General features: G+C 60.4%; 48 protein-coding genes and 1 pseudogene (1 of these 49 running past the window's edge). 35 read left to right on the top strand and 14 right to left on the bottom strand.

Annotated features, from left to right (window positions below):
- The 8 genes from IOD40_RS17270 to IOD40_RS17235 all read left to right on the top strand — a co-directional run.
- Positions 1-15, top strand: partial view of a CaiB/BaiF CoA transferase family protein gene (locus IOD40_RS17270; protein ID WP_198477955.1) — the 3' end only. Its footprint begins 1,185 nt before the window's first position; 15 of the gene's 1,200 nt are visible here — the last part of the coding sequence; its start codon lies off the left edge, out of view; it ends in the stop codon at positions 13-15.
- A 32-nt stretch (positions 16-47) separates the two neighbouring features.
- Positions 48-1,223, top strand: a complete 1,176-nt coding sequence (locus IOD40_RS17265) for an acyl-CoA dehydrogenase family protein (RefSeq protein WP_198477954.1) — start codon at positions 48-50, stop codon at positions 1,221-1,223.
- A gap of 18 nt (positions 1,224-1,241) precedes the next feature.
- Positions 1,242-3,032 (top strand): acyclic terpene utilization AtuA family protein, encoded by a 1,791-nt coding sequence (locus IOD40_RS17260; protein WP_198477953.1) that lies wholly within the window; start codon positions 1,242-1,244, stop codon positions 3,030-3,032.
- Between the two features lie 14 nt (positions 3,033-3,046).
- Positions 3,047-3,826, top strand: coding sequence for an enoyl-CoA hydratase-related protein (locus IOD40_RS17255; protein ID WP_198477952.1), 780 nt, complete (start codon positions 3,047-3,049; stop codon positions 3,824-3,826).
- 65 nt (positions 3,827-3,891) lie between these two features.
- Positions 3,892-4,638 (top strand): electron transfer flavoprotein subunit beta/FixA family protein, encoded by a 747-nt coding sequence (locus IOD40_RS17250; protein ID WP_198477951.1) that lies wholly within the window; start codon positions 3,892-3,894, stop codon positions 4,636-4,638.
- Between the two features lie 23 nt (positions 4,639-4,661).
- Positions 4,662-5,591, top strand: a complete 930-nt coding sequence (locus IOD40_RS17245; protein WP_198477950.1) for an electron transfer flavoprotein subunit alpha/FixB family protein — start codon at positions 4,662-4,664, stop codon at positions 5,589-5,591.
- Positions 5,592-5,620: 29 nt separating this feature from the next.
- Positions 5,621-6,439, top strand: coding sequence for an HpcH/HpaI aldolase family protein (locus IOD40_RS17240; protein WP_198477949.1), 819 nt, complete (start codon positions 5,621-5,623; stop codon positions 6,437-6,439).
- The gene (locus IOD40_RS17235; protein ID WP_198477948.1) at positions 6,436-7,659 is read left to right on the top strand and encodes an MFS transporter; all 1,224 of its coding nucleotides are present in this window, start codon (positions 6,436-6,438) and stop codon (positions 7,657-7,659) included. The genes IOD40_RS17240 and IOD40_RS17235 overlap by 4 nt, the downstream gene beginning before the upstream one ends.
- Positions 7,660-7,704: 45 nt before the next feature.
- On the opposite strand, the gene IOD40_RS17230 is transcribed toward IOD40_RS17235, so the two are convergent.
- Positions 7,705-8,688, bottom strand: coding sequence for an aminopeptidase (locus IOD40_RS17230; RefSeq protein ID WP_198477947.1), 984 nt, complete (start codon positions 8,686-8,688; stop codon positions 7,705-7,707).
- 123 nt (positions 8,689-8,811) lie between these two features.
- On the opposite strand from IOD40_RS17230, the gene IOD40_RS17225 reads away from it, so the two are divergent.
- Positions 8,812-9,966 carry a mandelate racemase/muconate lactonizing enzyme family protein gene (locus IOD40_RS17225; RefSeq protein WP_198477946.1) on the top strand — a complete coding sequence of 385 codons (1,155 nt, stop codon included), beginning with the start codon at positions 8,812-8,814 and terminating at the stop codon, positions 9,964-9,966.
- A gap of 23 nt (positions 9,967-9,989) precedes the next feature.
- Here IOD40_RS17225 and IOD40_RS17220 read toward each other — a convergent pair whose 3' ends face one another.
- The 7 genes from IOD40_RS17220 to IOD40_RS17190 all read right to left on the bottom strand — a co-directional run bounded on the left by IOD40_RS17220 (position 9,990) and on the right by IOD40_RS17190 (position 21,685).
- Positions 9,990-11,480, bottom strand: a complete 1,491-nt coding sequence (locus IOD40_RS17220; protein ID WP_198477945.1) for a tripartite tricarboxylate transporter permease — start codon at positions 11,478-11,480, stop codon at positions 9,990-9,992.
- Positions 11,481-11,509: 29 nt separating this feature from the next.
- Complete coding sequence (locus IOD40_RS17215) at positions 11,510-12,016, bottom strand: tripartite tricarboxylate transporter TctB family protein (protein ID WP_198477944.1); 507 nt, start codon at positions 12,014-12,016, stop codon at positions 11,510-11,512.
- 67 nt (positions 12,017-12,083) lie between these two features.
- A complete protein-coding gene (locus IOD40_RS17210) occupies positions 12,084-13,487 on the bottom strand; it encodes an MmgE/PrpD family protein (RefSeq protein WP_198477943.1) in 1,404 nt (467 codons plus the stop codon).
- 9 nt (positions 13,488-13,496) lie between these two features.
- Positions 13,497-14,855, bottom strand: a complete 1,359-nt coding sequence (locus tag IOD40_RS17205; protein ID WP_210336963.1) for an MmgE/PrpD family protein — start codon at positions 14,853-14,855, stop codon at positions 13,497-13,499.
- 5 nt (positions 14,856-14,860) lie between these two features.
- Entirely contained in the window at positions 14,861-15,877 is a 1,017-nt protein-coding gene (locus tag IOD40_RS17200; protein WP_198477941.1) for a Bug family tripartite tricarboxylate transporter substrate binding protein, read from the bottom strand.
- A gap of 446 nt (positions 15,878-16,323) precedes the next feature.
- Positions 16,324-20,454, bottom strand: coding sequence for a peptidoglycan-binding domain-containing protein (locus IOD40_RS17195; RefSeq protein ID WP_198477940.1), 4,131 nt, complete (start codon positions 20,452-20,454; stop codon positions 16,324-16,326).
- A 235-nt stretch (positions 20,455-20,689) separates the two neighbouring features.
- Positions 20,690-21,685 (bottom strand): LysR family transcriptional regulator, encoded by a 996-nt coding sequence (locus tag IOD40_RS17190; protein WP_198477939.1) that lies wholly within the window; start codon positions 21,683-21,685, stop codon positions 20,690-20,692.
- A gap of 277 nt (positions 21,686-21,962) precedes the next feature.
- On the opposite strand from IOD40_RS17190, the gene araD1 reads away from it, so the two are divergent.
- From araD1 to IOD40_RS17110, 16 genes are all read left to right on the top strand, one after another.
- Positions 21,963-22,955: an AraD1 family protein gene (gene araD1 / locus IOD40_RS17185; RefSeq protein WP_198477938.1), complete on the top strand. Its 993-nt coding sequence runs from the start codon at positions 21,963-21,965 to the stop codon at positions 22,953-22,955.
- Positions 22,956-23,127: 172 nt separating this feature from the next.
- Positions 23,128-24,075 carry a galactofuranose ABC transporter, galactofuranose-binding protein YtfQ gene (gene ytfQ, locus IOD40_RS17180; protein WP_198477937.1) on the top strand — a complete coding sequence of 316 codons (948 nt, stop codon included), beginning with the start codon at positions 23,128-23,130 and terminating at the stop codon, positions 24,073-24,075.
- 68 nt (positions 24,076-24,143) lie between these two features.
- Positions 24,144-25,658 (top strand): sugar ABC transporter ATP-binding protein, encoded by a 1,515-nt coding sequence (locus IOD40_RS17175; protein ID WP_198477936.1) that lies wholly within the window; start codon positions 24,144-24,146, stop codon positions 25,656-25,658.
- The gene (locus tag IOD40_RS17170) at positions 25,658-26,674 is read left to right on the top strand and encodes an ABC transporter permease (protein WP_407649219.1); all 1,017 of its coding nucleotides are present in this window, start codon (positions 25,658-25,660) and stop codon (positions 26,672-26,674) included. The genes IOD40_RS17175 and IOD40_RS17170 overlap by 1 nt, the downstream gene beginning before the upstream one ends.
- Positions 26,671-27,645, top strand: a complete 975-nt coding sequence (gene yjfF / locus IOD40_RS17165; protein WP_198477934.1) for a galactofuranose ABC transporter, permease protein YjfF — start codon at positions 26,671-26,673, stop codon at positions 27,643-27,645. Before IOD40_RS17170 ends, yjfF begins: the two co-directional genes overlap by 4 nt.
- Positions 27,646-27,822: 177 nt before the next feature.
- The gene (chvE, locus tag IOD40_RS17160) at positions 27,823-28,890 is read left to right on the top strand and encodes a multiple monosaccharide ABC transporter substrate-binding protein (protein ID WP_198477933.1); all 1,068 of its coding nucleotides are present in this window, start codon (positions 27,823-27,825) and stop codon (positions 28,888-28,890) included.
- A gap of 76 nt (positions 28,891-28,966) precedes the next feature.
- Entirely contained in the window at positions 28,967-30,496 is a 1,530-nt protein-coding gene (gene mmsA / locus IOD40_RS17155) for a multiple monosaccharide ABC transporter ATP-binding protein (protein ID WP_198477932.1), read from the top strand.
- 3 nt (positions 30,497-30,499) lie between these two features.
- Positions 30,500-31,702, top strand: coding sequence for a multiple monosaccharide ABC transporter permease (mmsB, locus tag IOD40_RS17150; RefSeq protein WP_198477931.1), 1,203 nt, complete (start codon positions 30,500-30,502; stop codon positions 31,700-31,702).
- Between the two features lie 3 nt (positions 31,703-31,705).
- Positions 31,706-33,448 (top strand): L-arabinonate dehydratase, encoded by a 1,743-nt coding sequence (gene araD / locus IOD40_RS17145; RefSeq protein WP_198477930.1) that lies wholly within the window; start codon positions 31,706-31,708, stop codon positions 33,446-33,448.
- Positions 33,435-34,358: a Gfo/Idh/MocA family protein gene (locus tag IOD40_RS17140; RefSeq protein WP_198477929.1), complete on the top strand. Its 924-nt coding sequence runs from the start codon at positions 33,435-33,437 to the stop codon at positions 34,356-34,358. The genes araD and IOD40_RS17140 overlap by 14 nt, the downstream gene beginning before the upstream one ends.
- A 415-nt stretch (positions 34,359-34,773) precedes the next feature.
- The gene (locus IOD40_RS17135; RefSeq protein WP_198477928.1) at positions 34,774-36,459 is read left to right on the top strand and encodes a hypothetical protein; all 1,686 of its coding nucleotides are present in this window, start codon (positions 34,774-34,776) and stop codon (positions 36,457-36,459) included.
- Between the two features lie 55 nt (positions 36,460-36,514).
- On the top strand, positions 36,515-36,922 hold the full coding sequence (locus IOD40_RS20235) for an autotransporter outer membrane beta-barrel domain-containing protein (RefSeq protein WP_198477927.1): 408 nt from the start codon (positions 36,515-36,517) through the stop codon (positions 36,920-36,922).
- Positions 36,864-37,532: an autotransporter outer membrane beta-barrel domain-containing protein gene (locus IOD40_RS17125; protein ID WP_198477926.1), complete on the top strand. Its 669-nt coding sequence runs from the start codon at positions 36,864-36,866 to the stop codon at positions 37,530-37,532. The genes IOD40_RS20235 and IOD40_RS17125 overlap by 59 nt, the downstream gene beginning before the upstream one ends.
- A 265-nt stretch (positions 37,533-37,797) precedes the next feature.
- Positions 37,798-38,979, top strand: a complete 1,182-nt coding sequence (gene crtY / locus IOD40_RS17120) for a lycopene beta-cyclase CrtY (protein WP_198477925.1) — start codon at positions 37,798-37,800, stop codon at positions 38,977-38,979.
- Positions 38,976-40,466, top strand: coding sequence for a phytoene desaturase (locus tag IOD40_RS17115; RefSeq protein WP_198477924.1), 1,491 nt, complete (start codon positions 38,976-38,978; stop codon positions 40,464-40,466). The genes crtY and IOD40_RS17115 overlap by 4 nt, the downstream gene beginning before the upstream one ends.
- Positions 40,463-41,389 carry a phytoene/squalene synthase family protein gene (locus tag IOD40_RS17110; RefSeq protein WP_198477923.1) on the top strand — a complete coding sequence of 309 codons (927 nt, stop codon included), beginning with the start codon at positions 40,463-40,465 and terminating at the stop codon, positions 41,387-41,389. The genes IOD40_RS17115 and IOD40_RS17110 overlap by 4 nt, the downstream gene beginning before the upstream one ends.
- On the opposite strand, the gene IOD40_RS17105 is transcribed toward IOD40_RS17110, so the two are convergent.
- From IOD40_RS17105 to IOD40_RS17090, 4 genes are read right to left on the bottom strand one after another with little or no spacing between them, the layout of a single operon-like run.
- Positions 41,390-41,911 (bottom strand): sterol desaturase family protein, encoded by a 522-nt coding sequence (locus IOD40_RS17105; RefSeq protein WP_198477922.1) that lies wholly within the window; start codon positions 41,909-41,911, stop codon positions 41,390-41,392. It abuts the gene before it with no gap.
- A 17-nt stretch (positions 41,912-41,928) separates the two neighbouring features.
- Entirely contained in the window at positions 41,929-43,131 is a 1,203-nt protein-coding gene (locus IOD40_RS17100; protein ID WP_210336960.1) for an ABC transporter permease, read from the bottom strand.
- Positions 43,128-44,066 (bottom strand): ABC transporter ATP-binding protein, encoded by a 939-nt coding sequence (locus IOD40_RS17095; RefSeq protein ID WP_198477920.1) that lies wholly within the window; start codon positions 44,064-44,066, stop codon positions 43,128-43,130. Before IOD40_RS17095 ends, IOD40_RS17100 begins: the two co-directional genes overlap by 4 nt.
- Positions 44,056-44,985 (bottom strand): polyprenyl synthetase family protein, encoded by a 930-nt coding sequence (locus IOD40_RS17090; RefSeq protein WP_198477919.1) that lies wholly within the window; start codon positions 44,983-44,985, stop codon positions 44,056-44,058. The genes IOD40_RS17095 and IOD40_RS17090 overlap by 11 nt, the downstream gene beginning before the upstream one ends.
- 130 nt (positions 44,986-45,115) lie before the next feature.
- Between IOD40_RS17090 and fni the strand changes: the two genes are divergently transcribed.
- Positions 45,116-46,183 (top strand): type 2 isopentenyl-diphosphate Delta-isomerase, encoded by a 1,068-nt coding sequence (gene fni / locus IOD40_RS17085; protein ID WP_198477918.1) that lies wholly within the window; start codon positions 45,116-45,118, stop codon positions 46,181-46,183.
- Here fni and IOD40_RS17080 read toward each other — a convergent pair.
- Positions 46,144-46,701: a DUF2585 family protein gene (locus IOD40_RS17080; protein WP_198477917.1), complete on the bottom strand. Its 558-nt coding sequence runs from the start codon at positions 46,699-46,701 to the stop codon at positions 46,144-46,146. The two genes, fni and IOD40_RS17080, sit on opposite strands and share 40 nt — an antisense overlap.
- A gap of 62 nt (positions 46,702-46,763) precedes the next feature.
- Here IOD40_RS17080 and IOD40_RS17075 point away from each other — a divergent pair, with 62 nt between their 5' ends.
- The 4 genes and pseudogenes from IOD40_RS17075 to bioB all read left to right on the top strand — a co-directional run bounded on the left by IOD40_RS17075 (position 46,764) and on the right by bioB (position 50,555).
- Positions 46,764-48,035 carry a glycosyltransferase gene (locus tag IOD40_RS17075; protein ID WP_198477916.1) on the top strand — a complete coding sequence of 424 codons (1,272 nt, stop codon included), beginning with the start codon at positions 46,764-46,766 and terminating at the stop codon, positions 48,033-48,035.
- Between the two features lie 194 nt (positions 48,036-48,229).
- The gene (locus IOD40_RS17070; protein WP_198477915.1) at positions 48,230-48,856 is read left to right on the top strand and encodes a GntR family transcriptional regulator; all 627 of its coding nucleotides are present in this window, start codon (positions 48,230-48,232) and stop codon (positions 48,854-48,856) included.
- A gap of 137 nt (positions 48,857-48,993) precedes the next feature.
- Entirely contained in the window at positions 48,994-49,569 is a 576-nt protein-coding gene (locus IOD40_RS17065; RefSeq protein ID WP_198477914.1) for a biotin transporter BioY, read from the top strand.
- Positions 49,569-50,555, top strand: a pseudogene (gene bioB / locus IOD40_RS17060) (biotin synthase BioB). Before IOD40_RS17065 ends, bioB begins: the two are co-directional and overlap by 1 nt.
- A 49-nt stretch (positions 50,556-50,604) precedes the next feature.
- Here bioB and IOD40_RS17055 read toward each other — a convergent pair.
- The gene (locus tag IOD40_RS17055) at positions 50,605-52,134 is read right to left on the bottom strand and encodes a helix-turn-helix transcriptional regulator (RefSeq protein ID WP_198477913.1); all 1,530 of its coding nucleotides are present in this window, start codon (positions 52,132-52,134) and stop codon (positions 50,605-50,607) included.
- A gap of 148 nt (positions 52,135-52,282) precedes the next feature.
- Between IOD40_RS17055 and IOD40_RS17050 the strand changes: the two genes are divergently transcribed.
- The 5 genes from IOD40_RS17050 to IOD40_RS17030 all read left to right on the top strand — a co-directional run bounded on the left by IOD40_RS17050 (position 52,283) and on the right by IOD40_RS17030 (position 57,442).
- Positions 52,283-53,629, top strand: coding sequence for a substrate-binding protein (locus IOD40_RS17050; RefSeq protein WP_233714039.1), 1,347 nt, complete (start codon positions 52,283-52,285; stop codon positions 53,627-53,629).
- A gap of 89 nt (positions 53,630-53,718) precedes the next feature.
- Positions 53,719-54,747: a branched-chain amino acid ABC transporter permease gene (locus tag IOD40_RS17045; RefSeq protein WP_198477912.1), complete on the top strand. Its 1,029-nt coding sequence runs from the start codon at positions 53,719-53,721 to the stop codon at positions 54,745-54,747.
- A gap of 6 nt (positions 54,748-54,753) precedes the next feature.
- Positions 54,754-55,893: a branched-chain amino acid ABC transporter permease gene (locus IOD40_RS17040; RefSeq protein WP_198477911.1), complete on the top strand. Its 1,140-nt coding sequence runs from the start codon at positions 54,754-54,756 to the stop codon at positions 55,891-55,893.
- Between the two features lie 11 nt (positions 55,894-55,904).
- Complete coding sequence (locus IOD40_RS17035; protein WP_198477910.1) at positions 55,905-56,678, top strand: ABC transporter ATP-binding protein; 774 nt, start codon at positions 55,905-55,907, stop codon at positions 56,676-56,678.
- Positions 56,675-57,442: an ABC transporter ATP-binding protein gene (locus IOD40_RS17030; RefSeq protein WP_198477909.1), complete on the top strand. Its 768-nt coding sequence runs from the start codon at positions 56,675-56,677 to the stop codon at positions 57,440-57,442. The genes IOD40_RS17035 and IOD40_RS17030 overlap by 4 nt, the downstream gene beginning before the upstream one ends.
- The last annotated feature ends 229 nt before the right edge of the window (positions 57,443-57,671 follow it).

The raw sequence follows: 57,671 nt of genomic DNA, 5'->3' as shown, positions 1-57,671 counted from the left end.
TCAGCCGCGAACTGATAACGCGCACTCCAGACGACGAGGATCATGCCATGAATTTTGACGCTCTTGCCAACACGCCGGACCGCGCTGAAATCCGCGACGCCGTTAAGGCCATCTGCGATCGTTTCGACGATCAGTACTGGCAGGAAAAGGACCGTACCGGTTCGTTCCCGACTGAGTTCACATCAGCTATCGCCGAGGGCGGCTGGCTCGGCATTGCCATGCCGGAAGAATATGGCGGTGCGGGCCTTGGTGTGACTGAAGCTGCGATCATGATGCAGGTTATTGGTGCATCAGCGGGCAGCTTCGCGGCTTGCTCGGCAGTTCACATCAACATCTTTGGGCCGCACTCGATCGTCGTGCACGGCACCCCTGAACAGAAGGAGCGCTGGCTGGTTCCGCTGATCAAGGGAGAGATCCGTGCCTGCTTCGGCGTGACCGAGCCGGATGCTGGCCTCGACACCACCAAGCTCAAGACGCGGGCCGTGCGTCAAGGCGACAAATACATCGTCAATGGCCGCAAGATGTGGATCTCGACGGCACAGATTGCCGACAAGATCCTGCTGCTCGCCCGCACGACCCCGATTGAGGAGTGCAAGAAGCCGACCGATGGCCTGTCGATCTTCTTCACGGACTTTGATCGCAGCAAGATCGAAGCGCGTGAGGTCCACAAGATGGGCCGTGCAGCTGTCGACTCCAATGCGCTGTTCATCGATAATCTCGAGATCCCGGTCGAGGATCGGATCGGCGAGGAAGGCAAGGGCTTCCGTTACATCCTCGACAGCCTCAACCCGGAGCGCATCCTCAACGCGGCAGAGTGCATCGGCGTTGGCCGTCGCGCGCTGTCGAAGGCTGTCCAGTACGCCAAGGATCGTGTCGTGTTCGGTCGTCAGATCGGCATGAACCAATCGATCCAGCACCCGCTGGCTGAGAGCTGGTCAGAACTGATGGCTGCAGAACTGATGGTTCTGCGTGCAGCAGAGCTTTACGACGCTGGACAGCCGTGTGGTCCGGAGGCAAATGCCGCCAAGTACATGAGCGCTGACGCGAATTTCCACGCATGCGACCGCGCAGTGCGTACGCATGGCGGCATGGGTTACGCTTCCGAGTTCAACGTTGAGCGCTACTTCCGCGAGGCTGTAGGCATGCGTTTGGCGCCGGTATCGCGCGAACTTATCCTCTGCCATATCGCAGAGCGCGTGCTCGGGCTGCCGAAGTCCTACTAAGTCCAGAAAGAGAGAACCGTGAGCGACAAGATTGTGCGCATCGGCGGTGCTTCGGGCGCATGGGGCGACAGCCCCATGGCGATCCCGCAGCTCCTGACCGCTCAGGTTGATTACCTGATGATGGACTATCTGGCGGAAGTGACGATGTCGCTTTTGGCCAGAGCAAAGATGAAGGATCCGTCAGCCGGGTTCCCGCCGGACTTCATCAATTACATGAACCCCACCCTGAAGCAGATCTCCGAGCGAGGCATCAAGGTCGTCACCAACGGTGGTGGCGTGAACCCGTCGGGTTGCCGAGATGCACTCCAGGCGGTCGCTGATGAACTGGGCCTTTCGGTCAAGATCGCCGTCGTGACCGGCGACGATGTCATGCCTCTTCTCGACGACATGCGCGCAGCCGATGTTCGCGATGCGCATTCGGGGCGTGGGCTTCCGGCAGAAATGTTGACCGCCAACGCCTATCTTGGCGCGTTGCCGATCAAGGCGGCGCTCGATCAGGGCGCGGATATCGTCATTACCGGGCGCTGCGCCGACAGTGCGCTTGCGCTCGGCATCCTGATGCATGAGTTCGGCTGGGCGGAAGACGATTATGATCGCCTCGCTGCTGGCAGTCTCGTTGGTCACGTTCTCGAATGTGGTCCGCAGGCAACCGGTGGCACCCACACCGATTGGGAAGATGTCCCGGGTTGGGAGAACATCGGCTACCCGATTGCGGAATGCCGCGGAGATGGCGCATTCATTCTATCCAAGCCTGAGGGAACCGGTGGCCTGATCGCGCCGCAAGTTGTGGCAGAGCAGGTCCTCTACGAGATTGGTGATCCGTCGGCGTACATGCTGCCGGACGTCACCGCAGACTTCTCCGGTGTTGAATGCACGCAGGAAGGTCCGGATCGGGTTCTCGTTACGGGAGCGCGTGGCCGCGCCCCAAGCACGACCTACAAGGTGTCGGCAACGTATCAGGACGGTTTCCGTGCCGTGGCGACGATCTCGATCGTCGGCCCGGATGCAGCCCGCAAGGCTGAGCGCACCGCCGCTGCGATGATCGCTCGCGCGCAGATGCAATTCGCTACCCGTGGTCTGCCTGACTTCACTGCGACGCATGTCGAGGCACTCGGTGCAGAGGCAAGCTATGCCGGCGGGTCCAAGGCGCGTGCGACACGCGAAGTTCTGCTGCGCTGTGTGGTTCAGCATCCGAGCCGGCAGGCCCTCGACCTGTTCTCGAAAGAAACGGGATCTATCGGCCTGTCGTTCTCGCCGGGTACAACCGGCATCTTTGGTGGTCGTCCAAAGGCTACACCAGTTGTCCGCCTCTTCACCTTCTATATCGAGAAGGCAAAGATGGCTGCGCCGGTGCTGAATATGGGCGGCGTGGATCAGCCGATCACTATCCCGGTTGGCGTCGACATTCCGCTCCCGACGCGTCCTGAAGGGGAGGTAGCCGGACCATCGAGCGAGCCAGAGGTTGAGGTTCCGCTCTTGGCGGTTGCGTATGCGCGCTCAGGCGACAAGGGCGATTCATCTAACGTCGCGATCATTGCGCGTCGGCCTGAATTCTTGCCTGTGATCCGCCGAGAGGTCACCCCGGAGAAGATGCTTGCCCATTTTGAAGGCCTTGTGGAAGGTCCCGCCCAACGCTTCGAGGCTCCCGGCCTCAACGCGGTGAACTTCCTGATGCAGGGTGCGCTAGGCGGTGGCGGAATGGCCTCGCTTCGTATCGATCCGCAAGGCAAGGCGTTCGGTCAGATGACGCTGGAAATGATGATTTCGGTCCCGCAGAGCTGGGTCGAACAAGGCCTTATCAAGGCCTGAGGGGGAGAACGGAAATGACACAGGAAGCTCCTGTTCTTGTCGAGATCCGTGGTACGACGCTCTGGATCACGATCAATCGCCCAGAACGTCGCAACGCGATCAACGAGTCGGTCATTGAGGGTATCAAGGCGGGGATGCTCCAGGCATCTGCCGATCCTCAGATTCGTGCAGTCGTACTCACCGGCGTAGGTGAAAAGGCATTCTGCGCTGGCGGCGACCTTCAACAGGGTACCTCGGTCTTTGGCGATCTCATTGATGAGCCGACCACCGATTTTGGTCGTCTGGCGCGCGTCGTCCGTCAGATGGGCATTCCGATCATTGGCCGTATCAATGGCGCCTGCGTCGCCGGCGGCACGGCGTTGATGTCGCTGTGCGATCTGGTTGTCGCTGCAGACCATGCTCGGTTTGGCCTGCCGGAGACCAAGGTCGGCGTTATCCCGGTTCAGGTGCAGGTCTATTTCCGTAACCTGATCCATCCGCGTCATGCGCTCGAACTGATCCTCACTGGTGATCTGATCGACGCGCAGCGTGCGCGGGAGATCGGTCTCGTCAATTACGTCGTGCCAAATGACGAATTGGACGCACGGGTCGATGCGCTTCTGGAAAAGGTCAAAGGCGCATCGCCGGTTGCCACCAAGCGTATGAAGCAGGCGATCAACGCCATGGAGACCATGAACTTCCATGAAGCGATCGCTTTTGCCGAAAGCCAGATCATGCTGACCGCGCAGACGAGCGATGCCAAGGAAGGCCTCGCCTCATTTGTCGAGAAGCGGAAGCCGCGCTGGGCTGAGTAATCCAATGGGTGCCGGACCCCGGGCCCGGCACCTGAACCTTATTCCATTTATCGAGCTAGGTAGCCATGAAAGTACTAGTCCCAGTCAAGCGGGTCGTAGACTACAACGTTAAGATCCGCGTGAAGTCGGATGGCTCGGGCGTTGAGCTTGCCAATGTGAAGATGTCGATGAACCCGTTCGACGAGATTGCCGTCGAAGAGGCGATCCGTCTGAAGGAAGCGGGCAAGGTCGAGGAGATCGTGGTCGTGTCGATCGGCCCGGCGCAGGCGGCTGAAACGATCCGCACCGCGCTCGCCATGGGCGCTGACCGCGGCATCCTCGTCAAGGTCGACGATGTGGTCGAGCCGCTCACGGTCGCCAAGCTTCTGAAGGGTGTTGTTGAGGCCGAAGGCCCGCAGCTCGTCATCCTCGGCAAGCAGGCGATCGACGACGACGCCAACCAGACCGGCCAGATGCTGTCGGCGCTGCTCGGCTGGTCGCAGGGCACGTTTGCTTCGAAGGTCGAGCTTTCCGACGGTTCCGCCCAGGTCACCCGCGAAGTTGATGGCGGCCTGCAGGTCGTCGACATCAAGCTGCCGGCGATCGTCACCACCGATCTTCGCCTCAATCAGCCGCGTTATGCATCGCTGCCAAACATCATGAAGGCCAAGAAGAAGCCGCTCGATGAAAAGTCGGCTGCTGATTACGGCGTCGATGTTGCGCCGCGCCTCAAGGTTCTGAAGACCGAAGAGCCGGGCGGCCGCAAGGCAGGCGTCAAGGTCAAGGACGTGGCGGAGCTCGTCTCCAGCCTCAAGTCCGCTGGCGTCATCTGATTTCGGGAAAGGGAGTTTTACCAATGGCTATTCTTCTCGTTGCCGAACATGACAACGCAACCCTGTCGGATCAGACCAACAAGGCGCTGACCGCAGCTTCGCAAATCGGCGGCGACGTCGACGTGCTCGTTGCTGGCAAGGGCGCGCAGGCTGTCGCCGATGCTGCTGCCAAGCTCGCTGGCGTGCGCAAGGTTCTCGTTGCTGATGCTGACGAGCTTGCAGAGCGTCTTGCCGAGCCGACCGCTGCGCTGATCGTGTCGCTGGCTGGTGGCTATGATGCCATCGTTGCGCCGGCCACCACCACCGGCAAGAACGTCCTGCCGCGCGTTGCTGCACTTCTCGACGTCATGCAGATCTCGGAAATCACCGAGGTCGTCTCTGCGGACACCTTCAAGCGTCCGATCTATGCCGGCAACGCGATCCAGACGGTTCAGTCGTCCGATGCCAAGAAGGTCATCACCGTTCGCACCGCGTCCTTCTCAGCCGCTGGCGAAGGTGGTTCGGCCTCGATCGAAACGGTTGCAGCTGCCGCTAACCCGGGCGTCTCGACCTTTGTTGAGAACAAGCTGTCGGAAAGCGATCGTCCGGAACTGACCTCGGCCAAGATCATCATCTCGGGTGGTCGTGCGCTGGGTTCTTCGGAAAAGTTTGAGGAAGTTATCGTTCCGATCGCCGACAAGCTCGGCGCTGCAATTGGCGCGAGCCGTGCAGCGGTCGACGCGGGCTACGCCCCGAACGACTGGCAGGTCGGCCAGACCGGCAAGGTCGTTGCCCCAGAACTCTACATCGCCGTCGGCATCTCGGGTGCTATCCAGCACCTTGCTGGCATGAAGGACTCGAAGGTCATCGTCGCGATCAACAAGGACGAGGAAGCCCCGATCTTCCAGGTCGCAGACTACGGCCTCGTCGGTGACCTCTTCACCATCCTGCCTGAACTCGAAAAGGCGGTGTGAGCGATAGCGCAAGGGGGAGGCACATCGCGATGACCAAAGCATTCAATGATCGCCACCCCTTCGAGGTGGGGGGCAGACGCATTCTCGACAGGCTGAAGTCTGGAGAAAGATGCGTCGCCCTTGGTCTTCGCAATGCCAGAACACCCGAGATCGTGCGTCTCGCCGCCTCCTCAGGCTATGACCTAGTCTGGATTGATATGGAGCATGCTCCAATCAGCATCGAAACGGCGGCGTCGCTCGCCTCGATGGCAGCGTCACTGGGGCTTGGTGGCTGGGTACGTGTCCCGGAGGGGATGAACGGCCTCGTTGGTCCTTTGCTCGATGGGGGCGCGGGCGGCATCATATTCCCGCACATCCATAATGCGGAGACGGCGCATGCTGCGGTTTCTGCCTGCCGATTCCCTCCTCACGGAAGTCGATCTCAAAACGCGCTGCTGCCGCAACTGGCGTACACCCGTTTGTCGCCGTCAGATACTATGCGTCGTGCTGATCACGCTGCCATCGTTCAACTGCTGATCGAAACGCCGGAAGGCATTGATCGGATCGATGAGATCATGTCCGTGCAAGGCATAGACCTGATCGCACTTGGCCTCAATGACCTTTCAACCTCGATGGGCTATCCGGGGGAGCCGGGGCATGCGGAGGTAGTCGGCGCCTGCCGACGTGTTACCGAGGTGTGCGGCAAACATGGCATCTCGGTGATAGCTGGCGGCGCAGGTTCTCCGGATGTGTTTGCGAAGCTCGTCGATCTTGGCATCGCACCACTTGCCTTTGTTGGCATGGACACTGACATGCTTTGCGACATCCTCGCGCAGCGCAAAAACAAGTGGCTCGAGGATGGATCTTGAGGTCACCACTGGACAGCCGGCAACCTGACTGGCGGCTTGTACTTCTGGTCGTCTGCATCGCGCATTGCGCCGCCACGACCCTGATGCGCGTCGTGCCGGTTCTCGGACCGGACCTCATCGTCAACCATGGCTGGACGCCCGAACTCATTGGCCATGTCTCGACGATCGCAAATGTTGGCTCGGTCGGTTTTGTATTGATCGGGGCAGGGGTCTTTCGCCATCTCGGATCCGCCAGAGGTATTTTGCTCGGCTTAGGAAGCGGAGTGGCAGGACTTGCGATGCTTGCCGTGCCAGCCGTGGGAATGCCCTTGCTGGCCGGGATATTGATCGGCTTCTCCCACGCACCGTCTCATCCTGTCGGTAACGACCTGCTGCAGAATCACTCGCCGCAGGGCCATCGCTCCCTGATCTTTTCTATCAAGCTGTCAGCGCCAGCCTTGGGCGGCGTGTTATCGGGCCTGGTGCTTCCTGCCGTTGCGCTTACTTATGGGCTGTACACGGCATTGGTCACGGCAGCCATTCCGCTTCTCATCGGCGCGCTGGCTTTGATCCCGCTCTACGGGCAGCTGCGTGCGCTCGATGCGCAAACGACGCGCAATGGCGGCATGTTCAACATGCGCAATGTCACCGGTCCAATGCGGACCGTGATGCTAGATCCAACATTGCGCAGCCTGGCAATGACCGGTTTCATACTCTCGCTGGTCCACAGCGCGTGGCTAGTCTACCTCCCGACCTATCTGTCGGTGGAAATTGGCATTCCGCCCATCGTCTCCGGCTACATTTTCGCGGTGCTGCAGACCGGTGCGTTCCTCGGACGCCTTATGCTGGGTTGGGGAGCCGACAAAATCCTCACGCCGCGATCCGTGCTGGTCTGGGCACTGATTGGAACCGCGGTGACTACATGCATCCTACCCGCCATCGCGCCTTATTCGAACGGGCTCGTGCTCGGCATTCTCGCCCTGATCACAGGTATTGCCGCGGCGGGCTGGAGTGGCGTTCAAGTTGCTGAGGTGATGCGTCTCGCAAAGCCCGACAGCCTGATCGACGCGGCCTCGGGGGTGATGGTAACCACGGGTGCCGGGGTCATCATCGGCCCGCTCCTGTTTCCCTTCCTGATCAACTGGACGGGCTCCTGGGAGGCAGCGTTTGCCTCGCTCGCCATCTTCCCCGTGCTTGCGGTGTTCACCCTGATCTTCCGACGACGATCCCGGCGGGTTTAGGGAAGGCAGAAGGAAGGACCGGCAGCACGCCGCCGGTCGTTGTTCTTAAACCAGCACTTCGCCATTTTTGACAACGTCGACCCCGTCGAGTGTCAGCGTCGGTGCCTGCAACATCACGTCGAAGTGCAGATCGGCCCGCACGGATCCGCCGATCGTCTCGCTGGTGCCAATTCCGATGTGGCAGCTTCCATAGACGCCGTGCTCATTTGAAAACTGTCCATTGAATGCAACGCATTCTGGATTTAAGCCGACTGCGAGCTGCGCGATATTGTAGATTCCTTCGCCTTCGTTCCGAGCCAAGATCTTGCGAAGCCTCTCCGCCTGCGGCCCTCCGCTGATCGAGACGACGTTACCTTTCTCGACGATGAGTTCGATTGGCTGGTGGATCACTCCAATATCGAAGTTTGGGATGCTGCCGTCGACAACAATACGACCCTCGCTGACGCCCTCGACAGGTGAGATATTAGCCTCGATATGGACGAGCGCCGTCACATCGCCGGGTTCCCGAACAATCCCGGAATGGGAGTTACCATTCCGCCCTTCGAGGTTGAACGTGATGTCCGTGCCGGCCCTGCTGGTGAGTCGTGCGACCCGAGCCTGGGTTAGCTTGGACGCCATTGCGTCGCATTGCGGCTTCTGAGCTTCGAAATCAGCCAGAAGACCGCCGCGGTAGAATTGCTCCTCTTCGAATTTGGTCATTGATAGAGAGCGAGCTCCCTTGCGCACAGCCTCAATCGCAGCGCGCGAATGTCCTATCGATCTCGTGACCATCATGAATAGGACATCCACCTTTCCGGAGGTCATGAGTTGGGCGACAAGTGGATGTGGCTCCTGCCCATCAAGCTGATTGGGCGACATGGAAGCGATGACGGGTTCTACCCCTATAGCGCGGGCGGCGGCGGCGACCATCAAGGCGGACGAATAGCGTTCAGGGTCCGTCACGATCAGGACGTTCTCCCCCGCACGCAGGTTTGCGCACTCCCTCACAATCTTCAAAGCGCCCTTGAACATAAGCTCATTTTTACTCAATTGAATCCTCCCAAAATTCGTATGTGCGAAAAAAATTCCGCTGTTATGAGTAAAATGCGCGCACTATAGTGTCAATGCAACATCAAAGATGATGTTATTTTGCACTTGTTTTGGGAGGAAAACTTGAAGATTGCGAATATCACGGCCAGTCTACATCGGCATGCGATCCGGATTGAGGGGATCGCCGAAGCACTCGAGCAGCGACAATTCGTATTTGTAGAAGTCGAGACCGAATGCGGGCTGACGGGCTTCGGCGTGACTGGACAGTTCCTGCCATGGGCGGTCATGCCCTGCATCCAAGATCATATATTCCCGGTTCTTAAGGGGATGGATGTTCGGGAAACCGAGAAGATCCATCACGCGGTTTGGAAGAAGCTGAACCCGCGGACTTATACCGGAGTGGTTTCAAACGCTCTTTCCGCTATCGACATCGCCCTCTGGGATTTGCGCGGCAAGGCGGAGGGGCGGACCGTCGCGCAACTACTGGGTGGCTACTCCAATCACTGCCCGGCTTATGCCACGTTCGGCTACGCCTACTTCAACCATGAGGAACTCGCTGAGTACGCCAACAAATTTGTCGGAATGGGCTTTGATGCGATCAAAATGGTTGTTGGCGACGACGGTCACGACTGGAAGGAAGATGCGCGCCGCGTGAGAGCCGTACGCCGGGCCATTCCAGATCATGTCGAACTTCTGATCGACGGAAACTACTTCTTCAACCCCGCTGAAGCTCGGCTCCTGTGTCGCGAGATCGAGGATTGCGGAATAACTTGGTTCGAGGAGCCCGTTCACCAGAACGATACACGTGCAATGGCGGATCTGCGCATGCATACGCGGATTCCGCTAGCTGCCGGCCAGATGGAAGGTCATCGCTGGCGGTTTCGTGATTTGATACTGCATCAGGCCGTCGATTTCGTGCAGCCCAACTGCTGCTACAATGGTGGATACACGGAATCCCTCAAGGTGGCGCATATGGCGCAAGCATTTAATCTGCCAGTTGCCAACGGCGGGGGGTGGCCGATTTTCAATATGCACCTAATGGCCGGATTAATGAATGGCGGTCGGGTCGAGTTTCACTACGGCATGTGGGAAGCTGGAAAACGGTTTTTCAAGGGCGCTCCGGATCCTGTCGCAAACGTCCTGACTATCCCAGAGGCTCCGGGATTGGGCTTTACCGCAGACCGAGACCAATTGAACGATTGCGTGGTTAAGTCGCCGGATAATGCTTTATCCGCTCAGGATGCCCACGGTTACACGCGACGTAAAAAGGCCGACTAGGCGCCGGCCTTTGGAAGAAAGTGTCAAGCTGACACTTTCTTCCATTTTTTGTTGATCAGAAGTCGCCACAGCGGGCGGAGCATGACGATCAGGGTGAGAAGGAACAGCACCGCACAGATCGGTCGCGCCAGAACCTCCCACAAGTTTCCCTGGGTGATCTGCCAGGTCCGCATGAAATTTTCTTCCGCAAGCGGGCCGACGATGAAGCCTAGCAGGAAAGCCACAACGGGATAGCGGAGGCGGATGAACGCGTAACCCAGCGCGCCGGCCGCGAGCGCCACGAAGATATGGCTATAGTTGAAGCTAGCTGCATAGATCCCGACCACGGAGATCACGCAAACCAGCGGTACGAGAATAGGGATTGGGATTATCGTAAGCAACGACAATGGTCGCGACATTGTCAAACCGACGATCATTGTAAGCACGGCGCCAAACAGGATCGAACCGATGATCGTGTAGAGAATGACGACGTCGTTCGTAAACAGGGTCGGTCCAGGTCGGATACCGTGGAGCATCAGCGCGGTCAGGAGCAGGGCCGTTGATACGCTGCCCGGAATGCCGAAGGATAAGGTCGGGACCAGGGAACCGCCAATGACCGAATTGTTCGCCGCTTCAGGTCCGGCGATACCAGCGGGGTGTCCCCTGCCGAAACGTTCGGGCTCTTTGCTCAATTGCTTTTCAGTGATGTACGACATGAAGGTCGCCACGGTGCCGCCCTCGCCGGGCACGAAGCCGACCAGAATGCCCATCCCAGATCCACGTACAATCGCCTTCCATTCACGGATTGCGTAGACTATCCCCCGCCACATGCTCCCAAGTCCGGCTAGAGAGTTGGAGATGGAGTTTGGATTTCGCGACAGGCGGACCATCTCCGAAAACGCAAATAGACCGATCATGACAGCGACGAGGTCGATGCCGTCGACAAGGTCGCTGATGCCGAAGGTGAAACGGGGATTCGCATCGAGCATGCTCGCGCCAATCGTGGCCAGTAGCGCGCCGAGGATGCCCGCAGTGAACCCCTTGAGATAACCGGTATCGGATGCTGCGACGATAGAGGCGAGGCCGAAGAGTCCGAACATCAGGAATTCCGGAGACCCAAACGCCATCGCCAGATATTCCAGAAAAGGCAGCGCAACGATGAGGCACAGCCCGCCGAACAGTGCGCCGAAGGCGGAGGCGGTGGCGGAGATAGCAATCGCAGTCGCACCTTCACCTCGTCGGGCCATTGCATAGCCGTCCAGGGTCACAGCCGCAGAGCTTGGTCCTCCCGGTGTGTTGATGAGGATTGACGGGATGCTTCCCGCATATGAGACCCCGCTATAGACACCGATGAGGATAATCATCGCGTCGGCAGGCGTCATCGACAAAGTGAAAGGGATCACGAGAGCCGTCGTAAGCGCGCCCCCAATTCCGACCATCGCACCTCCAACGCAGCCGATCAGAAAGCCGACGGTGGCGAGAAAAAGGCCGTTGAACGAAAATAATACAGTTATAGCTTCCCAGATCGGGCTCATAGTCATGTCCTAAATTGGGGGTCCTGCGCCTAAAGGCGCGAGCTCCAGACAGGAACGTTCGCAACGGTGTCGAACATCAAGGTCAGGCCGACGGCAAAGCCTGCGGTCACTGCGACGATCCAGAGTGGTTTCCGGTACCCCATCACGAACATGTAGACGGGCACGAAGACGAGCATAGCCGGACCGAAGCCGACCCACTGCGCCACAAGGCAATAGGCGAACAGCCAACCGGCTGTGAAAATACGCCGTAGTGAGAATGGCTCGGAGCCCTGCTGCTCAAGGGCTGCGGAATTGTGCCGCATACGTTGCAAGATCGCGAATATTGTCTGCGCACCTGCCAGAACGATGAGGGTTCCTGCCAACATGCTCGGCCACAGCCCGGCCTGCGTCTGAATATTTGTGGCTTGGATCAAGAAGACGATAGCGGCGACGCACACGAGCGAAGCGAAACCTATCCCACCCGTACTGCTGTCAGGTGCTGGCCCCTCATCTTCAATTAGGTCGATTTCTGGCGCTTTGTCTGTTTGAGCGGTCATTTGCACCTCCTCCGTGCGGATAACCGGATTCTGGCGGAAGCGCTTTGCACCCCCGCCGTGGAATCTCCTAAAGCCCGTTGAACAAGTCGGACACGTGCAATGCCTGCTCCACATTGACGAAGCGGCTGATGAGGTCATCACCTTTCTGCGCATCGATAGGTTTGGCGGCCAGGGACAGATGATCTTTAAAGACCTGAATCATGGTCTCTGTTGTGACGGGGTTCTTAGGGTGGCCGGAGCAGTAGGCCACAGGCTCGGAACGAAATACGTTCCCGTCCTTCAGGCGCACCTCGACGGTAACGCTCTCACGACCTTCCTGCCTGTCTACCTCCACCTTGTGGGCAAGCGCAATCAAATCCGGGTTGTGAACCAGCGCATCATCGAAGTGGTTCAGCTTCAGAGTTCCGTCACGCAAGGTGCAGGCGATGACCCACGGCAGGCTGAACTGGGCGTCAATGCCATTATGTGGATTGAGCCTCCGCTCGCGCGGTTCCGTCATGATGTAGAGGGTGGGGCTTCCCTCGACAATCAGCGTATCAAGATTTTCGAGCGTAAACTGCGGCAAAAGCTGCCTGACCGCATCAAGAACGGGATGGGCGACGACCCCGCATGGATATCCTTTGAAGCCAAGATGCCTGCCGAGAAAATCCTTGCCAAGGCCATTGAGGATGGAGTCGTAGTCGATCGTGTGGTTCGGGTAGTGGAGTTTGTAGAAGCCGAACCGCCCGGATAGGAACTGCCGCGCGCCCGAAATGCCGTTCTGCGCGAGCGACACGGCATGGAACGCGTTGCGGACGGCAAAACCACCCTGCATCCGGATGCCGAGCACACCTTCCATCTGCCCTTGGAAGTTGCCGCAAGCCTGCGCATGGATGAGACCAAGCGCATCCAGCATTTGCTCTTCGTCCAGTCCCAAAACCTTTCCGACGGCAACCGTCGCGCCGTAATTGCAGAAGAGGTAGGTCGAGTTCCACGGCGTCCAGACCGGTGATATTTCCCCGCGGATGGCCGACAAGAGGCGAGCCTGGAGGTCAACGCCAACAGCGATTGCGGTCAGGACTTCCCGGCCGCTCACGCCACCCTTGGCCTCCGCGGCAGCAAGAACGGCGGGGGCAACTGCGAATCCAATCGCGAAGCCGCCCGCATTATCAAGCCAGTATTTGTCTTCATACTCATGCGCCTTGGCAAAAACGGCGTTGGCGAACGCCGCGTCTGCTGCCGGTGCTTTCAACCCTGTGCCGATGAGGGTGGCCTGTTGGTGTCCTCCCGAAGCCGTCACAAAGCGGATGACGCCGTCGGAGCCATCAGCCGCTGATCCGGCGACAGCCGTGGCGGTGGCCCAAAGAAGCGTGCGACGTGCAGCATCGATGGTTTCCGCGTCGAGGTCTTCGAACCTAACGGAGACGATATGTCTTGCGATCGCTGCTTCGAGCGCCGGGGTCTTCAGGTGACCTTCATGTTCAAAATGCATAGTCAATCCTTAGGTTCTCAAGATGCTTGTCAGTTCGCCGATGTCATCAAGCTGATCGAGGCTTTGGCACATTATGAAAAAGTCCTTGAAGTTAGACTTCCCGATCAGGTTCGGAAGAAGATCTTCCCACTTTCCGTGAAGCGCCGACCAGTCCACGCCGCCGCGCAGTGCGTGGCCCTGGGGGTGATCAATTCGCTTGCGGAAGTGAGTCCCGGTCAGCGTCTCGATTTCGACGATGGCTCCCCGGCCATGTGGGAGGGTTCGATCCATCTCCTCGTCGGCAACTGCCCTTATCTTGGGCCGCAGTGCCTTCACTTCAGGTCGCGCAATCGCCGTTGCCGAATGCGCTTCAGTAAATCCAAGACGTCCGTGCACAATGGCGACCGCCATCATGTCTTCCACGCAAATGCTAGGCATTTCACGGTTGGAGACGGTATCTGCGGTGTGCTTGGTCAGGCGAACTGTGACCGATGCGATGTCGTTGATCGCGAGCTTGTTTTCATCGACGATCAGCAGAGCGGCTTCTACCGGAGCGTGGATGGGATAACCCGCCGAGTAGAACTTGAAGTTCGCCCCATTGACTGCGAACTCGGAGCCAAGACCCTTCGACAGCTGTACCTCTCTGTCTGCGGAAGCCCAGCCCAGAGGTCCGTGTTTTGAGTCGAAGACATAGTCATGGCCCTCGAAGCCGGACGCAGCCAGAAGCGCGGCGGTCACGCCTCCTGAAGCTGCTTGGCCCGTGGAGAGGGCCTTGCTCATGTGGCGCCGTTCTTCAAATACGACCGCGAGTCCGCCGGCATAGCCAGACGCAAGCGCGGCGGCATACCGAATCCCGTCGCTATCCAGTCTGAGCAACTTCGCGCAGGCCATAGCTGCGCCGTAGCTGTGCAAATGGTCCGAATGGATGTGGTGGGCATTGCGAAGGCTGAATGCACCTCCGACCGAAGCGACGAGGCGGGTGCCCACATCGTAGCCAAGGGATATCGAGTGGATGTAATCGCGCCCGGTGACACGTCGAGCCTCGGCGATCGCCAAGGTCGAATGGACCACGACCGCCCCCGGGTGGCCGTCTGTTACATGCGCACCGTCGAACTCATCGGCGTGTCCTGCCGTGCCATTTGCAAGTGCTGCTGCGGCTGCGGGTAGTCGCAGTTTGGTACCAAGTACAGTGGCTTCAGGGGTTCCGCCCATGGAGCCGGTAAACCTTGTAATTAGCTCACCCGCAATGAGCTGTCGCCCGAGTATCGCACAAGCGATCTCGTCAAATATGATAAGCTTCGTTCTCTCGACAACGTCCGCTGGAAGCTGCGCATAGCTGCTCCCAGCGACGTAGTCGGCGAGAACCTGGGTCAGGTTCTGCTTGGACATCATTATTACTTGCGTTCCAACAATTGTTGCAAGGCGGGGAGTGTCTCGAGCTTGCTGAAAGCGCCATTAATGGCCTCGCCAACAACTTCCGGGGCCATATATTCTAGCTTTATGCCCGCCTCACCCATTGTCGTGATGACGTTGGCATCAGTCACTACGTCACGAAAGAGTGCGATTAGGTGATCCCGCAGCGCCGGCTCCATGTTCGGTGGGCCGACAATGACGCGAATTGGTGCGGCGACCTCTGCCATTGAAGGATAGCCGAGCTCTGCTGCCGTCGGCGTGTCCGGCATTCCTGCAACCCTCTCGACATTGCCCAGTACCAGAAGAGGGCGAAGCGTACCGGACGCCATGCCGTCGATGACCGCATCGTACGACGCTAATCCCGCAGGAACTTCGTTTCGAGCGATGGCCGCATTACCCGCACCGCTACCGTCATAGGCGACGTATTCAGCGAAGCCGAGTTCCGCATCGCTTCTGAGAAGCTCTGCCGTCAGTTCTGAGGAGCCTGCACGGTCGGTGCCTCCGAGTAGGCGCTGCGCGCCGGTCTCATAGGCTTCCTGCAACTGCTGATACGTCTCGATCCCGGACTTCGCGGAGGTTGCCAGCACCGTGAAGGTGCGGCCGAAACCGCCTAGAGGCGTGAGCGTGCGAATGTCCACCGGTGCCGAGGTGCCGCGCGCCAATTGAGACAGGACGGTGTTTGGCGGGTTATGCACGCCGATCATCGCTTCATCTGGCCTTGCCCGCGCAACGCGGCTTAGCCCCAGCAGGGAGCCATCGCCTGGAACGTTGGAAATGGCTATCTGCGAAGACAGTCGAGGGCGCACGTGCTCCATCAACTGGCGGACCATGATGTCGCTGCCGCCGCCCGCCGATAGCGGGATGATTACTTCAAGGCGGCGAATAGTTGGAGCGCTCTGCGAAAAGGCCTGGCCAGTAGATGCCAATGCCAGAGCTGATGCGACGCCAGTTAGAACGAGGCGCCGATTGACGCCCCCGCAAACGGTACCGTTATTCATTTCTCTCTCCCAAGCGCTCGGTGCGCTGCTTCATTTTGAAGTCTTTTTCTTATTTCGGCAGTGCGAAATAAAGTTCCTCTGAGCGAATTAATTCACGAACGACAACGATGTGTCAACATGTTCTGCCGTGGTTGAGCAGACACTTGAGAAGTCGGAGATTTTTGGTTGGTTCGATGCAGGGCTTCTGAACGTTCCGTACAAGCATTAGCCTGCCCGGTGACTTCGGGATTGGACCGCGCACCGCGCCCCAGATCAGGAGAGCGCGGAGGCCAGGAGGAACCTGGGGGTTAGCAAGGATTTACGTCATTGCTCGCCAAGAGGAGGCTTCGCTTGGTCGCGACGGCAGGCACAGCCTTCTTGCCTGCATTGGTGGGCTCAAGTGTGGCTGAAACTCAATGGTATCTGTGTGCGCTCCGCGGACGACCAAGCAGCGAGTGTCAGCCGGGTTAAAACTTCACCTTTACATCAGGTGCGGATCCCTGCCGTTGCTCCTCACGGAAATGGCGCTCGTTCTGCGTGCGCAATTGGACAACATCTGCGGGCTTGGCGAGGCCGAGATAGAAATCAACGACCAGCCCATCTTGCCCTGTGACGAGAACAGCAACGAGGATTTCTTCGTCGCACTGCGCTGCCTCCCCGAAGATCGTGCGCAAGTCAAACGGCGCCACATGCGGCGGCGTCCAGGGCTGCTGGTGAGTGTCTTGCCACGCGGGGAACGTCGCGCGCTGCATCCCGCCTTCGCGTTCGCGCATGGCTGAGTTCAGCATCACTGCGTAGCCAGCTACGTTCCCTGCCAGCGCGCACTTAGGACCGCGCGCTGCATCAGGGATCCGTCCCTCAGCATCCTGGCTAGAGCGCCAGAGGAAGTAGCCATTTTGGCGTTTGTCTCCTGTCGGCTGTCCGTACTTCCGGACCAGGAGTTCGGTGAGGTCATCAGGATGCGGTCGCTCCGCCTTCGGGAAATGCTGGGTGCGGGTAATACCGGTGATGGTGTCTGCGCCGGCAGGCGGCTCGCTGTACAGCGCGACCATAATGCGCGTCTTCTCATCATGTAGGAGCGTCGCGGTTCCATAGCTGTCCCATGGGGTCAGACCGAAGGCCTGCTGTGCCTCGCGCGTCGCCAGATAGGTCGTCGGGTTGCCAAGTTCCCCACTCACTCTCTCGACCGCTTCGTTAAGGGAAGCGCCGATGCCAATGCCGAGAATGTCGAAGTTGAGTTCAGGCTCAGGCTCGGGTTCCTCCTGCGCCGCTACGGCCGAGGGGTCGGTTTGGGGCGGCGAAAGGTCAAACTTATAGAGGATTTTTTGCGGTTCGCGCAGCCGCGCTACGCTTCCCTTTTCGAGAAGCTCCGCTTCGAGAAAGTCGAGCTTGAAGCGTACGCTGCCGGCTTCCAGAACAGGCTCTGCCATTCGCGCATGGACACGCAGTGCAATTTGCGCGCCGGGCGGATTGGTCTGTGCCCATAAGCGGGCGTCATCAGGCCCCATCCTGATTGCAAGCTGGCTGGATTCCATCCTGAACGACATCGCAGACGCGGGGAGTTCCGGCGTCCGAAACGCCTCAATGTGGCCGAGCTCCAGTGATCGAATCGGAAATGATTGCGAAGCGAAATCATACTCGCCAATGCTGACCTGACCAGTTAGCCAGATCGTGTCACTGGCGGGTTCTGAGCGTCCGGCCTCGACCAGCCGCGCAACATATTCCTTGCGGGCAAAGACGTCGGAGCGAAGACTATCCGGCCAACTCATCAGTTTCTCGATAAATTCTTCGACATTCGCCCCAAGTGCCTCTGCGGCGTGTACCACATTCACCAGCCGCCAGCTGACGGGAAGAACTTCGTAGTCACCGAACGAACCCGGCGCCGTCAGATCGAAGGTTTCAAGAACCTTTCGTGGATGAGAGCCTGTCACAAAGCGGCTCGTCTGCGGCAGGAGCGACAATACCAGCATCGGCTTCGCAAACGGCAGCTCGAACTGATAGATTCCCGTAATCGCTACCGTCGCTTCTGCTGCGAGAAACCTCTCGCCATAGCTGCCGGGTGGGGCCCTTCGCACGTACGTGTCATAGGGCGCCGGCAGCACGGCGACGACGTTGGTTAAAGGCTCGAAATCCTCGACATACCCGATCATCATCAAGTGCTCGCGGGGAACCGACAACGCATTTGCGACGAGCTCCAGACGAGGTCCTCCTCCGCCAAATGGAAGGCCTGCTGTGCCTGAATCTCGATCGTTGGTATTGAATGGCGTTCCACGCGCGGTAACGGTGCCGTATATCGTGCCGCTGTTCCGCAAGAGCTGCTGGCCGTCGATAGGTAACGAGCCCATCGGCTGCGCCAGCGCAAGCAGCTTGGCGCGATGGTCAGCGTGGCCAATGTTCCATTGAGTTGTGGGGTCTACCCCAGTCGGTGACGACTTCGGCGCGTCAAGTCGGTAGAGGGTCTCCGTCATCCGGTCCGGCATATGCACCCAGAAATTGGAGGCCGGCGAAAACTCTCCCGTCCGGCGATGGCCGGCTTCGGATTTCTCGGTTTTGATGGTCAATTCCGTCTCGTAGGAGACGATAAACCTCCGATTTCCGGCAAACAGCCGGTCAAGCTCTTCCGCCTCATCTGGTGGTAGAGACAGGCCCTTCGGCATGGTTGCGCGTCCCGGCGCATCGTATCCAAACTTTACGATACCATTGAGGGGTGCAACGGCATCGTTGCAACTCGTCTGAGAGAACGGGAACGACTGCGTATTAAAGTCGTACGGCTTGAAGTCCGCAGTGCAATAGACGCGGAGGGGAATGGGCTGCGGCGGCAAATCCCGGGGGAGGATCCGCTCGGCGCGGGTGCGCATCGCCTGTACCGCGCGGCGTTCTGCGAACGGGTTTTGGAAAAGCGGGCTGACTGTGGCACTCTCGTAGCCCAAACGCAGAAGCGTGATCTTTTCCGACTCGGTGAGACGGCGCTGCAATCCCTCTTCGAGGATCTCGGTGCGAATGTCGGGCTCAAGCTCATAGAGAAGGCGAAGGGCTGATGTGTCGTGTTCGAGCCAGGTGGGATCGTCGGCGAGGGCATAGTCGCGCACAATCGACCTCAGGTTGCCACGCAGGCTCAGGCCTTCTGGCTTATCTTGCAGGTTCTCACCTTCTAATCCGGTTGTTGTCGCAAGCCGTCCGCTGATCAATACCGCATTTCGCCAGTATTCGACCTTCAGCGGCCCCGCCACGCTTTCCGTCACCGCCGGGGCGTCTACCACCGGTTTTTCCTCCGCGACGAATTTGAACAGCTGATCCTGAAGGTTCACATCCGCATAAAGACGCGCCTGCTCAACGATCATGCGCGTCCGGGGTGCCCTTGGTTCTACCTGCCATCCCGGTTCATCAAGGCGCTGGTCGAGTGCGAGATAGGCAAGGCGCGAGCCCGAGCCCAGCCGTTGCAGCAGCGCCGGTGCTTCGTCCGCAGCTACAGGAAACTCCTTTGGCAGCTTGTACTGGTTGTCGATGACCAGACGCCGCGCCGCTCCTATGGTGCCAAACAATGGATCCCAATTCGTCCCAGGCCGCTTGATCTGCAGCGGAAAGACCTGCCGCGCCGCATCATACGCGCCCAGCTCGACTTCGATCACGTGCCGGATCGGAACCGGAAAATCGGGAGCCTGCGCCAAAAGAATGGGAAGGACTTCACTGAGGAACTGACGATAGGTTGCTTCCCGCTCAAACTCGTTTGCGCCGATCCAGCCGGGGAAGAGCGCGTCTCGGCTGCATACCCCCCGACACCCGGCGACGTACCGCGCTGCGAGCTCTCCCATCAGGTAGCGGTCGGCAAGGTTGTAGCTGGCTAGTGGCTCGTCCTGTAACTCGGGCCACTGCTTGACCATGGCAAGGTCGAGATAGAGCGCAAGAGCCACTTCAGTGGAGGGGATGTCGCGGTACCCGAGCTTGATGGGCGATCCCTTCAATTCGCCCATCATGACCGGGAAGCCGGTCAGCAGCCTTTGCTCAACCAGAACGGGTTCGATCGAGCGGATGTCTTGGCTGGCAAAGCGTATGGCTTGAGCCATGCCCGAAGCCGCCCCGCTTGAAGCCGACCAAACTTCCGGCTGCGTCACCGGCGCGGCAATCATCGGCTGGCTTTGCACAGGCTGGCCCGTCGTGTCCGCCGGCGCGCTCTGCATGGCGACGCTCAGCGCGGCCATCAGGGAGTCGTCGATCGTGTCGCCATGCGGAAGCCCGTAGCGCTGGCGGAAGCCAGCGATTGCGCTGAACGTACGTCTTCCCGCGACACCGTCTTCGGGCCCGGCATCGAAGCCCAGCGCATTCAACGAGCGCTGGACCTGTCGCACCCGTGCGGGATCCGGCCGGTTGATGGATGACCTGTTGACGGAAGGATCTGGCCGATGGGCAGGGCCGATGCGCTCGTAGCCCGGAGGGGGACCACGCCGCTGCTGGGGCGGAGGCTGCTGCAGCAGTGTGTCCAGCAGGCGGAAGATGTCGTTCTGTGCCGGGGCAGGAGTGGGCACCATCAGGAACATGCCTGCTGCGACCAGCAGCATGATCGGGTGCCAAACGCGGACTGCATGGTAGGCGGAGAACATGCCGTGTCTCCTGTTAGATCGCTGGCCACGATAGCTGTCCCCGTGTCCCGGCGGCAGTTCGCCAATCGGCGTAGGTAAGGTAAGAACAACACCTTTACGTGGGGGAGGGAGATAGGTGGAAGGCGATGACGCTTCGAAAAGATCGGCATCACCTCCGTCGGCGTATCGGACGAGATTTCCCGTAGACTATTGAGTGCGGCTGAGCGCCCGTCATCTTACAATGCATGAGGCAGCCTTACTCGGCCGCTTCTCGCTTTTCCTGTAGCGACCGGCTGGTGCGGGCGCGTTTCAGGAGGGCGTTGAGGATGGATTGGGCGGCAGGGGAGAGGTCCTGCTCCTGGCGGCGGATCACGCTGTAGGTCTTGACGATCAGATCCGGCGCCACCGGAAGGATCGCAAGGCGGCTGCCAAGACCGCTGGAATCGATGAAGAACTCGGCGACAGCGCGAGCAAGGGGCGCGATCGCGTTGGTCTTTTGCAAAAGCGCCAGCGTGAACAGCGTCGAAGCGGTCGCAAGGATGCGGCGCGGCAATTGCAAGCCTTGCGACAGGAGATAATCCTCCGCAGTGCGCCGCAGGAGACCGCCTGCCGGTTGGGTCACCCAATCATATTCGACGCATTGTTCGAGCGTCAGGTTTTCGACGCGCGTTAGCGGGTGATCGGCGCGCACGACGAGGCCGATTGGCTCATAGCCGATGTCGTAGACCCAGAAGGGCTGCGCATCGGCTCCTTCCGGAATACGGCCGACATAGAAATCGAGATCGCCTGCAACCAGCGCCTCGGCGAGTTTGTTGGAGGTATCGACCTGCACCGCAAGTTCGACCGCCGGGGCCGAAACGCGCATCTCGCGCACCAGCGGCAGGATCAGCTCCAGCGACGGGCCTGTGACCGAGCCGATGCGCACCAGGCCGCGTGTTCCCTGCACGGCCTGCAGCACCCGCTCCTGCGACAAATCGAGTTCGCGCAAGGTGCGGGCCGCCTGTTCGGCCATGATGATGCCAGCTTCGGTGAGCGAGACGCCCCGGGCATGCCTGCGGAAGATCGGTGCCCCAAGCATCTCCTCGAGCTGCGACAGAAGCCGCGATGCGGCCGGTTGCGTCATGCCGACCTGCAGCGCCGCTGCGCCGATCTGCCCGGTTTCCCGCAGCACCGCAAGGAGCCTCAGATGCGAGAACTTCAGCCCTTTTCGCACGAGCACATGCTGGAAGTGCCGGGGATCAGAGTTGGGCATGATATGATCGCCTTGCTATCTTGCTGCGGAAGAAGTTGTTTCTCTTGAATAATAGAATTCTGCAGTTGTCTCTGCGAGGCAATGATAACTGTAATCAGGTTTGTGCCAAGGTGCGCGCAGGACAGAGATATGCGTTATTCGGTATGTCTACATCGAATAACGGAATTTCCATAGTATAACTGCGAGTGCTACGTGTTCTGCCAATGATCGCACGGCGCACCGGCGACATCCGCATGGCCGGGCCGGAGCGACGAAAGAAGATCACGGGAGGAAGTCAGTGCTATTATCGCAGTTCCGCCGCGACGACGGCCGCATTCAGGTTGTCGCTCGTGAGGGCACCGAAGCCTATGAGGTCGCGACCGACGCGAGCCTTTATGATCTGGCGATGCACTGCGCCAATAACGGGCTCGTCCTCAAGGACCATGTCATCGATCTTGGCCTCAACAGCGCGGTCGATCTTGCAGCGCTTTGCGACGAAGGACGGGTCCTGCCACCGGTGCTTCATCCCGATCACGCCCATCTGCATGTCACCGGCACCGGCCTCACCCATCTCGGTTCTGCTGCAACGCGTGCTGAAATGCATTCCAGGCCAGCGCAGAACGAGACGGATTCCATGCGCATGTTCCGCATGGGGGTTGAGGGCGGCAAGCCGGCAAATGGCGGGCCCGGCGTTCAGCCCGAATGGTTCTACAAGGGCAATGGCCACTCGCTGATTTCGCCGAGCGCGCCGCTGGTGCGCCCGCCCTTTGCCGATGATGCGGGCGAGGAGCCGGAGATTGCCGGCATCTATGTCATCGACAGCAAGGGCAATCCATGCCGGGTCGGCTTTGCGCTCGCCAACGAGTTTTCCGACCATGTGATGGAGCGCAAGAACTATCTTTATCTCGCCCACTCGAAGCTGCGGCAGGCATCCGTCGGCCCGGAGCTTCTGGTCGGGCCGCTGCCGGCGAGCGTCGAGGGCGTCAGCCGCATTCGCCGCGGCCAGCAGGTGATCTTCGAAAAGCCCTTTCTGTCGGGCGAGGCGAACATGTCCCACTCGATCGCCAATCTCGAACACCATCACTTCAAATACGAGATCTTTCGTCAGCCGGGCGACGTTCACGTGCACATGTTTGGCACGGCGACATTGTCCTACGCCGACGGGATCGCGCCGCAGGACGGAGATTTGTTCGAGATCGAGGCGCCGGTATTTGGCTATCCGCTGCGCAATTCGCTGAAGGTCGAGGCTGCGGCACCGGCGACCGAACGGTGTGAGGTGCACGTGCTTTGAGAGCTTTCTGATGCCGCGGCCGCCGGGGAGGAACGGCATTCGCGCGCGAAGGGGAGGACCGGGCGGGCGTTCGCGCCGGGCCGGACGCGCAAATGGTGCCGGCGCTGACGGGCCCGATGAAATGAGGCAGCCGGTCGCCCGCGGCCGGCAGAACCAAAAGTGGAGGATCATCATGACCAGAATTCTGTTGGCAGGAGCCGCGCTCCTTGCTCTTTCGGTCGGTGCATCGGCGCAGACCGTCGGTTTCTCGCAGATCGGCTCGGAATCGGGCTGGCGCGCTGCCGAAACCACGCTGACCCGGCAACAGGCCGAGGAACGCGGCTACACATTGCAATTCTCCGACGCGCAGCAGCGCCAGGAGAACCAGATCGCCGCAATCCGCTCCTTCGTTGCACAGGGCGTTGACGCGATCCTGCTTGCGCCGGTCGTCGCGACCGGCTGGGATGCGGTGCTGCAGGAGGCGAAGGAAGCCGAGATCCCGGTGGTGCTGCTCGACCGTCAGGTCGACTCGTCCGACGATCTGTACCTGACGGCCGTTGGTTCTGACCTCGTCCATGAGGGCAAGGTCGCCGGCGAGTGGCTTGCGAGCGAAGTCGGCGACAACAACTGCCGCGTCGTCGAGCTGCAGGGCACAACCGGGTCGTCGCCTGCGATCGACCGCGCCAAAGGTTTCCGCGATGGCATCGCCGGCAAGGCGAATATCGAGATCGTGCGCAGCCAGACTGGTGACTTCACCCGCACGCTCGGCAAGAGCGTGATGGAAAGCTTCCTGCAGGCCGAAAGCGGCGGCAAGGACATCTGCGCCCTTTATGCCCACAATGACGATATGGCGATCGGCGCCATCCAGGCGATCAAGGAAGCGGGCCTCAAGCCCGGCCAGGACATCAAGATCGTCTCGATCGACGCCGTGCCGGACATCTTCCAGGCAATGGCCGCAGGCGAGGCGAATGCCACCGTCGAGCTGACGCCGAACATGGCGGGCCCTGCTTTCGATGCGCTTGAGGCGTTCTGGAAGGATGGCACGGAGCCGTCAAAGTTCATCCAGACGGAATCGAAGCTTTACACGCAGGCGGATGATCCGTCGGGCGAATATGAGCGGCGCAAGGACCTCGGCTACTAAGCCAAGGGCCAGAGCAGACCGGACCGGGGCGTTTTCGCGGGCCCCGGTTCCTGCACGAAAGGAAGCCGATGCTCCTGTCCATCCGCTCACTCTCGAAGGAGTTTCCCGGCACCAAGGCGCTGCAGGGCGTCGATTTTGACCTCGCAGCCGGCGAGGTGCATGCGCTGCTTGGGGAAAATGGCGCGGGCAAATCCACTCTCATCAAGTGCCTGACGGGTGCCTACCGGCGCGATGCGGGCGAGATCTTGCTCGACGGTCAGGCGATCGACCCGGCCTCGACGGCGGAAGCGCAGGCGCTGGGCATCGGCACGGTCTATCAGGAGGTGAACCTGCTGCCGAACCTTACAGTCGCGCAGAACCTGACCTTCGGGCGCGAGCCGCGCCGTTTCGGCATGGTGAACCGCAGGGCCCAGTCGGCACGAGCGCGCGAAATGTTGGCGCAATACGGCATCGACATCGATGTCGAGCGCGACCTTGGCGCCTATTCGGTGGCGATCCGGCAGATCGTCGCCATTGCGCGGGCGGTGGAGTTTTCCGGCAAGGTGCTGATCCTCGATGAGCCTACGGCGAGCCTTGATGCCGCCGAGGTGAAGATGCTGTTCTCGATCGTGCGCAAGCTGCGCGAGCAGGGGCTCGGCATCATCTTTGTCTCGCACTTCCTCGATCAGGTGTTCGAGCTCACGGACCGGATCACCGTGCTGCGCAATGGCCGCAAGATCGTCACCGAGCGCACCCGCGACATCAACCGGCTGCGTCTCATCTCCTACATGCTGGGGCGCGAGCTGGAAGAAGCTGCACGTGACCAGCGAACCGCCACCAAGAGCATTGGCCAGAAGCCGATGCTGCGTTTCGAGGGCCTCGGCTGCAAGGGTGTGATTGAGCCGTTCGACCTTGAAGTCGGGAAGGGCGAAGTGATCGGGCTTGCCGGCCTTCTGGGCTCCGGACGTACGGAGACAGCTGAACTTATCTTCGGCGTGCGCGGTGCCTCGAGCGGCGCGGCGCAGGACGATAAGGGGCGGATCGCGCACGCCAATCCGCGTGAAGCAATCGCTGCCGGCTTCGGCTTCACGCCTGAGGATCGCAAGGTCGACGGCATAGTTGCCGAACTTTCCGTGCGCGAAAACATCATTCTCGCGTTGCAGGCGAGGCGTGGCTGGGCAGCGCCTCTTTCGCGCGCCGAGCAGGAGCGGCTGGCCGATCACTACATCGGTCTTCTCGATATTCGCACCTCCAGCGCCGAAAAGCCGGTGGGCGAACTTTCGGGCGGCAACCAGCAAAAGGTGGTTCTGGCGCGCTGGCTGGCGATGAACCCGCGCTTTCTTATCCTCGATGAGCCGACGAGGGGCATCGATGTCGGCGCACATGCCGAGATCCTGCGTCTCATCCAGGAGATCACGAAGGAGGGTATGGCTGTCCTTCTCATATCGTCCGAACTCGACGAGCTGGTCGCTGCCTGCGACCGGGTGATCGTGGTGCGCGACCGCCGCCACGTTGCGGAACTCGACGGCGACCGGATCACCAGCGAAGCGATCGTTCACGCCATTGCCCAGCCGGGCGCGGCCAGCCAGTTCGAGGCGGCATGATGGGCCAGACCTTGAAGCGCATAGCCCCGCAGCTGGTGACGCTGACCCTCGTGGTAGCGCTGGTCACGGTGATCTTTCCGAATTTCCTTGCGGTCAGCTTCGATGGCACGCGGTTTGTCGGCCCGGCGGTTGACGTGCTCAAGCGCTCGGCGCCGGTGGCGCTTCTTGGCGTTGGCATGACGCTGGTGATCGCGACGCGCGGCATTGATCTTTCGGTTGGAACGATCATGGCGATCTCGGGCGCGGTAGCGGCCTGGGCCATCACCTCCGGCATGGGGCTTCCCGCCTCGGTGGCTCTTGCGATTGGCGCGGGGCTGATGGCAGGGCTGTGGAACGGCTGCCTCGTTGCGATTGTCGGCATCCAGCCAATCGTCGCAACTTTGATCCTGATGACCTCCGGACGCGGCATTGCCCAACTCATCACCGAAGGCCGGATCCTGACCTTCTCCGATGCCAACCTTGCGTTCATCGGATCCGGGTCACTGCTTGGCGTGCCGTTTCCGACCGTACTCTGGATTGCGACGGCGGTGATCGTCGCCTTACTGATGCGGCGCACGGCCCTTGGCATGCTGATAGAGGCGACGGGCATCAACCGCGCAGCAAGCGCGCTCGCCGGTGTGAACGCGACGGTGCTGCTGATCGCCGTTTACATGGCGTCAGGCTTCTGTGCCTCGCTTGCCGGTATTGTCGCGACCGCAGATATTCGCGGCGCTGACGCCAACAATGCCGGGCTGTGGCTTGAGCTCGACGCGATCCTTGCGGTCGTCATCGGCGGCAACTCGCTCCTTGGCGGGCGCTTCTCGATTGCCGGAACGATGATCGGCGCGCTGATCATCCAGACGATCAACACCGGCATCATGCTGTCGGGCTTTCCCTCTGAATACAACCTCGTCATCAAGGCGGTGCTGGTGCTGGTGATCCTTGTCTTGCAGTCGCCCAACCTTGCAGCCGACTGGCTGTTCGTGAAGTCGCTGGTGAAAGCCCGGCGCGCCAAAGTGCGGAGCGAGACGCCATGAGCCTCAATCCGCGCCTTTATCCGCTGCTCGCGACCATCGGGATCTTCCTCGTCGGTTATCTCATCAGCTACCTGCAATTCCCGGCCATGCTGTCGACACGGGTGGTTGGCAATCTTCTGACTGACAACGCTTATCTCGGCATCGTAGCGGTGGGCATGACCATCGTCATTCTGTCGGGCGGCATTGACCTGTCTGTCGGTTCGGTCATCGCCTTTTCGGGCGTGTTCATTGCCGTGATGCTGCGTGAAACGAGCCTGCATCCGCTCGCGGTCTTCGCCCTGCTGCTCATCATCACGACGGCCTTTGGCGCTGCGATGGGCTGGCTGATCCATTTCCTCGCCATGCCAGCCTTTATCGTCACGCTTGCCGGCATGTTTCTGGCGCGGGGTGTCGCCTACATGATGACGATCGACTCTGTCGCGATCAGCCATCCCTTCTATTCGATGCTGACAAGCGCCTACTGGCTGATGCCGGGCAAGGGGCGGCTGACGCTGATCGGCGTTTTGATGCTGATATCGGTGCTCATCGGCGCGATCATCGCGCACCGCACCCGCTTCGGCGCGTCGGTGTTCGCCATTGGCGGCGGCGAGCAGACGGCTAGGCTGATGGGCGTCAATGTCGGCCGCACCACGGTGCTGATCTATGCCTTTTCGGGCCTGATGGCGGGGCTCTCCGGCATCGTCTTTTCCATCTACACCGGCTCCGGCTATCCGCTGGCGACGGTTGGCACGGAGCTCACTGCCATTGCTGCCGTGGTGATCGGCGGCACGATCCTGACGGGCGGTGCAGGTTACGTCATCGGCACGCTGTTCGGCGTCCTCACCATGGGCCTGATCCAGACCTACATCGTTTTTGACGGCACGTTGTCGAGCTGGTGGACGAAGATCGTCATCGGCCTGCTGCTGCTTGTTTTCATCCTTCTGCAGAAGGGTCTGCTCAGGCTTACCGCCTTTGGCGAGGCAGGGTCATGAGCCTGGCCGTCCCGCCTCTCGACGCGCGGAACTGCCTGCGTAGCGATATGCAGAATTGGACATATCTGTCAGCCGAGAAGGAATTTGACCGTCATATCACCGCCTTCTATCGCTGAGGAACCGACATTGTTGGTCAAGGCTGGCACGAAAAGCTGGCCGCTTCTGGGAGGAATAGCCATGAGACTGCTGAAGGCCGCTCTGGCGGCAACACTTTTCAGTGCAGGCATGTTCGCCGTCCCTGCCTTTGCGCAGGACAAGGGCATCGTTGGCATTGCCATGCCGACGCAATCGTCTTCGCGCTGGATTTCCGACGGCCACTCGATGGTCGAACAATTCAAGGAAGCGGGTTACTCGACCGACCTGCAATATGCCGAAGACGACATTCCCAACCAACTCGCTCAGATCGAGAACATGATCACCAAGGGCGCCAACGTGCTGGTCATCGCCGCGATCGACGGGACGACGCTGTCGAACGCGCTTGCCAACGCGAAGGCCGCCGGCATCAAGGTGATCGCCTATGACCGCCTGATCCGCGACAGCGATGCGGTCGACTATTACGCTACCTTCGACAATTTCCAGGTTGGCGTTCAACAGGCCGAGACGCTTGTTGCGGGCCTGAAAGAACGCTTTGGCGACGTGAAGCCCTGGAATGTCGAGGTGTTCGGCGGCTCTCCGGACGACAACAACGCATACTTCTTCTACGACGGGGCCATGTCGGTCCTGCAGCCGCTGATCGATGCCGGCGATATCGTCATCAAGTCGGGCCAGACCGGCATGCAGACGGTTGGCACACTGCGCTGGGACGGTTCGGTCGCGCAGTCGCGCATGGATAACCTCCTGTCGGCCAACTACACCGACGATCATGTCCACGGCGTGCTCTCGCCCTATGACGGCCTGTCCATCGGCATTATCTCGTCGCTCAAGGGCGTCGGATATGGTTCGGGCGATATGCCGATGCCGATTGTCTCCGGCCAGGACGCAGAGATCCCGTCAATGAAGGCGATCCTGCGCGGTGACCAGTATTCCACGATCTTCAAGGACACGCGCGAGCTTGCCCGCGTCACTGTCGGAATGGTCGATGCGGTGCTGGGCGGCAAGGAGCCGGAGATCAACGACACGGAGACCTACGACAATGGTGTCAAGGTCGTGCCCTCCTACCTGCTGGAGCCCATCCCGGTAACCAAGGAGAACTGGCGCGCGGCGCTGATTGACACCGGCTACTACCAGGCCGCCGAGATCGAGTGATCCCTCCCGGGCGGTGGCGGGTTCTGGCGCTCATGCCGGGGCCTGCCGCCTGCATAATTCCCGCCGGAGCATGGTCGTGAGCGAAATCATCCTCGAGATGCGCAACATCTCCAAGAATTTTCCGGGCGTGAAGGCGCTCGACGACGTCTCCTTTGCGGTACGCCGCGGCGAAATTCACGCGCTGGTTGGCGAAAACGGTGCCGGCAAATCGACGCTGATGAAGATCCTGTCGGGCGTCTATCCCCATGGCGAGTACGAGGGGGACATTGTCTATGAAGGGAAGGTGAAGGCCTTCCGCGGCATTACGGATTCCGAGCGCGAGGGCATCATCATCATCCATCAGGAGCTGGCGCTCGTGCCGCTTCTGTCGATCGCCGAAAACATCTTCCTTGGCAAGGAATGCGCCAAACACGGCATCATCGACTGGCAGGAGACCAACCGGCGCACGCACGAACTGCTCGACCGCGTCGGCCTTAGCGAGCGCCCGGAAACCAAGGTGATGCATCTGGGCCTTGGCAAGCAGCAGCTGGTCGAGATCGCCAAGGCGCTGTCGCGCGAGGTCAGGCTGCTGATCCTTGATGAGCCGACCTCTTCGCTCAACGAAAAGGACAGCGACGCGCTGCTCGAACTTCTCAGGGAGTTCCGCGCCCGCGGTATCTCCTCGATCCTGATTTCGCACAAGCTGAACGAGGTTTCCAAGGTCGCCGACACCATCACCGTGCTCCGCGATGGCCGCGCGGTCTCGACGCTCGATTGCAGCGCGGGGCCGGTGCCGGAAGACCGCGTCATCCGCGACATGGTCGGCCGCTCGCTCACCGACCGCTATCCGCCGCGCGAGCCGCGCATCGGCGACACCGTGTTCGAGGTGAAGAACTGGACCGTGCTCCATCCGATCGATCAGGACCGCAAGGTCGTCGACAATGTCAGCTTTCACCTGCGCCGCGGCGAGGTGCTTGGCATTGCCGGACTGATGGGGGCAGGGCGAACGGAACTCGCCATGAGCCTGTTTGGCCGCTCCTATGGCCGCTATGCCGGAGGCGAGGCCTTCATCGACAATAAAAAGGTCGACCTCTCTACCGTTCCGGCCGCCATCAATGCGGGCGTCGCCTACGCGACCGAGGACCGCAAGTCCTATGGCCTCGTGCTCGACCAGACCATCCGCCGCAACGTGCCCCTCGCCAATCTTGAGGGCATTTCGAATTCCGGTGTCATCGACAGGCACCGCGAGGGCGAGGTGGCCGAGGAATACCGGCGGCGCATCAACATCAAGACGCCCACCATCGAGCAGGCGGCGGTGAACCTTTCCGGCGGCAATCAGCAGAAAGTGGTGCTGTCGAAATGGCTGTTCTCCGATCCCGACATCCTGATCCTTGATGAGCCGACGCGGGGCATCGACGTCGGCGCCAAGTTCGAAATCTACACGATCATTCGCGACCTCGCCGCGAGCGGAAAATCGATCATCGTCATCTCATCGGAGATGCCGGAGCTGCTCGGCACCACCGACCGGCTCTACGTCATGAACAAGGGGCGCTTTGTCGGCGAGCTGCCGACCTCGGAGGCGACCCAGGAAAAGATCATGTCCGTGATCATCAAGGCAGGCGGGTAGTCCATGGATCAGACCCTCACATCCGGCAGGCCCGAGGTGGCCTCTGGCTCGAAGACCCGGCATTTCCTGCGCGCCAACATGCGCGAATACGGAATCCTGATCGCGCTCGTCGTGATCATGGCCTTCTTCCAGTTCGCCACCGGCGGCATCCTGCTGCGCCCGGTCAACCTGACCAATCTGGTGCTGCAGAACAGCTATATCGTCATCATGGCGGTGGGCATGCTGCTGGTGATCGTCTCCGGCCATATCGATCTTTCGGTCGGCTCGGTGCTCGGCTTCATCGGGGCGCTGGCGGCGGTGATGATCGTGCAATGGCAGGTCAATTTCGTGCTGGCGGCAATCGTCTGCCTGGCCGTGGGGGCCGCGATCGGTGCGGCGCAAGGCTACTGGATCGCCTATTTCCGCATTCCGTCCTTCATCGTCACTCTTGCAGGCATGCTGGTGTTCAAGGGGCTGACCCTGTGGCTGCTCGCCGGCCAATCGGTCGGGCCGTTCCCGCCGACCTTCCAGCTGATCTCGTCGGGCTTCGTTCCGGACCTCTTCGGCGCGGAAGAGATCAATCTTTTCTCGCTGCTGGTCGGCCTCGGCTTTGCGGTGTTGTTGCTCTATCTCGCCATCCGCACGCGGCGGCAGGAGCACAAGCGCGGCCTCGTCGAGGAGCCATTCGCGATCTTCACCGTCAAGAACGCGCTGATCTTCTGCGCCATCGCCTATATGAGCTATTTGATGGCCTCGTTCCGCGGCTTGCCGAACGTCTTCATCGTGATGGCGCTGCTGATCGCCGTTTATTCTTTCATCGCCAACCGCACCACGATCGGCCGGCGCATCTATGCCATTGGCGGCAACGAGAAGGCGGCCAAGCTCTCGGGCATCCGCACTGAACGGCTGGTGTTCCTCACCTTTGCCAATATGGGCATGCTGGCGGCGCTGGCGGGGCTCGTCTTTGCCGCGCGTCTCAACACGGCAACGCCCAAGGCCGGTCTCGGCTTCGAACTCGACGTGATTGCGGCTGTCTTCATCGGCGGCGCATCAATGTCGGGCGGGGTCGGCACCATTGTGGGTGCAGTGATCGGCGCCTTCATCATGGGCGTGATGAACAACGGCATGTCGATCCTCGGCATCGGCATCGACTACCAGCAGGTCATCAAGGGCCTGGTGCTGCTCGCCGCCGTCATCTTCGACGTCTACAACAAGAACAAGGCGTAAGACATGGGCTTCAGGAAGGCCGAATGGCCGCGCAAGCTGCGCTCTTCGGAATGGTTCGGCGGCACCAGCCGCGACCACATCTACCACCGCTCCTGGATGAAGAACCAGGGACTGCCAGCCGACCTGTTCGATGGCCGCCCGGTGATCGGCATCTGCAACACCTGGTCGGAGCTGACGCCGTGCAACGCGCATATGCGTGATCTCGCCCAGCGGGTCAAGCACGGCATCTACGAGGCGGGCGGGCTGCCGCTCGAATTTCCGGTGTTCTCGACCGGCGAGAGCGCGCTGCGTCCCACCGCCATGATGTACCGCAACCTTGCTGCGATGGACGTCGAGGAGGCGCTGCGAGCCAATCCGCTCGACGGCGTTGTCCTCATGGTTGGCTGTGACAAGACCACACCGGCACTGCTGATGGGCGCGGCAAGCGTCGACATCCCGGCCATCGTCATCTCCGGCGGACCGATGCTGAACGGCTGGTTCCGCGGCGAGCGGGTCGGCTCCGGCACCGCGCTCTGGCAGATGAGCGAAGCGGTCAAGGCCGGCACCATGACGGGCGACGAGTTCCTCGAGGCCGAGCAGGCCATGTCGCGCAGCCCCGGTTCCTGCAACACGATGGGCACCGCCTCGACCATGGCGTCGATGGCAGAAGCGTTGGGCATGGCGCTTTCCGGCAATGCCGCCATCCCGGCGGTCGACTCGCGCCGCCGGGTGATGGCGCATCTTACCGGCCGGCGCATCGTCGACATGGTCAAGGACGACCTGAAGCCCGCCGACATTCTGACCCGCGCGGCGTTCGAAAACGCGATCCGCGTCAACGGCGCGATCGGCGGCTCGACCAATGCCGTCATTCACCTGCTTGCGCTCGCCGGGCGTGTCGGCGTCGATCTTACGCTGGATGATTGGGACCGGCTCGGCCGCGATGTGCCGACCATCGTCAATTTGATGCCGTCCGGCAAATATCTGATGGAAGAGTTCTTCTACGCAGGCGGGCTGCCGGTGGTCATCAAGCGGCTGGGGGAGGCGGGGCTCATCAACCGTGACGCACTCACCGTCTCCGGCTCATCGATCTGGGAGGAGGTGAAGGAGGTTCGCAACTGGAACGAGGACGTGATCCTGCCGACCGACAAGGCGCTTACATCGCATGGCGGCATTGCGGTTTTGAAGGGGAATCTTGCACCCAACGGCGCGGTGCTCAAACCGTCGGCGGCGAGCCCCCATCTGATGCAGCATCGCGGCCGCGCCGTCGTGTTCGAGGATATCGACGACTACAAGGCCCGCATCAATGACGAGGCGCTCGACATTGACGAGACCTGCATCATGGTCATGAAGAATTGCGGCCCGCGCGGCTATCCCGGCATGGCCGAGGTCGGCAATATGGGCCTGCCGCCCAAGGTCCTGCGCAAGGGAATTGCCGACATGGTGCGCATTTCCGACGCGCGCATGTCCGGCACCGCCTATGGCACCGTCGTCCTGCACACCTCGCCGGAGGCGGCGGTCGGCGGCCCGCTTGCCATCGTCCGCACTGGCGATTTCATCGAACTCGACGTGCAGAACCGGCGGCTCCATCTCGATGTGTCGGATGAGGAGATCGCCGCGCGCCTGGCCGCGTGGTCACCGACGGTGCAGGCGCCTGAAAGCGGCTATGCCCGCCTGTTCCACGATCATGTCCAGGGGGCCGATACCGGTGCTGACTTCGACTTCCTCAAGGGCCGACGCGGCAGGGACGTTCCCCGTGACAGCCACTAACATCGCCATTGTTGGCGTCGGCAAGATCGCGCGTGACCAGCACGTGCCGGCGATTTCCGGCAACGCCCGGTTTCATTTGGCGGCCACCGTCAGCAGCCATTCCGGCCTCGACGGCATCGATAATTTCGAAACGCTCGACGCGCTGCTTGCCGCGCGCCCGGACATTGAGGCGATGGCGCTCTGCATGCCGCCGCAGGTGCGTTACGAAGCGGCTGCAAAGGCAATCGCCGCCGACCGCCATGTCCTGCTCGAAAAGCCGCCGGGTGCCACCATCGCCGAAGTCGAGGCACTGGTGCGGATGGCGAAGGCGCAGAACGTCGCGCTGTTCGCCACCTGGCACTCGCGCTTTGCCGCTGCCGTCGAGCCCGCACGCCTTTGGCTGCAGGACAAGAAGGTGCGGCATGTTTCCGTCATCTGGAAGGAAGACGTGCGCCGCTGGCATCCGGGACAAGCCTGGATCTGGCAGCCGGGCGGGCTCGGCGTATTTGACCCCGGCATCAACGCGCTGTCGATCGTCACCCGCATCCTGCCAGAGCCCTTCCACCTCGTTTCCTCGACACTGGAATTTCCCGACGGACGCGACGCGCCAATCGCGGCGACGCTGCGTTTTACGGGGGATGGGGGCTTTGAGGTTGAGGCGAACTTCGACTGGCGGCAGACCGGTCCGCAGAGTTGGGACATCGAGGTCGAAACCGAGAGCGGCACGCTGCTGCTCCGGTCAGGCGGTGCCGAAATGCACGTCGACGGGCGCGAGACATTGCGGGAGGACGATGCCGAATATGACGGCATCTACGCCCGATTTGCCGAATTGATCTCGACGCGCGACATTGATGCCGACCTCTCACCCCTCATCCACGTCGCCGATGCGTTCATGCTCGGGCGGCGGGTGGTCGTCGAGCCCTTCGCGTAAGAATTTATTCCGATCCGGGTCCCGCAGGAAGAGTGAAAGTGAAGTCTTGTGTGCTTCCGGAAGCTGGACTACTGCCGTGATTCAGTATTCGCACCCCAGTACCTATCGGTCGATGCTGATCGGTTCACGTGGCGTTGCCACGTGTGTGCAAGTATTTATATCGACCCTCGGTTGCAGATATATATTGATAAGATAAATTAGGAATCACTTCTTCTTAGAAAAGGTGGTTGGCATGGAATCGATTTCGTCAGGCAACTACAGGCGGGGGAAGGAATCATTCGATTCTCAGGCGCTTCGATTTACGTTCGTTCTCAGCGCAAGCATTCTTCTGATGTCGACCGAAAGTTCTTGGTCACAATGTGCGCCAGCCACAGGTCAGTTGACCCTGAATGGCAGTTCCTGTTCTGAAACGGGAGTGACACGCACTCTCGATCTCCCATCTACCACCGCGCCGTTGATCGATGTCATCAACGGCGGAGAATACTCAGGAACGAGCGTAAGTCTCAGCAATAGCACCGGCCATGATGGCCACGGTTTGTCAGTGGTCGGCGTCGGAAGCATCGCGCATCTTTTCGACAGCGCGATCATTACGACAGGTTCCGGGTATGGATATGGTGTAAACATTGCTGATGGTGGCTCGTTTATCGCCAAGGACCTTGAGGTCACCACAACTGCTGACAATTCGGATGCCATCTCGATGCGTGGTCCCGGTTCAACGGCGGTCTTGGATGGAGCAAGTCTTGAGACGGCAGGGAAAACTGCCGAAGGTATTCAGGCGGAAAATGGCGCAAGTTTCACCGGAACCGGCGTGGAGATAATCACGCTTGCTGAAGGCGCTGATGCCTACGCAAATGGCGTTTTGCTTTGGAATGGCGCTACCGGACAGTTGACAAACTCGTCCATTACAACCGCCGGGCGGCTCTCAGCCGGAATATGGGCCAGCTCAAGCAGCAACTTCTCGGGCACTCGACTAGACATCAACACTTCGGGGCCTGAGAGCGAAGGCGTGCTCGTTGATGGGGGTTCATCGGTCATTCTGGTCGAAAGCTCGGTCACGACGAGTGGTGCGAATGCAGCGGGTACCTCAGTTGACGGAGCGGGTTCATCGGTCGAATTCAACCGAGGTACAATTAATGCGTCTGGGCAGAATGCCGACGCAGTGGTGGTCAACAATGGGGGCAGCCAAATACTGACCGACGTCGCCGCGAGGGCTAGTGGAGACGGTGGATCGGCGATCCTTGTGGAGAATACGCTAGGGACAGATCGGGGCCAAGTCACTGTTAACGGGGGCAGCCTGAGTTCCGTCGCCGGATCTCTCATTCGGGCCGATGCAGGCCATGGCCAGATCACGCTGAACGGTCCGGTTGTCGTGTCGCCAGGCATCAGCGGCGGTCGTACCGTGCTTGCAGATGTTTTCAACGGGTCGGATCTTGATCTCACCTTCAACAGTGTTTCGGGTGTTACAGGCGACGTGGATGTATCGGGTGCGGACACCGCGCTTGACGCTAGCTTCGGCAGGTCCGACTGGACCGGCAATCTGCTCGTGTCAGGCGGTCTCGCAGATCTAAGTCTCGTTGCTTCCACGTGGACCGGGCGCTCAGCTGGCGCAACGAGCATTGCCGTCGATAATGCGAGCGAGTGGAACGTAACCGCATCCTCCAATGCGGGTTCGATTTCGAACGCGGGCTTGATCAGCTTCGTTTCAGGCGACACCAGTTCTGTGTTGTCGGCAGGAAGCTATGACGCTCAGAACGGTTTCCTGGCCATCAACACAGTGCTCGGGGCTGACGATTCTGCGACAAACCGGCTGATCATCGACGGCGGCTCTGCAACAGGAACCACGGGGCTGATTGTTAGAAACGCCGGCGGGGCCGGTGACCTGACAACGGCCGATGGCATCCGTATCGTGGAAACTCAAGGCGGTGCCGCGACCGACACCGACGCGTTCTATCTGACCTCGCGCACCGCGGTGGGTGGATATGAATACCTGTTGTTCCGCGGTGGAACCACCAGTACCGAGGACTGGTTTCTGCGCTCTCATATTATAGCACCGGAAGTTCCGGAGGAGCCCGAAGTTCCAGAGGTTTCCCGAGGAGCCTGAAGTTCCGGGTGGCCCAGAGGAGCCTGAAGTTCCAGAGGTCCCCGAGGAGCCGGAATTGCCCGCGGTTCCCGAAATTCCGGGGACACCTGATGCTGAGGTCCCGCTTTATCGTCCGGAGGTTCCGCTCTACGCACCGGTTCCTGCAATTGCCAGAGAGCTGGGACTGGCATTCCTTGGCACGCTGCATGAGCGTGTCGGCGATCAGATGAGCATCAGGTTGCAACCTGATCAGGAGAACTACTTCAATGGCGCCTGGTTGAGGTTCCTGGGGGAAAGCGGGCGGAACAGGTGGACCGGGTCGGCCGATGTTCAGATCCGCAATGCTCGCCTTTGGGGCATTCAGGGCGGGCTGGACCTCTACCGGGCCGAGCATTCAAACGGACACCGTGACCATTTTGGGATCTATGGCGGCTACGCCACCCATCGGTCACGGGTTGAGTGGCTTTGCGCTCGGTGTCCATGATCTTCAGGTCGGCAAGGTCGAGCTGGCTGGGCCGGCTATTGGTGCCTATTGGACGCACTACTCGCCCTCTGGAGGCTATCTGGACGGTGTCGTTCAGTGGAACTGGATGAAAGCCTATGCGCATTCGGATTTTGGCACCCGGATGAGCACCCGTGGCACTGGCTTCACCGCTTCCCTTGAAGCAGGTCAGCCATTCGTGATCGCGGATGGCTGGCAGCTCGAGCCTCAAGCGCAGATCATCTATCAGACCGTCTCTTTCAGGGATTCCTATGACGCCTTCACGACCCTAGCGTGGGATGAGGACGACGCAGTTACCGGACGCCTTGGGATGCGGTTGCAGTACACTTCAAAGGACGGAGAAACGGTCTGGCAGCCTTACGTTAAGGCCAATCTCTGGCATAGTTTCAGCGGTACCGATCATACAATTCTCGGGCCAACGACACTAGACACACGCTTCGGCGGCACCTCGCTCGAGCTTGGCGCAGGTCTTACTGCACGACTGACCGATACGTTCAGCCTCTACGGCCACGTGGACCATCGCTGGTCTATCAGTGGCGGAGGACGCGGTTCCGCGACTGGAGGCGCGGTCGGCCTGCGCGTCAACTGGTAGCGAAGGGGCCAAGCGATAGGCAACAATGCGGCCGCGGTGGCTGGTGGAACGCCAGATCATTCGCGGTCGCCAGACACCTGGAGGATCGATTTCCGGCGGAATCCTGCCCCCCACGTGTCTGCGCGACGTCAAAACCAGATCAACTGCTTCGCGAACTTTTTCGACGTGGTGCGAAGGTGGGGAACCAGCGAAACAAAAACTGTTAAAGCGCGTTGTACCAATGAGCGGGTGGTATTTGCCGGGCTCAGAGGTCCCGAGGTAGAGTTTGTCGATCTCCAAGACGCGCGGTCAGCAACTGGTCATCGCCGGTGCAGGATTGTCAGCCGCGCTGATAGCGCAGCGGCTGTCTTCGATCGGCGACACTCAAATCACGATCCTCGAAGCCTCCGACACTCCGTTTGGAGAACACACATGGTCCTTCCATCTGGCCGACGTCTCGCCCGCCGATCTGCAATGGATGGCACCGATGATCGCTCATCGATGGGCGGGGCAGACGGTACGCTTTCCCGACTATGAAAGGCATCTTTCAACGCCTTATGCAGCGCTGACGAGCTCTTCCGTCAGGGCGGCCGTCGAAAGCCTTGAGAATGTCAGCATCAGGACGAACGCTCCGGTCGCAGCGCTTTCCGCTGGGGCGTCCACGCTTCAAAACGGCGAGCGGATAGAAGCCGACTGCGTGATTGATGCGCGGGGCTTTCGCAACAGCAGTGCCATTTCGCTAGGCTTCCAGAAATTTGTTGGCCTGGACGTCGAGACCAATGCGCCGCATGGCATCCTCAATCCCGTCATCATGGACGCTTCGGTGGACCAGATCGACGGCTATCGCTTCGTCTACCTGCTTCCCTTCTCGCCCACCCGCATCCTGATCGAAGATACCCATTACACGGACGAGGGCGACCTTGACCATGACGAGATCGTCGATGCGATCTACGACTACGCCGAGACGCGGGGGTGGAGCGTCAGCAAGGTGCTTCACCGCGAAAGCGGGGTGCTGCCAATCACCCTTGCCTATGATGCAGAACAATTCTGGGCGGAGGCGCCAGATGACGTGGCGCAGATCGGAATGCGGGCGGCGCTCTTCCATCCGACCACAGGTTACAGCCTGCCCGACGCGGTGCGCGTCGCCAATCTGGTCGCGCGGAACTGGCCGGCCGGCAGCGGCGCGCTTGCCTCGAAAATAAGGGCGCATGCTGTTGCCCGGCAAAAGGGGCAGGGCTTTTATCGGCTCCTGAACCGAATGCTTTTCCGCGCGGCGCGTTCGCAGCACCGCCATCTCGTTCTGCAGCGATTTTATCGCCTCAGGCAGCCCCTCATCGAGCGGTTCTATGCCGGTGAAAGCACGCCGGCCGACATGATCCGCATTCTTACCGGCAAACCGCCGGTGCCGATCCACCGGGCTCTCGCCTGCTTGCGCGAAGCACCCTTCCTGAAGCCGGAGAAAGCGTGAGCGACACAAGGACAGCAGCAATCATCGGCGCGGGGTTTGGCGGTCTGGCACTGGCGATCCGCCTGCAAAGCGCGGGCATTCAGACCACGATTTTCGAAAAGCGCGACAAGCCGGGAGGGCGCGCCTATGTCTATCACGACGAAGGCTTCACCTTTGACGCCGGTCCGACGGTCATCACCGATCCCGACTGCCTCGAACAGCTTTGGCGGCTTTCCGGGCGCGACATTGCCGATTACGTGACGCTGTTGCCGGTGGCACCGTTTTATCAGCTGTGCTGGGAAGACGGCTATCGCTTCGACTATGCCGATGATCAGGCGGATCTTGATCGCCAGATCGCTGCGAAATCGCCGCAAGATGTCGAGGGCTACAGGCGATTTCTGGCCTATTCGGCAGACGTCTACCGCGAGGGCTACGAGAAATTGGGAGCGGTCCCGTTCCTCAACATTGGCTTGATGCTGAGGGCCGCTCCGCAACTCGTTCGCCTGGAAAGCTATCGCAGCGTCTATGCCAAGGTGAGCCAGTTCATTCGTGACGAGCAATTGCGGCAGGCCTTCAGCTTCCACTCGCTGCTTGTCGGCGGCAACCCGTTCGATACCTCCTCGATTTACGCCTTGATCCATGCGCTGGAGCGACAGGGCGGTGTGTGGTTTGCCAAGGGGGGAACTGGCGCGCTGGTTGCTGCGATGGTCAGGCTGTTCGAGGATCTTGGCGGCACGATCCACCTCAATGCGGAAATCGACCGCATCATCATGCGAGGGGAACGTGCAACGGGCATTGCTTTCAGAGATGGAAGCAATGCCAGCTTTGACCAGATCGCATCAAACGCCGATGTCGTGCACACCTATCGCCATATGCTGCGAGGCACGGCGCGCGGCGAGGCGAATGGACGCCGACTTGCAGGCAAACGGCACTCCATGTCCCTTTTCGTGATCTATTTCGGGCTTCGCCGCCAGCATCCCCAGCTCAAGCATCATATGGTGCTGTTCGGTCAGCGCTATCGCGGGCTTATCGACGAGATATTCAAGGGGAGCGGCCTTGCCGATGACTTTTCGCTCTATCTGCATGCGCCGTCGGTAAGCGATGACAGCCTCGCTCCCCCCGGGCACAGCGCCTATTATGTCCTGTCGCCGGTGCCGCATCTTGGCACGGCTGATATTGATTGGGACATTGAGGGCCCGCGCTACCGCGACCGCATTCTGAAATACCTTCACGACAGGTATATTCCCGGACTTCTGGACGACCTTGTCACCGTCCGCCATTTCTCGCCGTTCGACTTTCGCGACGAACTCAACGCGCATCTGGGTTCGGCGTTTTCGATTGAGCCGATCCTGACGCAGAGCGCCTGGTTTCGCCCGCACAACCGCGATGACGTCATCCGCAATCTCTACATTATCGGTGCCGGGACACATCCGGGCGCAGGCATTCCGGGTGTCATCGGATCTGCCAAGGCGACGGCAGGATTGATGATCGCGGATGCGCAGCCATGAAGGACCCGATCGTCGAGCAGAGCCGGGTGTCGATCGAGAAGGGCTCGCAAAGTTTTGCCGCCGCCTCACGCTTGTTTGATCGCGAAACCCGTAACGATTCGATGATGCTCTATGCCTGGTGTCGCCATTGCGATGATGTCATTGACGGCCAGGTCGGAGGGCACGGCCAGGCTGCAGATTTCCGCGAAGGCCAGAGCCAGCGTCTCGATGAGTTGCGGCTTAAAACAAGTGCTGCGCTCGCTGGTGAACCGTCAGACGAATACATCTTTGAAGCGTTGCGCCGTGTCATCAGCCGCCACCAGATCCCGCACCGCCATCCGCAGGAGTTGCTCACCGGCTTCGAGATGGATGTCGAGGCGAGGCGATACCGCACCATCGAGGAGACGCTGGATTATTGCTATCACGTTGCGGGTGTTGTCGGCGTGATGATGGCGATGATCATGGGCGTGCGGGACAAGGCGGTGCTCGACCGTGCCTGCGATCTCGGCATCGCTTTCCAGCTCACCAATATTGCCCGTGATGTCATTGATGATGCCCGCTCGGGCCGGGTCTACGTTCCCGAAGAGGTTTTGTCGCGCCATGGCGTCTTCGGCATTGCCCCGGAAGATCGTGACCAATGGCCAAGGCTGCACGCAGCCGCGCTCGACCTTCTCGATTTCGCCGATGACTACTACCAATCGGCCTATGCAGGCTTGTCAGCGCTCCCGGCGCGTTCAGCCTGGGCGATTGCGGCGGCCAGGCGGGTCTATCAGGCTATCGGCCAGAAGTTGCGCGCAAATGGTCCATCGGCCTGGGAGCAACGGGTGTCGACAACAAAAGGCGAGAAGATTTCTCTCCTGACCGCCGGACTGCGGGATGTCGCCGCGACACGCGGCAGCAAGATGAGACATCCCCGAAACCACCTTTGGCAACGACCCTTGTAGCTAATGCGTGGTCGGCGGCTCTTCGCCGTGCCGCGAAGCGTCGGAGTTCCGATATTCCTGCAATTCCCTGACCAGCTTGTCGACGGGCGGAGCATAGACGAAGCCGAACGAGACACAGCCGTCCTTGCCCTTCACCGCATGATGCAGCCGGTGTGCCTGGTAGACGCGCTTGAGGTAGCCCTTGCGTGGAATGTACTTGAACGGCCAGCGCTGATGCACCAGCCCGTCATGAAGGACGAAGTAGAGAAAGCCGTAAATCGTGACGCCGAGCGCGATCCAGGTGAGCGGCCTCCACCATGCTTCGCCGGCGAGGAAGAGCAATATGGCAACGCCCGCGAACACCACGGCATAAAGGTCGTTCTTCTCCAGCGCGTGGTCATGCGGCTCATGGTGCGACTTGTGCCAGCCCCAGCCCCATCCGTGCATGATGTGGCGGTGCGACCAGGTGGCGAACCATTCCATGAACACCACCGAGCCGATGACCAGCAGGACCGGAAGCACGTAGGACATCAATGTTTCCATGCGACCTCCTCGGCCTGCTACATGCTCAGGCGAAAGCGCGACACCACAATGCTTGCGCCTAATGCCACCAAAGCAACCAGTCCCAGAAGCGATAGCTCTGCAAGGAGTTCCCTCAGCCGCTCATCGCGCCACAGGATCCCGTAATAAGCCTCGACAGTCCAGGCGTTCGGGGTGAACCAGCCAATATCCTGCAACCAGGGCGGCATCATGAAACGCGGCACCATCGAGCCGCCAAGGGCTGAACTGACGAGCACGACGAATGTCGAAATCGTTTGCGCCTGCAATTTACTTGTGCAGGCGGATGCGACTGCAAGGCCGAGACCCGCAGCAGCCGTCGAGGCGGTCACGGTGACGAGGAGCCATGCCCCGAACCGGGGTGCAAGTTCGAGATCGTGGAGCAGAACTGCTGCAAGAAAGATCAGCGAAACCTGAACGACACCCTGAACCGTGAGGAAGAGGAATTTACCGATGACAACGACATCGGTTCCCGCAGGGCCGACGGCGATACGATCTAAAATACCGGTGTCCCGCTCTTCAATCAGCATTGCCGCGCTTTGAAGGGACGAAAACAGGAGGAAGAGGATTGAGACAGCGCCTGCATAATAGGCAATCGCCGCCGTGCCGCCTCGTGATGGACCGACTTGCTCGGTTGTCACCAGCGGCGCGGAATCGCTTGTTGCGCCATTTCCTTCGGCTACCGCCACCAAGGCAGCGTCCAGCCGTACCTTCTGCTCGATGGTGAAGCCGCCCGCCAGTTGCTCGACCGTGATTGCGGTTCGTGCCAGCGCAATTTCCGGCAATTCGCTTGCGATCATCCGCTGCAACTGCCCCGTCATTATCGAACCGGCAATGAGTTTTCCGGGGTCGACCAGCACGATAAATGGAGCCTCCGCGTCTGCTGCGGCGGGCGCTTTGACGAAGAGCCCGACATCCGCGCGCCCTTTCTGGATCAGTTCGGCAATCGCCTCGCGGCTCGCGGACACCCCCGGCAGCATGCGCAGGGAATCGTCCTCGCGCAGTGCCTGTTCAAGCCGGGCCGGGATCGGGGCGTCGGGCGAAGCTCCCAGTGCAACCTGCAGGCGGAAATCGCCGCCACCGACGCTGGCGAAAATCGCAGCGAAGATCATGAAAATCACGGGCGGAAGCACGAATGCGAGGGCGAGCGAACCGCGGTCGCGGATCACCGTCAGCGCCATCACTCGGAACATGACGCCAATCATTGAGCTGGCGCCTTGTCGCGAATGACACGCAGGAAAAGGCTGTTGAGGCCGGGTTCGCGCAGGCGTATCTCCTTCAGCTCCAGACCCGATCTGACGAGGGCCTGAGCCAGACGTTCCAGCTGCGGGGCCTCATTTCCGCTGAGCATCACCCAACTGGTGACGCCGTCCTGGCGGGCAAATCCTGCTGCTTCGAGAAGGTCGATATGCGCGGCAGGTGGTGCGCGGCGCAGTTCGATGATCACCTCCTTCCGGTCCGCGAAGGCGTCCGATATGAGCTGTCGGGGCACACCCTGCAGTGCAAGCTTTCCCGCCTGCAGCAGACCCACTCGCGAGCAGATCCCTTCGGCCTGGTCAAGGTCATGGGTGGCCAGCAGTACCCCCATCCCCTCAAGGCTCAGATTGGTGATTACCTCATGAAGATGATTGCGCGCGGCGAGATCGACGCCAGCCGTGGGCTCGTCGAGGATGAGCAGCGACGGCAGATGAAGGATTGCGGCGGCGATATTGACCCGGCGCTTCCACCCTCCTGACAACAGGGAGACGCGCTCGCCAAGGCGCTCCGTTACCTGGGATGCAGCGCTCGCCCATTCGACACGCTCACTGAGAGCGCTGCGGGAAATTCCGGACAGGCGGCCGAAGACCTCAAGGTTCTCCTGAACAGTCAGGTGCGGGTAAAGTGCGATTTCCTGCGGAGCGAGGCCGATGTGCCGCAGCCGATCCCTGCCGGTTTGCCCCGACACCCTGACCAAGCCGTCCGCAGGCTTGAGCCGTCCGCAGATGGTACGGATCAGCGTGGTCTTTCCGGCAGCGTTCGGGCCGAGCAGCCCGAATATCTCTCCCCGGCCGATATGCAGTTCAAGACCGTCAAGAACCTTGCGCGCCCCATAAGCCACGGTCAGCCCGTCAATGCTCAGCGGGCGCGCATCATTTTCCATCGAAAGCGATCTTGCTTGTCAGGTAGCGGTCGATCAGCGCCTCGATTGGCAGATGGCGCACGCCCGAACTGCGCAACGCCTGCCTGGCCGCCTCAATATGCTCCAGGCACGTCATGCGCGCGCGTCGTTCTCCATAGAGCGAGACAATCGTTGCCTTGCCATCGTCCTTGTGGACGTCTTTGCCGATCCTGTTTGGATCATCGGTCCCGTCGAGAAGGTCGTCAGCGGTCTGGAAAGCAAGGCCAAGATGCTTCGCAAATGTCCTGATCAGGCCAAGCTGATTGCTGGTCATGCCGCGAAAGATCGCGCCCATTTCGGCGCATGAAACGAAGAAGATGCCGGTTTTCAGCCAGTTGAGGCGTTCGACGTCCGTCTCATCAGTGAGGTGGGCACGGCCGTTAAGATCGATTTCCTGCCCAGCGACGAGCCCTTTGTGGCCGATGGATTTGGCTAGGACCGAGACAAGCCGGGTGCGGATCGCCGGCGGGGCCTTGATCTCCGCAATGATGCCGAATGCGCGGGTTAGCAGGGCAATTGCGCTGAGAATAGCCGTGGACTGGCCGAAGGCGACATGGGTGGTCGGGCGCTCGCGGCGCATCATGGCGTCGTCCATGCAAGGCAAGTCGTCAAGGATCAGGGATGCGGTGTGAACCATCTCCACCGCGCAGCAAAGGTCGAGGACCGACTCTTGCGCGCCAGCATCAGGCTCGGCGATGAGATAAAGGAGCACGGGGCGAACGCGCTTGCTTGGCGCAATCAGCGCATGCTCCATAGCGGCGATCAGATTGCCGGGGATGTCGCTACCTTCGCCTTCCAGCATATGGCGCAGGCGATTTTCGACGGCGTGACGTGTTTCAAGTGCATAGGCGAGATCTTCGGGGGCGTAGCCATGGGTGCGGACGATCTCGGTTGGCATCATCTTCTACCGCCTCGCACAACGCCACTTGCCGCGTTCCCACGGCATAAATTGCCCGCTAGTTGAAACTCGGACATGTTAGGAAACGTATTAAGAGGCCGCTGCACCTCAAAATCTCGGAAAGGCGCGCTCATTGACGATTAGCCGTAAGAACGACCATCTCGACATTGTCCTTTCGGGACGGGCTACCTCGACAGTGAGCGCTGGCTTTGAGCGGTTTGTCTTCGAGCACGTTGCACTTCCTGAAACCAATATGGATGAGATTGAACTCGGCACCGAGTTCCTCCGAAAACATATAAGCGCGCCGCTGCTCGTGAGTTCCATGACCGGGGGCCCGGAACGTGCAGAATTCATCAATGCCAACCTTGCGACAGCCTGTGAGGAGCTTGGAATTGCTTTTGCGGTCGGCTCCCAGCGGGTGGCCATCGAGGCGGACGGGATCGCGGGCCTCAGCAGCCAATTGCGAAAGCTCGCGCCCACAATCCCGTTGATGGGGAATTTCGGCGCTGCCCAGCTGAACCTTGGTTACGGATATGATCAGGCCATGCGCGCGGTGGAAATGGTCGGTGCCGATGCGCTCATCATCCACCTCAATCCGTTGCAGGAGGCAGTTCAGCCGGAGGGTGACCGCAACTGGCGCGGCCTTCTCACGCGCATTGAGCAGCTGGCGCGTGCGCTGACGGTGCCGCTGGCAGTCAAGGAGGTGGGGTCGGGTATCTCTGGACGGCTCGCACGACAGCTGGTCGATTGCGGGGTTACGATCATTGATGTGGCTGGCGCTGGCGGGACGAGCTGGGCAGCGGTCGAGGCCGGGCGAGCCCGCACACCGATGCAAGCGGAGATTGCCCGCGCCTTCATCGGCTGGGGCCAGCCAACTGCGGATGCCATTGCGGAGGTGCGTGAAGCGTGTCCCGACGCGTTCATCATCGGCTCCGGGGGAATCCGCGACGGGGTTGATGCAGCAAAGGCAATTCGCCTTGGTGCAGATCTGGTTGGGCAGGCTGCTGCAACGCTCGAGGCGGCAACTCTTTCAGCCGAAGCCGTTATCGACCATTTTCGCGCGATCATCATGCAGATGAAGATCACATGTTTCTGCACGGGTTCAAGCGATCTGGCGGCTCTGCGTTCAGCGCGATTGCGACGTGTGGACGGTGCTGCCTCTCAGCTTGTTGGCCCGGCGACGAGCCGCAGCATGCCGTGAACGATGCTGTCGCCGATCAAAAGGTAGACCGAAAGCTCGATGCACAGCGCCAGCATCAAGGCCGGCATCTGGCGCAACCATGCGGCCAGGAACGCACCGATCAAGACAAACAGCGTGTCGCCCACGGAGTTGACGAGACTGTCACCCTGATAGTCGAGATTGCTGCCAAAGGCGGCGAAACGCTCGATGATGAAGGGCGTGTTTTCCATCACTTCCCAGATCGCGCTGCTTGCAGCAACCGCCACCATGAGACGAGCCATGCTCCAGTCAGGTCGCAGCCAGACCAGAATGCGAAACAGCCCGATGCCGAAAGCGGCATGAAGCAGCGAATAATGATCTGAAAAATGCTGCGAATTGTGGTGCGGGTCGAGCCTGCCCTGCCACAGCTTCAGCACCCCGCATTCGCAGATCAACGGACGCCCGATCCAATGTAGGATCAGAACCTTGAAAAGGATGATGGCGAAGATCGTAAATGCGGCCTCAGTGGCAGGGCGAGAAAGAGCGACCGATGAACTCATGAGAAGAGAACTATTCGCGACTGAATAAGTTCAGCAGAAGAAATGCATCGACGGGGAACTACTTGCGTATTGCACTCATCTGTCCGCCATATCCAAGCCATGTCCAGGTTTTCAGCGTCTTGGCATCGGCTCTTCAAGAACGGGGGCACGAAGCAGTCCTCGTACTGCAGGAAGGTGCTGAGGCATTCGCGGCCGGCAAGGTGCGCTGTGTGCTGATCCCGCCTGCATCCGGAAGGACGACGGAGCAGCTGCTTCGGCGCGCCGCACGCCCCGGAAGTATTTTAGGCGTCCTCAAAACCGTTGCGGACAGCGCTGCCGCTACCGACGCGCTATGCCAGCATCTGCCTGAAATACTGCAGAATATGGCGATAGAGGCGGTGATCGCGGATCAGATGGAGCCTGCGGGCGCGCTGGCGGCCCGACACAGGAAGATTACCTATTTGTCGCTTGCCTGTGCGCTTCCGCTGGAGCGCGATGCGCGCATTCCACCGCCCTATCTCGGCTGGCCCTACGCGGCAGACGAGGCGGGCCTCAAGCGAAACCGCGGTGGCGAGATGGTTGCCAGCTACCTCCTGAGCGCGCAGCGGCGGATGATCAGGAAATGGGCCGCACGCTTTGGCCTCGAAAATCTAGAGACGCTGGAAGATTGCCTTTCGCCACTGGGCACGATCGCGCAGATGCCGAAGGCGCTCGATTTTCCACGCGAAGATGGTGGGCGGCCATTGTGGCAGATGGGGCCGATCCGGGCGGTGGGCGGCAAACAGGATTTCGCGCTGGAGATCGATCCGAACCGGCCCCTCGTCTTCATGTCGCTGGGAACGCTTCAAGGACATCGGTTTTCCCTGTTTCGCGCGGTCGCTCGGGTCTGCAAGCAACTTGATGCGCAACTTCTTGTCGCCCATTGCGGCGGGTTGCGCCCGGATCAGGCGGCGAGGGTGGGCGCAGATTGGGTGACGGATTTTGTACCCCAGAGAGAAGTGCTCGCACGTGCCGACATTTGCGTGACCCATGGCGGGCAGAATACGGTGCTGGACGCGCTTGAAGCGGGCACCCCGCTCCTGGTCACACCGATTGCCTTCGATCAGCCTGGCATTTCCGCCCGCATCGTCCACCATCAGGTCGGGATCAGGCTTTCACATCGGTTCCTGCGCACAGGCAAGGCGAAGCGGGCTATGCAAACCCTGCTGCAGGATGCGTCCTACAAATCTCGCGCCCGTGCTTTGGGAAGTCAGATGCAGCCGCCCCGACTGGCCGATATAGGTGAGCAGATCGAGGAAGCCTTCGGATCAGACGCTGCCATCGAGCGACAATCGTTCAAAAGTTCTGCAACGTAACTCATCACTCCAAGTGCGTCCCGCAAAGGGGCCCGGCACGATTGGTATCTTTTCGCGGCCTCATCAGATAGACCGCTTTACGCTGCGACAGCGCCGACACCTTCCGTTCGTTGCCGTTCTGATGCGAATTTATCGCTGCTGCGTGCTTTGGTTTAAAGCTCGTCAGCGCGCAGAAGATCAATTATCTATAAAATATGTCGACCGCCAAATCAGATACCATCGCCACCCGGATCAGCAAGGAACTCGCCAGCCGCATCGTGGCGGGACAGATCGAGGCCGGCACGAAACTGCGACAGGATCACATCGCCGAGGAGTTTGGCACCAGCCATGTTCCTGTGCGTGAGGCGTTCAGGAGGCTCGAAGCGCAGGGTCTCGTTGTCAGCGAGCCGCGTCGCGGTGTTCGTGTGGCCGGCTTCAGCCTTGAGGAGGTGCGCGAAGTGGCTGAGATGCGGGCGGCGCTGGAGGCGCTGGCACTGCGCAACGCGGTTCCGCACCTGACAAAAGCCATTCTCGATCAGGCGGAAGAAGCCAACAAAGCCGGGGATCGGGCGGAAAGTGTCGAGGTTTGGGAAAAGGCCAATCGCACGTTCCACCGCATCATTCTGGCACCCTGCGGCATGCCGAGATTGCTCAAGGCGATCGATGATCTTCACACTGCCAGCGCCCGTTTTCTCTTCTCGGGCTGGCGCGCCGAATGGGAAGCGCCCACCGACCGGGATCACCGGGCCATCCTCGACGCCCTGCGCGCCGGTCAGGCGGAAATAGCGGCCTCGGTCCTGACGCGCCACGTCCAGACCGTCGGGCAAAAGAAGCCGCGATAGGCGTCGCGCACCCGCGCTCAACCTTCAGTTTTCTAGCCCAAAGACAAGGCCGGCAAAGCCGCGGTTGCCTTGCGCCCATATCTATGGATTCCTTTAGCGATAGATTCGTCAAATTATCTATAAAATGCAAAAGGGCAATGATGAACAATTTCGCGACCGGACAGGTCCAAGCTCGCTTCGCGCTGAACATGCGCATTGTAATGACAATCATCGGCGGTGCCGCGTTGATGACACTTGCCGCCAAGGTTCAGGTTCCATTCTGGCCGGTGCCGATTACGCTCCACACCATGGCGGTCATGGCCTTTGCGGTGGCATTCGGACCGCGCATGGCGGTGTCGATTTTCCTCGCCTATCTTGCTGCCGGCGCTTCGGGGCTGCCGGTTTTCTCCGGATCGCCAGAGCGCGGGATTGGCCTTGCCTATCTGGCCGGCCCGACAGGCGGCTACCTTTTCGGATACCTCGTCGCGACCTGGATGGTGGCAGTGCTGGCGAAGGGCAGGGGCACGTTTGGCCGCTTCTGCGCAATGATCGCAGGAATGGTGCCTGTTTACGGGCTCGGCCTCGCATGGCTCGCGCTTTATGTTCCGGCTGGAAAGCTTCTTGCGGTCGGCGTCTTGCCGTTCCTTCTCGGTGATCTTTTCAAGATTGGCGTTGTTGCCTTTGGAAGCGCCGTGCTGCCTGCATCGATCCGTCGCCTTCGGGGGCGTGCCTGATGACGCAAGCCGACGGAATGATCCGCCACGACTGGTCGGTCGACCAGATTGTGGCACTGCATGATCTGCCATTGCTTGAACTGGTCGGGCGGGCAAATGCGGTTCATCGCCAGCACCACGATCCGAACCGGGTGCAAAAGGCGAGCCTGATCTCGATCAAGACCGGCTCCTGCCCGGAAAACTGCGCCTATTGCCCGCAATCGGCCCATCACCGACAGGTCGATCTGACCCCCGGCAAGTTGATGGACCCGGCCAAAGTGATCGACATGGCAAAGGCCGCCAAGGCTGCGGGAGCGGAGCGTTTCTGCATGGGTGCGGCCTAGCGCCAGGTGCGCGACGGCAAGGAGTTCGACGCCGTTATCGAGATGGTGAAAGGTGTGCGGGCGCTTCAGATGGAGGCGTGCGTCACCCTTGGCATGCTGAAGCCGCATCAGGCCGAGCGGCTCGCCGAAGCGGGGCTGACGGCCTACAACCACAACATTGATACAAGCCCCGAATTCTACGGCAAGATCATCACCACCCGTACCTATGAAGACCGGCTCGAAACGCTGGCAAATGTGCGCGCCTTCGGCGTCGATCTGTGCTGCGGCGGGATCATCGGCATGGGCGAGACGATCCGTGACCGAGCCGGCATGCTGCATGTTCTGGCCAATATGGACCCGCATCCGGAGAGCGTGCCGATCAATGCGCTCATCCCGATCGAAGGGACGCCGCTGGAGGGCAGACCTCTGATAGATCCGCTGGAACTGGTGCGGATGGTGGCGACGGCCCGTCTCGTCATGCCGAAATCGACCGTGCGGCTGTCGGCGGGGCGCTCGGCGCTCAATCGCGAGGCGCAAATCCTTTGCCTCGTCGCGGGCGCGAACTCTGTCTTTTATGGCGATGTTCTGCTGACGGCGCCGAACGCGGCCACAGGCGAAGACAGCGAGCTGTTCGCTGCAATCGCCGAGCGGCCCGGCGATTGCGCTCAGCCTTCCGTGGTTTAGGCACCTGCACTACAAAAACCATCAGGGTCCTCGGGTCCTGATGGTGGCCTTACTCCCTCACATCATTTCGATGCAGGCATTCCATGCGCGGGCAGAGCAGGCAGGATGGGCCCGCCAGAATATTGTCGCTCACGCCGTCAAACGCACGGCCATAGACGGTTCGGTCGGCATGGAGAACGTCGCAGGACAGCATGATCGCGTAGACCGGCGCGTCAGGCCGGTAGCTGCCCGGGTATTTGTTGACGCGCCGCGCGATCTGCAGGAAGCGCGAGCCGCTCGGGAACACCGAGACCTGGCGGACGATGTCCGTTGACGAGAACGCCCGATAGATCGGCCATAACAAGCAGCCATGCCCCGATGCAGGAAGGATGAGGCCGGGCAGAGGAAGCCGCTTCGTGAGGCGGCCCGCGCGATCGGCGCGCAGGAAGCCGAAGGGCACGCCCTCCTGTCCGCGCCGGCGCAGCGAAACCAGCCTTTGCGCAACCTGTTCGAAATCCGCGCCCAGCAGATTTGCGATCAGGTCGATGTCGTATCGCCGCTCTTCTGCCAGAGCATGGATCTGATCATAGGGCATCATGATCGCAGCAGCGAGGTAGGATCCAAGAGCGCGCCTGCCAATAGAGCGGGCTTCCTCGGAGGAGAGGGGAAGCGAATTTAGTGAACGCGTGATCGCGGCGCCAGCTGCCTCGTCGACATAGATCCTCAGCATTCGAAAGATGCGGGTTGCGGGGGAGGCGGCTTCCGGCAACCACAGAATCTTGCCCGCCGGTGCGGGTGTGGCCTGGCCATCTGAACTAAGACGAACCTCCACATTGAACCACTCGTTGAGCCTTTGGCTCAGCCAGCTTTCCTGCAGCGGCCGCTCGGTCGGCAAATCTTTTGCCAGATCTTCGGCAACGCTTTCCAGGAGCGGGAAATAATTGTTCGCCTCGATGACGGCGTCCTCGACCTCGTTCAGAGGCGAGACGGGCTTGTGCTGCAGGCTTGCCGACTCGTCGAAATAGCCGATCAGGCTTTGCAGGGTCGGCACGAGATCCTGCGCTTCATTGTAGATCGTGGACGCGAAACGTCTGCGGTCCTCTTTCATCAGGTCTGTCGTTGTCGCGACGATTTCTGCCGAAGATTTGAGGCCTGCAACGCGGTTGAGGATCTCGTGTAGCAATTCGGACAGGAACGGGTCCGACTTCAGGCGATGGTGCAGCGCCTCGATATTCGCGGTTGCATCCGTATAGGCACGGTATGACCGCGTCAGCGCCGACGCGAACTCCGGAAACCGGTTCACGATCTCGCGTATGTCGCTTTGCTCCACCTCCAGCCCGCGCATGATGGGGTCGGCAAGAAGCTCGCTCACCGTGGCAAGGCTCTGCTGCCCGCCATCTTCGGTCAGATATTCGATTTCAATGTCGAGGCGCTCGGCGATGCGCAGCAGCAGCTTGCCCGCGATTGCGCGCTTATTGTTCTCGATAAGGTTCAGGTAGCTCGGCGATATTTCCAGCGCATTGGCGAGCGCCGTCTGGGTCATGCCGGAGGCAAGACGCTTGCGCCTGATGCGCGTTCCTATGGGTGTCCTGACGCTCAACTGTCAAAGCTTTTTACAAAATAAACTTTACAGAATTCGAGTTTTTTACAAAATAATCCCGTCAAGTCAAATGATTGTTGAGATAATAACTAATTATGTCAGACTTTGATCGCGAGTGGGAGAATGAGGCTCGCGTGGAGGAGAAAGTATGACCAAGTTTCATATGAACAGGCGTACCCTGATCAAGAAGGCCGGTCTGGGCGCTGCGGCGCTCAGCACACCGTATTTCTTTACCAAGGGCGCGTGGGCTGACAGTTTCTGTAATAACCCCGACACGGTCGGCAAGATCATCTTCGGTTTCAACGTTCCGCAGACCGGCTCCTATGCTGAAGAAGGTCTGGAGCAGCTCAGCGGTTACAAGCTCGCCATCAAGCATCTGAACGGTGAAGGCGATGGCGGCCTCCTGAACACCTTCAGCCCCAAGACGCTGAAGGGTAACGGCGTTCTCGGCCGCAAGGTCGAATACGTGACCGGCGATACCCAGACCAACACCGACGCCGCCCGCGACGGTGCCCGCCGCATGATCGAACGCGACGGCGTCATCATGGTGACGGGCTGCGTGACCACCGGTGAAGCCGTGGCCCAGCAGTCGCTCTGCCAGGAAATGGGCGTGATCTACATGTCCGGCCTGACGCACGGCAACGAGACCACCGGCAAGGACAAGCGCCGCTACGGTTTCCGCCACTACTTCAACGCGCACCAGACCGGCATCGCAATCGCGCCTATCCTGGAACGTGAATATGGCAAGGAGCGCCGCGCCTACCACATCACGGCGGACTATAATTGGGGCTGGTCGCAGGAAGCCTCGATGAAGGCCGCCACCGAAGCGCTTGGCTGGGAAACGGTAGCTGCCATCCGCACGCCGCTCGGCCTTGGCGACTTCTCGCAGTACCTCACGCCTGTCGCGCACTCCGGCGCCGACATCCTCATCATCAACCACTATGGCCACGACATGGTGAACTCGCTGCCGCAGGCAGTTCAGTTCGGCCTGCGTGAGCGCATGGCTAATGACAAGCAGTTCGAAATCATCGTTCCGATGTTCTCCGAGCTGATGGCAGTTGGTGCTGGCGATGCGGTGAAGGGCATCATCGGTACCCAGAACTGGAACTGGCAGCTTGACGATGCCGGCAGCCAGGCGTTCACCAAGTCCTATGGTGAAGAATACGGCGTGCCGCCGTCACAGTCCGCACATACGGGCTATGTCCAGGCGCTGCTCTACGCCGACGCTGTCGAGCGTGCAGGCACCTTCTACCCGCCGGAAGTCATCAAGGCCCTTGAAGGCTTCGAGTTCGACGGAATGGGTAACGGCCCGACCCTTTACCGCGCCGAAGATCACCAGTGCATGAAGGAAGTCCTGGTGGTGCGCGGCAATGAGAACCCGTCGAGCCGGTTCGACGTTCTCAACCTCATCGGCAAGACGCCGAGGGAAGAGGCGACGTACGATCCGTCGATCTTCGAAGGGGAGCTTGGCCCTTACGAGCCAAACCAGTGCTGATGTGAGAGTTCGCCCGGCGGCCCTACGGCCGCCGGGTAGAACCGCATATCCGGCGCCTATGCGTCGCAACTCGCATCGAGGATAAATCAATGACTGCGATGTTAGCCCAGTTGCTAAACGGGCTGGATAAGGGCGGCGCTTACGCGCTTATCGCTCTTGGCCTGACACTGGTCTTCGGTACTCTTGGGGTGGTGAACTTCGCGCACGGGGCGCTGTTCATGCTGGGCTGCTTTTGCGCCGTCACCTTCCGGTATCTGATCACGATCGAAACGGTTACCGTCGATCCCACCAAATTGACCCCCTGGGGCTCACCCGTCGAGGTGCGAACGCCGCTGGTGCAGAACTGGTTCGGTGATTTTGGTGCGGTCATGGTCGACTATTCCGTGCCGATCTCCCTAATCCTGGCCGTCCCGACGATGCTGGCAATCGGCATCGCGATGGAGCGCGGTCTCATCAAGCATTTTTACAAGCGCACCCATGCGGAACAGATCCTGGTCACGTTCGGCCTCGCGATCGTCCTGCAGGAGGTTGTCAAGGCATTCTTCGGTGCCAACCCGTACCCGCAGCCGATCCCGACCGATCTGCGCAGCGCGGCTGACATTGGTATCTTGCTCGGACTTGAGCCGCGCACCCTGACCTATCCGTGGTGGCGCATCATCTATCTCGCCTTCTCGCTGTTTGTCATCGGCGGCGTCTTCGCATTTCTCCAGTTCACGACCTTCGGCATGGTTGTGCGCGCCGGCATGGCCGACCGTGAGACGGTGGGCCTGATGGGTATCGACATTGACCGCCGCTTCACGATCGTCTTCGGCCTTGCCGCCGTCGTCGCCGGTGTCGCGGGTGTCATGTACACGCCGCTCCTGCCGCCAAACTACCATCTCGGCATGGACTTCCTTGTGCTCAGCTTTGTCGTCGTCGTTGTCGGTGGAATGGGCTCGCTGCCTGGGGCTGTCGTTGCCGGCTTCCTGCTCGGAATTCTGCAGTCGATCGCTTCAATGACGGAGATCAAGTCGCTGATCCCGGGCATTGACCAGGTCATCATCTATCTCGTGGCTGTTATCATCCTGCTCGTGCTCCCGCGCGGCCTGATGGGACGCCGCGGTGTCATGGAGAGCTGATCCACCATGTTCTCACTTTCCCGCAAGGATCTTACCTCGCTTGTCGTATTGGCGGCCATCGTCCTGACCATGCCGATCTGGCTGGCGCCCTTTGGCGCCGCCTATCCGGGCCTGATGCAGAAATTCGCGATTTATGCGATCTTCGCAGTCGGCTTCAACATCCTGTTTGGCCTGACGGGTTACCTCTCGTTCGGCCACGCAGCCTTCGTCGGCATCGGCTCCTATACCGCGGTCTGGTCCTTCAAGCTCCTGACCATGGATATCCTGCCGGCGATGATCTTCGCCGTCATCATCTCGGGCCTCTTTGCCCTGGTGATCGGGTATTTCTGCCTGCGCAGGACCGGCATCTACTTCTCGATCCTCACCCTTGCCTTCGCCCAGATGTGCTACAGCCTGGCCTATTCGGTGCTGACGCCGCTGACGAACGGCGAGACGGGTCTTCTGCTTGCCGGCAATGATCCGCGCTACATCGACAAGATGTTCGGCGTCACCTACGGTTCCGGCCTGCCGACACCGACATTCCTGGGTACCACGCTCGGCGGTTATGGCGGCTTCTACCTGACCGCCATTGTCCTGATCGTGATCTTCTTCATATCGCAGAAGATCTTCGCCTCGCCTTTTGGCATGGCGCTGCGCGGCATCAAGTCCAACCAGACCCGCATGATGTACACCGGCTTCAACACCAAGCCGTACACCCTAGCGGCCTTCGTGGTGTCGGGAATGATCGCTGGCCTCGCGGGTGCATTGCTGTCCGTCACCGATCCGCTGGCCGGTACCGAACGTATGCGCTGGACCGAATCCGGCAACGTCGTCCTGATGACCATTCTCGGTGGTGTCGGAACACTGTTCGGCCCGATCGTCGGCGCTTGGTTGATCAAATATTTCGAGAACATCTTCTCGGCGATCAACAGCAACATGCTGAACAATTTCTTCTCGTTCCTGCCTGACGGGATCCAGTCCCTGATGGTGACCGTCACGTCCAAGTTTGTTGGCGAGGGATGGCACCTGACGCTCGGCCTGATGTTCGTGCTGATCGTCGTCTTCCTGCCGGGCGGACTGGTGGAAGGGGCAAAGCGCGTGGCGGCGCGTTTCGACAGGAAGAAGCCGCGAACCGGTCCGGCGCCTGCGCCGCAGCCAGCAGAATAGGGTGATCCGTCATGGCACAATCAGAACCTAACATCATCCTTCATGCGGCAGACGTACAGAAGCAGTTCGGTGGGCTTCGGGCCTTGTCCGACGTCGATCTCCAGGTCGAGGAAGGCAAGACCCACGCCATCATCGGTCCGAACGGTGCCGGCAAGTCCACCCTGCTCAACGTGATCATCGGCCGGCTTCCGCCGACCAGCGGGGCGGTCATCTTCGACGGCACCGTGCTCACCGGAAAGCAGCCGCATGAAATCAACCAGCTGGGCATCTCGCGCGTCTTCCAGACGCCCGAGATCTTCCCGGACCTTACGGTCCTTCAAAATGTGATGGCACCGGCATTTGCGCGACGGGACGGCGCCTTCAAGATCAACATGCTTCGCTCTGTTGATTCCGAAACGGAGATCCGTGACGAAGCGCTGAGCCTGCTTGAGGATATCGGCATGACCGGCCGCCTCGAGGACAATGCCGCCTCGCTCTCGCGTGGTGACAAACGGCGCCTTGAACTTGCCATGTGCCTCATCCAGCGGCCGCGCTTGCTACTGCTTGACGAGCCTACCGCTGGCATGAGCCGCCACGACACCAACACGACCATTGATCTTCTCAAAAAGATCAAGTCGCGGGGCATGACAAAGGTCATCATCGAACACGACATGCATGTTGTGTTCTCCCTGGCGGACAAGATTTCGGTGCTGGCTCAGGGGCGCATCATCGCGTCGGGCCTGCCACAGGAAATCAAGGAGGATCCGCGCGTGCAGGAAGCCTATCTCGGCGGGAGCGTGGAATGAACGTCATGACCGAACAATCAGTGCAGGCTACGGCCACCCCAATCCAGGCCAACGCACAGGATCAGTTCTTCGCTGTGCGCGATCTCCACGCCTATTACGGCGAAAGCTATATCGTCCAGGGTGTGAATTTGGACCTGCGGAAGGGCGAGATTCTCGCCCTTCTGGGACGAAACGGTGCGGGCAAGACCTCGACGCTCAGGGCGATTGCGCGCCTCGACAATCCCGAGCTTCGCGCTGGCGAAGTGTGGCTCGAAGGCAAGCCGCTGCACAACCAGAAAGCCTGGCAGGCCTCGCGTGCTGGCATCCAGCTCGTTCCTGAAGACCGGCGCATCATTCAGGGAATGAGCGTTGAGGAAAACCTGATCCTCGCGCAGGTAGCACCGGGTCACGGCATGACCATCGAGGAACTTTACGACCATTTCCCTCGTCTTGCCGAGCGCCGGAAGCAGGAAGCGGTCACGCTGTCGGGCGGCGAGCAGCAGATGCTCGCGGTGGCGCGCGCTCTGGCACGGGAGGTGAAGCTTCTCCTGCTTGATGAGCCCTATGAAGGTCTGGCGCCGGTTATCGTTCAGGAGATCGAACGTATCGTCCAGAGCATCAAGGCGCGTGGTATCACGACGATCATCGTCGAGCAGAACGCAGTGGCGGCGCTGCGCCTTTCCGACCGCGCCGTCATCATGGATACCGGTCAGATCGTCTTTACCGGCACTGCCAGGCAGCTGCTCGACGACGCCCAGTTGCGCAACGAATATCTGGCAATCTGATCCTGGTTGGGCGGGGGCCTGGCAATGAGCCAGGCCAGAAGGCGCATCGTTGCGTTGTCCAGCGACGCAACGATGCGCCAACATCGCAATTTGTTTGAAAAGTTGGAGCGAATAAATGTCGGGTCCGGTGGTTCACCCTGTCCAGTCTGCGTGGAAGACGGACGCGCTGATCGACAATGAGACGTATCTTGAGTGGTATGCGGCAAGCCTTGCCGATCCGGACGGGTTC

The organism is Aquamicrobium zhengzhouense, assembly GCF_016124105.1.
Classification (GTDB): Bacteria; Pseudomonadota; Alphaproteobacteria; order Rhizobiales; family Rhizobiaceae; genus Aerobium; species Aerobium zhengzhouense.
This window is presented reverse-complemented; position numbering and strand designations above follow the sequence as displayed.

What these genes read in the sequence shown, in the direction of transcription:
- IOD40_RS17265 (WP_198477954.1), top strand. Translation starts at nt 48, where the DNA reads ATGAATTTTGACGCTCTTGCCAACACGCCGGACCGCGCTGAAATCCGC.
- IOD40_RS17255 (WP_198477952.1), top strand. Translation starts at nt 3,047, where the DNA reads ATGACACAGGAAGCTCCTGTTCTTGTCGAGATCCGTGGTACGACGCTC.
- IOD40_RS17250 (WP_198477951.1), top strand. Translation starts at nt 3,892, where the DNA reads ATGAAAGTACTAGTCCCAGTCAAGCGGGTCGTAGACTACAACGTTAAG.
- IOD40_RS17245 (WP_198477950.1), top strand. Translation starts at nt 4,662, where the DNA reads ATGGCTATTCTTCTCGTTGCCGAACATGACAACGCAACCCTGTCGGAT.
- IOD40_RS17240 (WP_198477949.1), top strand. Translation starts at nt 5,621, where the DNA reads ATGACCAAAGCATTCAATGATCGCCACCCCTTCGAGGTGGGGGGCAGA.
- IOD40_RS17220 (WP_198477945.1), bottom strand. Translation starts at nt 11,480, where the DNA reads ATGAGCCCGATCTGGGAAGCTATAACTGTATTATTTTCGTTCAACGGC.
- IOD40_RS17215 (WP_198477944.1), bottom strand. Translation starts at nt 12,016, where the DNA reads ATGACCGCTCAAACAGACAAAGCGCCAGAAATCGACCTAATTGAAGAT.
- IOD40_RS17210 (WP_198477943.1), bottom strand. Translation starts at nt 13,487, where the DNA reads ATGCATTTTGAACATGAAGGTCACCTGAAGACCCCGGCGCTCGAAGCA.
- IOD40_RS17205 (WP_210336963.1), bottom strand. Translation starts at nt 14,855, where the DNA reads ATGTCCAAGCAGAACCTGACCCAGGTTCTCGCCGACTACGTCGCTGGG.
- IOD40_RS17200 (WP_198477941.1), bottom strand. Translation starts at nt 15,877, where the DNA reads ATGAATAACGGTACCGTTTGCGGGGGCGTCAATCGGCGCCTCGTTCTA.
- IOD40_RS17195 (WP_198477940.1), bottom strand. Translation starts at nt 20,454, where the DNA reads ATGTTCTCCGCCTACCATGCAGTCCGCGTTTGGCACCCGATCATGCTG.
- IOD40_RS17190 (WP_198477939.1), bottom strand. Translation starts at nt 21,685, where the DNA reads ATGCCCAACTCTGATCCCCGGCACTTCCAGCATGTGCTCGTGCGAAAA.
- ytfQ (WP_198477937.1), top strand. Translation starts at nt 23,128, where the DNA reads ATGACCAGAATTCTGTTGGCAGGAGCCGCGCTCCTTGCTCTTTCGGTC.
- IOD40_RS17175 (WP_198477936.1), top strand. Translation starts at nt 24,144, where the DNA reads ATGCTCCTGTCCATCCGCTCACTCTCGAAGGAGTTTCCCGGCACCAAG.
- IOD40_RS17170 (WP_407649219.1), top strand. Translation starts at nt 25,658, where the DNA reads ATGGGCCAGACCTTGAAGCGCATAGCCCCGCAGCTGGTGACGCTGACC.
- yjfF (WP_198477934.1), top strand. Translation starts at nt 26,671, where the DNA reads ATGAGCCTCAATCCGCGCCTTTATCCGCTGCTCGCGACCATCGGGATC.
- chvE (WP_198477933.1), top strand. Translation starts at nt 27,823, where the DNA reads ATGAGACTGCTGAAGGCCGCTCTGGCGGCAACACTTTTCAGTGCAGGC.
- mmsB (WP_198477931.1), top strand. Translation starts at nt 30,500, where the DNA reads ATGGATCAGACCCTCACATCCGGCAGGCCCGAGGTGGCCTCTGGCTCG.
- araD (WP_198477930.1), top strand. Translation starts at nt 31,706, where the DNA reads ATGGGCTTCAGGAAGGCCGAATGGCCGCGCAAGCTGCGCTCTTCGGAA.
- IOD40_RS17125 (WP_198477926.1), top strand. Translation starts at nt 36,864, where the DNA reads ATGGCGGCTACGCCACCCATCGGTCACGGGTTGAGTGGCTTTGCGCTC.
- IOD40_RS17110 (WP_198477923.1), top strand. Translation starts at nt 40,463, where the DNA reads ATGAAGGACCCGATCGTCGAGCAGAGCCGGGTGTCGATCGAGAAGGGC.
- IOD40_RS17105 (WP_198477922.1), bottom strand. Translation starts at nt 41,911, where the DNA reads ATGGAAACATTGATGTCCTACGTGCTTCCGGTCCTGCTGGTCATCGGC.
- IOD40_RS17100 (WP_210336960.1), bottom strand. Translation starts at nt 43,131, where the DNA reads ATGATTGGCGTCATGTTCCGAGTGATGGCGCTGACGGTGATCCGCGAC.
- IOD40_RS17095 (WP_198477920.1), bottom strand. Translation starts at nt 44,066, where the DNA reads ATGGAAAATGATGCGCGCCCGCTGAGCATTGACGGGCTGACCGTGGCT.
- IOD40_RS17090 (WP_198477919.1), bottom strand. Translation starts at nt 44,985, where the DNA reads ATGATGCCAACCGAGATCGTCCGCACCCATGGCTACGCCCCCGAAGAT.
- IOD40_RS17080 (WP_198477917.1), bottom strand. Translation starts at nt 46,701, where the DNA reads ATGAGTTCATCGGTCGCTCTTTCTCGCCCTGCCACTGAGGCCGCATTT.
- IOD40_RS17070 (WP_198477915.1), top strand. Translation starts at nt 48,230, where the DNA reads ATGTCGACCGCCAAATCAGATACCATCGCCACCCGGATCAGCAAGGAA.
- IOD40_RS17065 (WP_198477914.1), top strand. Translation starts at nt 48,994, where the DNA reads ATGATGAACAATTTCGCGACCGGACAGGTCCAAGCTCGCTTCGCGCTG.
- IOD40_RS17050 (WP_233714039.1), top strand. Translation starts at nt 52,283, where the DNA reads ATGACCAAGTTTCATATGAACAGGCGTACCCTGATCAAGAAGGCCGGT.
- IOD40_RS17045 (WP_198477912.1), top strand. Translation starts at nt 53,719, where the DNA reads ATGACTGCGATGTTAGCCCAGTTGCTAAACGGGCTGGATAAGGGCGGC.
- IOD40_RS17040 (WP_198477911.1), top strand. Translation starts at nt 54,754, where the DNA reads ATGTTCTCACTTTCCCGCAAGGATCTTACCTCGCTTGTCGTATTGGCG.
- IOD40_RS17035 (WP_198477910.1), top strand. Translation starts at nt 55,905, where the DNA reads ATGGCACAATCAGAACCTAACATCATCCTTCATGCGGCAGACGTACAG.
- IOD40_RS17030 (WP_198477909.1), top strand. Translation starts at nt 56,675, where the DNA reads ATGAACGTCATGACCGAACAATCAGTGCAGGCTACGGCCACCCCAATC.